General features: G+C 72.2%; 47 protein-coding genes and 30 pseudogenes. 24 read left to right on the forward strand and 53 right to left on the reverse strand.

The features are described 5' to 3' along the window. The 38 genes and pseudogenes from RBJ77_RS28715 to RBJ77_RS28900 all read right to left on the reverse strand — a co-directional run. Positions 1-764 (reverse strand): acyl carrier protein (locus tag RBJ77_RS28715; RefSeq protein ID WP_372347686.1); only part of this gene is annotated, 764 nt, incomplete at its 3' end. Positions 765-939: 175 nt separating this feature from the next. Further along, positions 940-1,005, reverse strand: a pseudogene (locus RBJ77_RS28720) (hypothetical protein); the annotation flags it as partial. A 61-nt stretch (positions 1,006-1,066) separates the two neighbouring features. Further along, positions 1,067-1,345, reverse strand: a pseudogene (locus RBJ77_RS28725) (KR domain-containing protein); the annotation flags it as partial. Positions 1,346-2,042: 697 nt separating this feature from the next. Further along, positions 2,043-2,366, reverse strand: a complete 324-nt coding sequence (locus RBJ77_RS28730; RefSeq protein WP_372347687.1) for a polyketide synthase dehydratase domain-containing protein — start codon at positions 2,364-2,366, stop codon at positions 2,043-2,045. Between the two features lie 127 nt (positions 2,367-2,493). Further along, positions 2,494-3,111 carry a hypothetical protein gene (locus RBJ77_RS28735; RefSeq protein ID WP_372347732.1) on the reverse strand — a complete coding sequence of 206 codons (618 nt, stop codon included), beginning with the start codon at positions 3,109-3,111 and terminating at the stop codon, positions 2,494-2,496. An 836-nt stretch (positions 3,112-3,947) separates the two neighbouring features. Further along, positions 3,948-4,043: pseudogene (locus RBJ77_RS28740) on the reverse strand (hypothetical protein); the annotation flags it as partial. 100 nt (positions 4,044-4,143) lie between these two features. Next, positions 4,144-4,410, reverse strand: a pseudogene (locus tag RBJ77_RS28745) (hypothetical protein); the annotation flags it as partial. Continuing rightward, positions 4,353-4,990, reverse strand: a pseudogene (locus tag RBJ77_RS28750) (beta-ketoacyl synthase N-terminal-like domain-containing protein). The pseudogenes RBJ77_RS28750 and RBJ77_RS28745, both read right to left, overlap by 58 nt. Next, positions 4,926-5,075, reverse strand: a pseudogene (locus tag RBJ77_RS28755) (beta-ketoacyl synthase N-terminal-like domain-containing protein); the annotation flags it as partial. The pseudogenes RBJ77_RS28755 and RBJ77_RS28750, both read right to left, overlap by 65 nt. Before the next feature lie 61 nt (positions 5,076-5,136). Beyond that, positions 5,137-5,334: pseudogene (locus RBJ77_RS28760) on the reverse strand (beta-ketoacyl synthase N-terminal-like domain-containing protein); the annotation flags it as partial. A 194-nt stretch (positions 5,335-5,528) separates the two neighbouring features. Further along, positions 5,529-5,924, reverse strand: a pseudogene (locus RBJ77_RS28765) (acyl carrier protein); the annotation flags it as partial. A gap of 254 nt (positions 5,925-6,178) precedes the next feature. Beyond that, positions 6,179-6,717, reverse strand: a pseudogene (locus RBJ77_RS28770) (KR domain-containing protein); the annotation flags it as partial. A 598-nt stretch (positions 6,718-7,315) separates the two neighbouring features. Beyond that, positions 7,316-7,360 (reverse strand): annotated as a pseudogene (locus RBJ77_RS28775) (hypothetical protein); the annotation flags it as partial. 1,290 nt (positions 7,361-8,650) lie between these two features. Then, positions 8,651-9,484: a hypothetical protein gene (locus tag RBJ77_RS28780; protein ID WP_372347733.1), complete on the reverse strand. Its 834-nt coding sequence runs from the start codon at positions 9,482-9,484 to the stop codon at positions 8,651-8,653. After that, positions 9,366-9,653, reverse strand: a complete 288-nt coding sequence (locus RBJ77_RS28785) for a hypothetical protein (RefSeq protein ID WP_372347734.1) — start codon at positions 9,651-9,653, stop codon at positions 9,366-9,368. Before RBJ77_RS28785 ends, RBJ77_RS28780 begins: the two co-directional genes overlap by 119 nt. A 75-nt stretch (positions 9,654-9,728) precedes the next feature. Then, a pseudogene (locus RBJ77_RS28790) lies at positions 9,729-9,936 on the reverse strand (beta-ketoacyl synthase N-terminal-like domain-containing protein). A gap of 144 nt (positions 9,937-10,080) precedes the next feature. Continuing rightward, positions 10,081-10,848: a beta-ketoacyl synthase N-terminal-like domain-containing protein gene (locus RBJ77_RS28795; RefSeq protein WP_372347688.1), complete on the reverse strand. Its 768-nt coding sequence runs from the start codon at positions 10,846-10,848 to the stop codon at positions 10,081-10,083. A 93-nt stretch (positions 10,849-10,941) separates the two neighbouring features. Beyond that, positions 10,942-11,211 (reverse strand): KR domain-containing protein, encoded by a 270-nt coding sequence (locus RBJ77_RS28800; protein ID WP_372347735.1) that lies wholly within the window; start codon positions 11,209-11,211, stop codon positions 10,942-10,944. Positions 11,212-11,270: 59 nt separating this feature from the next. After that, a pseudogene (locus tag RBJ77_RS28805) lies at positions 11,271-11,525 on the reverse strand (KR domain-containing protein); the annotation flags it as partial. 162 nt (positions 11,526-11,687) lie between these two features. After that, positions 11,688-11,927 (reverse strand): hypothetical protein, encoded by a 240-nt coding sequence (locus RBJ77_RS28810; protein ID WP_372347689.1) that lies wholly within the window; start codon positions 11,925-11,927, stop codon positions 11,688-11,690. A gap of 455 nt (positions 11,928-12,382) precedes the next feature. Next, positions 12,383-12,601 (reverse strand): annotated as a pseudogene (locus RBJ77_RS28815) (polyketide synthase dehydratase domain-containing protein); the annotation flags it as partial. A 24-nt stretch (positions 12,602-12,625) separates the two neighbouring features. After that, positions 12,626-12,943, reverse strand: a complete 318-nt coding sequence (locus tag RBJ77_RS28820) for a hypothetical protein (protein WP_372347690.1) — start codon at positions 12,941-12,943, stop codon at positions 12,626-12,628. 76 nt (positions 12,944-13,019) lie between these two features. Further along, complete coding sequence (locus tag RBJ77_RS28825; protein WP_372347691.1) at positions 13,020-13,463, reverse strand: hypothetical protein; 444 nt, start codon at positions 13,461-13,463, stop codon at positions 13,020-13,022. Between the two features lie 124 nt (positions 13,464-13,587). Further along, entirely contained in the window at positions 13,588-13,839 is a 252-nt protein-coding gene (locus RBJ77_RS28830; RefSeq protein WP_372347692.1) for an acyltransferase domain-containing protein, read from the reverse strand. Beyond that, positions 13,802-13,999, reverse strand: a complete 198-nt coding sequence (locus tag RBJ77_RS28835; RefSeq protein ID WP_372347693.1) for a hypothetical protein — start codon at positions 13,997-13,999, stop codon at positions 13,802-13,804. Before RBJ77_RS28835 ends, RBJ77_RS28830 begins: the two co-directional genes overlap by 38 nt. Before the next feature lie 360 nt (positions 14,000-14,359). Then, positions 14,360-15,921 (reverse strand): annotated as a pseudogene (locus RBJ77_RS28840) (type I polyketide synthase); the annotation flags it as partial. After that, positions 15,825-16,316 (reverse strand): annotated as a pseudogene (locus RBJ77_RS28845) (acyl carrier protein); the annotation flags it as partial. The pseudogenes RBJ77_RS28840 and RBJ77_RS28845, both read right to left, overlap by 97 nt. Then, positions 16,313-16,813, reverse strand: a pseudogene (locus RBJ77_RS28850) (acyltransferase domain-containing protein). The pseudogenes RBJ77_RS28850 and RBJ77_RS28845, both read right to left, overlap by 4 nt. Positions 16,814-17,515: 702 nt before the next feature. After that, on the reverse strand, positions 17,516-17,743 hold the full coding sequence (locus tag RBJ77_RS28855) for a hypothetical protein (protein WP_372347694.1): 228 nt from the start codon (positions 17,741-17,743) through the stop codon (positions 17,516-17,518). Next, positions 17,731-18,231 (reverse strand): polyketide synthase, encoded by a 501-nt coding sequence (locus tag RBJ77_RS28860; protein WP_372347736.1) that lies wholly within the window; start codon positions 18,229-18,231, stop codon positions 17,731-17,733. The genes RBJ77_RS28855 and RBJ77_RS28860 overlap by 13 nt, the downstream gene beginning before the upstream one ends. 110 nt (positions 18,232-18,341) lie before the next feature. Then, a pseudogene (locus tag RBJ77_RS28865) lies at positions 18,342-18,671 on the reverse strand (beta-ketoacyl synthase N-terminal-like domain-containing protein); the annotation flags it as partial. Between the two features lie 540 nt (positions 18,672-19,211). After that, positions 19,212-19,631 carry an AMP-binding protein gene (locus RBJ77_RS28870; protein WP_372347695.1) on the reverse strand — a complete coding sequence of 140 codons (420 nt, stop codon included), beginning with the start codon at positions 19,629-19,631 and terminating at the stop codon, positions 19,212-19,214. Positions 19,632-20,304: 673 nt separating this feature from the next. Then, positions 20,305-21,306 (reverse strand): aminotransferase class I/II-fold pyridoxal phosphate-dependent enzyme, encoded by a 1,002-nt coding sequence (locus RBJ77_RS28875; RefSeq protein ID WP_372347737.1) that lies wholly within the window; start codon positions 21,304-21,306, stop codon positions 20,305-20,307. Beyond that, positions 21,230-21,685, reverse strand: a pseudogene (locus RBJ77_RS28880) (aminotransferase class I/II-fold pyridoxal phosphate-dependent enzyme); the annotation flags it as partial. The pseudogene RBJ77_RS28880 and the gene RBJ77_RS28875, both read right to left, overlap by 77 nt. A gap of 106 nt (positions 21,686-21,791) precedes the next feature. Beyond that, positions 21,792-22,133 carry a hypothetical protein gene (locus RBJ77_RS28885; protein ID WP_372347696.1) on the reverse strand — a complete coding sequence of 114 codons (342 nt, stop codon included), beginning with the start codon at positions 22,131-22,133 and terminating at the stop codon, positions 21,792-21,794. Continuing rightward, on the reverse strand, positions 22,130-22,324 hold the full coding sequence (locus tag RBJ77_RS28890; RefSeq protein WP_372347738.1) for an AMP-binding protein: 195 nt from the start codon (positions 22,322-22,324) through the stop codon (positions 22,130-22,132). Before RBJ77_RS28890 ends, RBJ77_RS28885 begins: the two co-directional genes overlap by 4 nt. Further along, the gene (locus RBJ77_RS28895; RefSeq protein ID WP_372347746.1) at positions 22,321-22,545 is read right to left on the reverse strand and encodes a hypothetical protein; all 225 of its coding nucleotides are present in this window, start codon (positions 22,543-22,545) and stop codon (positions 22,321-22,323) included. Before RBJ77_RS28895 ends, RBJ77_RS28890 begins: the two co-directional genes overlap by 4 nt. Continuing rightward, a complete protein-coding gene (locus RBJ77_RS28900; protein ID WP_372347739.1) occupies positions 22,455-23,183 on the reverse strand; it encodes an AMP-binding protein in 729 nt (242 codons plus the stop codon). The genes RBJ77_RS28895 and RBJ77_RS28900 overlap by 91 nt, the downstream gene beginning before the upstream one ends. A 511-nt stretch (positions 23,184-23,694) precedes the next feature. On the opposite strand from RBJ77_RS28900, the pseudogene RBJ77_RS28905 reads away from it, so the two are divergent. From RBJ77_RS28905 to RBJ77_RS28925, 5 genes and pseudogenes are all read left to right on the forward strand, one after another. Continuing rightward, positions 23,695-24,254, forward strand: a pseudogene (locus RBJ77_RS28905) (DUF3291 domain-containing protein). A 300-nt stretch (positions 24,255-24,554) separates the two neighbouring features. Beyond that, positions 24,555-24,905: a hypothetical protein gene (locus RBJ77_RS28910; RefSeq protein ID WP_372347697.1), complete on the forward strand. Its 351-nt coding sequence runs from the start codon at positions 24,555-24,557 to the stop codon at positions 24,903-24,905. A gap of 2,803 nt (positions 24,906-27,708) precedes the next feature. Next, positions 27,709-27,957, forward strand: coding sequence for a hypothetical protein (locus RBJ77_RS28915; protein WP_372347740.1), 249 nt, complete (start codon positions 27,709-27,711; stop codon positions 27,955-27,957). 350 nt (positions 27,958-28,307) lie between these two features. Beyond that, a pseudogene (locus RBJ77_RS28920) lies at positions 28,308-28,701 on the forward strand (fic family toxin-antitoxin system, toxin component). A 1,190-nt stretch (positions 28,702-29,891) separates the two neighbouring features. Next, positions 29,892-30,300: pseudogene (locus RBJ77_RS28925) on the forward strand (RidA family protein). Between the two features lie 103 nt (positions 30,301-30,403). Here RBJ77_RS28925 and RBJ77_RS28930 read toward each other — a convergent pair. Then, positions 30,404-30,631 carry a hypothetical protein gene (locus tag RBJ77_RS28930; RefSeq protein ID WP_372347698.1) on the reverse strand — a complete coding sequence of 76 codons (228 nt, stop codon included), beginning with the start codon at positions 30,629-30,631 and terminating at the stop codon, positions 30,404-30,406. Between the two features lie 2,088 nt (positions 30,632-32,719). Between RBJ77_RS28930 and RBJ77_RS28935 the strand changes: the two are divergent. Then, positions 32,720-33,347: pseudogene (locus RBJ77_RS28935) on the forward strand (BTAD domain-containing putative transcriptional regulator). 404 nt (positions 33,348-33,751) lie between these two features. On the opposite strand, the gene RBJ77_RS28940 reads toward RBJ77_RS28935, so the two are convergent. The 4 genes and pseudogenes from RBJ77_RS28940 to RBJ77_RS28955 form a co-directional block, all read right to left on the reverse strand. Then, the gene (locus RBJ77_RS28940) at positions 33,752-34,564 is read right to left on the reverse strand and encodes a hypothetical protein (RefSeq protein WP_372347747.1); all 813 of its coding nucleotides are present in this window, start codon (positions 34,562-34,564) and stop codon (positions 33,752-33,754) included. Beyond that, positions 34,479-34,967 (reverse strand): Gfo/Idh/MocA family oxidoreductase, encoded by a 489-nt coding sequence (locus tag RBJ77_RS28945; RefSeq protein ID WP_372347699.1) that lies wholly within the window; start codon positions 34,965-34,967, stop codon positions 34,479-34,481. Before RBJ77_RS28945 ends, RBJ77_RS28940 begins: the two co-directional genes overlap by 86 nt. After that, positions 34,964-35,167, reverse strand: a complete 204-nt coding sequence (locus tag RBJ77_RS28950; RefSeq protein ID WP_372347700.1) for an NDP-hexose 2,3-dehydratase family protein — start codon at positions 35,165-35,167, stop codon at positions 34,964-34,966. The genes RBJ77_RS28945 and RBJ77_RS28950 overlap by 4 nt, the downstream gene beginning before the upstream one ends. A gap of 109 nt (positions 35,168-35,276) precedes the next feature. Beyond that, positions 35,277-35,546, reverse strand: a pseudogene (locus tag RBJ77_RS28955) (NDP-hexose 2,3-dehydratase family protein); the annotation flags it as partial. A 126-nt stretch (positions 35,547-35,672) separates the two neighbouring features. Between RBJ77_RS28955 and RBJ77_RS28960 the strand changes: the two are divergent. Further along, a complete protein-coding gene (locus RBJ77_RS28960) occupies positions 35,673-35,858 on the forward strand; it encodes a hypothetical protein (RefSeq protein ID WP_372347701.1) in 186 nt (61 codons plus the stop codon). Positions 35,859-35,928: 70 nt separating this feature from the next. Here the strand turns inward: RBJ77_RS28960 and RBJ77_RS28965 are convergent, their stop codons facing one another. The 10 genes and pseudogenes from RBJ77_RS28965 to RBJ77_RS29010 form a co-directional block, all read right to left on the reverse strand. Next, positions 35,929-36,261: an NDP-hexose 2,3-dehydratase family protein gene (locus tag RBJ77_RS28965; protein ID WP_372347748.1), complete on the reverse strand. Its 333-nt coding sequence runs from the start codon at positions 36,259-36,261 to the stop codon at positions 35,929-35,931. Between the two features lie 127 nt (positions 36,262-36,388). Next, positions 36,389-36,820, reverse strand: coding sequence for a DegT/DnrJ/EryC1/StrS family aminotransferase (locus tag RBJ77_RS28970; RefSeq protein ID WP_372347741.1), 432 nt, complete (start codon positions 36,818-36,820; stop codon positions 36,389-36,391). A 191-nt stretch (positions 36,821-37,011) separates the two neighbouring features. Then, a pseudogene (locus tag RBJ77_RS28975) lies at positions 37,012-37,206 on the reverse strand (DegT/DnrJ/EryC1/StrS family aminotransferase); the annotation flags it as partial. Continuing rightward, positions 37,154-37,333, reverse strand: coding sequence for a DegT/DnrJ/EryC1/StrS family aminotransferase (locus RBJ77_RS28980; protein ID WP_372347702.1), 180 nt, complete (start codon positions 37,331-37,333; stop codon positions 37,154-37,156). The gene RBJ77_RS28980 and the pseudogene RBJ77_RS28975, both read right to left, overlap by 53 nt. Positions 37,334-37,698: 365 nt before the next feature. Continuing rightward, positions 37,699-38,076, reverse strand: a complete 378-nt coding sequence (locus RBJ77_RS28985; RefSeq protein WP_372347703.1) for a hypothetical protein — start codon at positions 38,074-38,076, stop codon at positions 37,699-37,701. Further along, positions 38,076-38,691: pseudogene (locus RBJ77_RS28990) on the reverse strand (GDP-mannose 4,6-dehydratase); the annotation flags it as partial. The gene RBJ77_RS28985 and the pseudogene RBJ77_RS28990, both read right to left, overlap by 1 nt. Then, a pseudogene (locus tag RBJ77_RS28995) lies at positions 38,688-39,790 on the reverse strand (sugar phosphate nucleotidyltransferase). The pseudogenes RBJ77_RS28990 and RBJ77_RS28995, both read right to left, overlap by 4 nt. Further along, positions 39,787-40,743: a glycosyltransferase gene (locus tag RBJ77_RS29000; RefSeq protein WP_372347704.1), complete on the reverse strand. Its 957-nt coding sequence runs from the start codon at positions 40,741-40,743 to the stop codon at positions 39,787-39,789. Before RBJ77_RS29000 ends, RBJ77_RS28995 begins: the two are co-directional and overlap by 4 nt. A gap of 500 nt (positions 40,744-41,243) precedes the next feature. Then, on the reverse strand, positions 41,244-41,987 hold the full coding sequence (locus RBJ77_RS29005) for a DegT/DnrJ/EryC1/StrS family aminotransferase (RefSeq protein WP_372347742.1): 744 nt from the start codon (positions 41,985-41,987) through the stop codon (positions 41,244-41,246). Next, positions 41,879-42,424, reverse strand: a complete 546-nt coding sequence (locus RBJ77_RS29010; protein WP_372347705.1) for a DegT/DnrJ/EryC1/StrS family aminotransferase — start codon at positions 42,422-42,424, stop codon at positions 41,879-41,881. The genes RBJ77_RS29005 and RBJ77_RS29010 overlap by 109 nt, the downstream gene beginning before the upstream one ends. 454 nt (positions 42,425-42,878) lie before the next feature. Between RBJ77_RS29010 and RBJ77_RS29015 the strand changes: the two are divergent. The 17 genes and pseudogenes from RBJ77_RS29015 to RBJ77_RS29095 form a co-directional block, all read left to right on the forward strand. Next, positions 42,879-42,968: pseudogene (locus RBJ77_RS29015) on the forward strand (hypothetical protein); the annotation flags it as partial. 124 nt (positions 42,969-43,092) lie between these two features. Further along, positions 43,093-43,809, forward strand: a complete 717-nt coding sequence (locus tag RBJ77_RS29020) for a hypothetical protein (protein ID WP_372347743.1) — start codon at positions 43,093-43,095, stop codon at positions 43,807-43,809. A 1,422-nt stretch (positions 43,810-45,231) separates the two neighbouring features. After that, on the forward strand, positions 45,232-45,441 hold the full coding sequence (locus tag RBJ77_RS29025; RefSeq protein ID WP_372347706.1) for a hypothetical protein: 210 nt from the start codon (positions 45,232-45,234) through the stop codon (positions 45,439-45,441). Positions 45,442-45,494: 53 nt separating this feature from the next. Continuing rightward, complete coding sequence (locus RBJ77_RS29030; protein ID WP_372347707.1) at positions 45,495-45,839, forward strand: DUF2568 domain-containing protein; 345 nt, start codon at positions 45,495-45,497, stop codon at positions 45,837-45,839. A gap of 364 nt (positions 45,840-46,203) precedes the next feature. Then, the gene (locus RBJ77_RS29035; RefSeq protein ID WP_372347708.1) at positions 46,204-46,665 is read left to right on the forward strand and encodes a thioesterase II family protein; all 462 of its coding nucleotides are present in this window, start codon (positions 46,204-46,206) and stop codon (positions 46,663-46,665) included. A gap of 697 nt (positions 46,666-47,362) precedes the next feature. Beyond that, positions 47,363-47,626: a hypothetical protein gene (locus RBJ77_RS29040; protein WP_372347709.1), complete on the forward strand. Its 264-nt coding sequence runs from the start codon at positions 47,363-47,365 to the stop codon at positions 47,624-47,626. A 207-nt stretch (positions 47,627-47,833) separates the two neighbouring features. After that, positions 47,834-48,598 carry a hypothetical protein gene (locus RBJ77_RS29045; RefSeq protein WP_372347710.1) on the forward strand — a complete coding sequence of 255 codons (765 nt, stop codon included), beginning with the start codon at positions 47,834-47,836 and terminating at the stop codon, positions 48,596-48,598. A 5-nt stretch (positions 48,599-48,603) separates the two neighbouring features. Continuing rightward, positions 48,604-48,660 (forward strand): annotated as a pseudogene (locus RBJ77_RS29050) (hypothetical protein); the annotation flags it as partial. A 521-nt stretch (positions 48,661-49,181) separates the two neighbouring features. Then, positions 49,182-49,475 carry a hypothetical protein gene (locus tag RBJ77_RS29055; protein ID WP_372347749.1) on the forward strand — a complete coding sequence of 98 codons (294 nt, stop codon included), beginning with the start codon at positions 49,182-49,184 and terminating at the stop codon, positions 49,473-49,475. Continuing rightward, a complete protein-coding gene (locus RBJ77_RS29060) occupies positions 49,450-49,863 on the forward strand; it encodes a hypothetical protein (RefSeq protein ID WP_372347711.1) in 414 nt (137 codons plus the stop codon). The genes RBJ77_RS29055 and RBJ77_RS29060 overlap by 26 nt, the downstream gene beginning before the upstream one ends. Positions 49,864-49,903: 40 nt before the next feature. Next, positions 49,904-50,560 (forward strand): annotated as a pseudogene (locus RBJ77_RS29065) (class I SAM-dependent methyltransferase); the annotation flags it as partial. Positions 50,561-50,696: 136 nt separating this feature from the next. Next, positions 50,697-50,900 (forward strand): hypothetical protein, encoded by a 204-nt coding sequence (locus RBJ77_RS29070; RefSeq protein ID WP_372347750.1) that lies wholly within the window; start codon positions 50,697-50,699, stop codon positions 50,898-50,900. A gap of 1,207 nt (positions 50,901-52,107) precedes the next feature. Beyond that, positions 52,108-52,491 (forward strand): annotated as a pseudogene (locus tag RBJ77_RS29075) (3-oxoacyl-[acyl-carrier-protein] synthase III C-terminal domain-containing protein); the annotation flags it as partial. A gap of 173 nt (positions 52,492-52,664) precedes the next feature. Next, on the forward strand, positions 52,665-52,964 hold the full coding sequence (locus RBJ77_RS29080) for a cyclopropane-fatty-acyl-phospholipid synthase family protein (protein WP_372347712.1): 300 nt from the start codon (positions 52,665-52,667) through the stop codon (positions 52,962-52,964). A 358-nt stretch (positions 52,965-53,322) separates the two neighbouring features. Further along, positions 53,323-54,177 carry a hypothetical protein gene (locus RBJ77_RS29085; RefSeq protein WP_372347713.1) on the forward strand — a complete coding sequence of 285 codons (855 nt, stop codon included), beginning with the start codon at positions 53,323-53,325 and terminating at the stop codon, positions 54,175-54,177. A 541-nt stretch (positions 54,178-54,718) separates the two neighbouring features. After that, positions 54,719-55,267, forward strand: coding sequence for a hypothetical protein (locus tag RBJ77_RS29090; protein WP_372347714.1), 549 nt, complete (start codon positions 54,719-54,721; stop codon positions 55,265-55,267). 69 nt (positions 55,268-55,336) lie between these two features. Beyond that, the gene (locus RBJ77_RS29095) at positions 55,337-55,477 is read left to right on the forward strand and encodes a hypothetical protein (protein WP_372347715.1); all 141 of its coding nucleotides are present in this window, start codon (positions 55,337-55,339) and stop codon (positions 55,475-55,477) included. The last annotated feature ends 813 nt before the right edge of the window (positions 55,478-56,290 follow it).

A 56,290-nucleotide genomic window follows, 5' to 3' on the forward strand; every position in this document is an offset into this window, starting at 1 on the left:
CGCAGGTCGACCGTCGCCCGCTTGAGGGTAGTCGCGGGTTTCTGCTCGCTGCTCATGTCTACCTGCCGAGTTCGTTGTCGAGGCGGCGAAGAGGCCGTCGTCGGTCGCCAGGTCGAGGTCGGTGCCGCCGGGGGCGCCGTCCACCGTCCGGAGCAGGCCGCGCAGCCGCGCGGCGTACGTTCCTGACGGTCCGTCACCGTCCGAGCGGGCCGGCGGCCGTGAGCGCCGCCTCCAGTGCGTCGAGGGCGGCTTGGACCGGGTCCGGCGCCTCGCCGACCAGCTCGCTCCACAGGAATGCGGCGACGGCGGGTGGTCGGGTGGTCGAAGACGAGCGTGCTGGGCAGCCGCAGTGCGGTGGCGTTGTTCAGCCTGTTGCGCAGTTCGACGGCGGTGAGGAGCTCGAGGCCCAGGTCCATCAGTCCGCGCTGGACGTCGATCGTCCGCGGGGCCGTGTGGGCCAGGACGGTGCCGACCTGTTCCCTGAGCGAAGTCGAGCAGCAACTCCTGCTGCTCGTCCGCGTCCAGGCCCGTGAGCCGTTGCGCCAGCGGGACTTCCGCCGGGCGGTGGCGCTCCGGCCGGCTCGGCGCCCGGTGCGCACCAGGCCCCGGTACAGCTCGGGCAGTGCGTCGCCGAGGCCGCGCGAGTGCCGCGAGGTCGAGGCCACCGGCGCAGCACCGGGCGGGTCCCCGCCGCGCCGTCGGCCTCTCTGCGCCACGGCTCCGGTCAGGCCGAGTCGAGCCGCGAGCGCCCGGTCGGTCGGCATCGGCAGGATTCCGTTGCGGGCGAGTGCCTGGCCCGGTCGGCGTGGTCGAGGTCGTTCGCCATGCCGTCCCGCCACATGCCCCAGGCGAGGGACACGGCGGGCAGGTCCGCGCGCCGGTGTTCGGCGAGCGCGTCCAGGAAGGTGCGTTGCCCGCCGCGTAGTTGGCCTGTCCCGCGTTGCCGACCAGTCCGGCGACGGAGGAGAAGAGGACGAAGTCCGTCGGTCCGAGTCCGGCGGTCAGCGTCGCAGTTCCAGGCGGCCGCCACCTTCGGCCGCAGGACCCGGTCGAGGCTCCGGGCCCATGGCCTCCAGCGTGGCGTCCTCGACGACCTGGCCGCGTGCACGACCGCGGTGAGCGGGTGTTCGGCGGGGATCGAGCTGAGCAGTGCGGCCAGTGCGTCGCGGTCGGCCGCGTCGCAGGCCGCGACCCGTACGTCAGCGCCGAGCGCTGTCAGCTCGGCGACCAGGTCGTCCGCCCCGCCGCGCCGGCTGGTGAGCAGCAGGTGCCGGGCGCCGCGGGCGGTCACCAGGTGCCGGGCGACCTGGCGCCGAGTGCGCCCGTAGCCGCCGGTGATCAGCACCGTGTGCTCCGGGTCGAACGCGGCGTCGGCGTCCGGGGCCTGGGCCGGGTGCGGGACCTTGGCGAGTGCGGGTCACGCGGGCCCTGTCCGTCGTGGAGTTCGAGCTGCGGCCTGGGGTCGGCCAGGGCGGCGGCCAGCAGCGCCCGATCGGCCGGCAGGCCGTCCAGACGATGTGCTGGAAGCGTCCTGGGTGCTCCGACTCGGCGGTCCTGAGCAGCCCGGACAGCGCGCTGTGCGCCAGTCTCGGTGCTGACCACGGCGAGCCGTGCCCGTCCGGCAGGTCGGTGGCGAGCCACTGCCGCAGGACCGCCAGCACCTCCTGAGTGACCCGGCCGGTCTCCCGCACCGGGGCCGGGCGCACCGGCAGGACGACGACGTCGGGTGCGGTCGCGCCGTCCGCCGTCGCGGCGGCCAGGGCCGCGAGGTCGGCGTGCTGCTCGGCGGCGAGTCCGGTGTCGGTCCCGCCGAGACCACGACGTACGGGTCGCCGCCGTCGGCGAGTGCCACACCGGCCCGCTCCACCGCGTACAGGTGCGGGGCGGAGGGGCGTTGCAGCGCGCCGCCCGCCGGCAGTTCCCGCAGGGCGAGGGAGGCGACGTGGGCGACCGGCGCGCCCGTCTCGTCAGCGATGGTGACGGCGAGTCAGCGTCCGGGCGGGTCGACAGCCTGACCTGCAAGGCACCGGCCGGGGACCCGGTCAACTGGACGCCGCCGAAGGAGAAGGGCAGCCGCAGTCCGGCCGACTCTCCAGGAGCAGCTGCAGCGCGGCGTCGAACAGGGCCGGGTGCAGGGCGAATCCGCCGGATCCGGCGGGATCGTCGGCGGGCGGCCGCACCTCGGCGTAGAGGTCGTCGCCCGACCGCCAGGCCGCCGTCAGGCCCTGGAAGGCGGGGGCCGTAGCCGTAGCCCTGGTCGGCGAGGCGGTCGTACAGGTCGTCGACCGGCTGGGGTTCGGCGCCGGCCGGCGGCGGACGCGGAGGTCGGGGGACGGGGCCGGGGTCGGGGGACGGCGGCCGATCACGGTTTCGGTGGCGTGCCGGTTCCAGACGTCGCCCTCCTGGTCGCCGTGCGCGAGTGGACGGCGACGGGCCTGCGGCCGTCGTCGTCGGGGTCGCCGACGGTGATCTGGAGACTGGAGCGCGCCCTCGTCAGAGGACCAGGTGTCTGGAGGGCGAGTTCCTCAGCCGCTCGCAGCCGAGTGCGGTGCCCACGTGGAAGCGCGAGAGCTCGACCAGGGCCGTGCCCGGGACGAGGAGAGTCCCGGCGACGGCGTGGTCGGCGAACCAGGGTGGCTGCGGGCCGAGATCCGGCCGGTGAACAGGACGCCGTCGGAGTCGGCGAGCGGCACCCGCGGCCCTGAGCAGCGGGTGCCGCGCGGAGTCGAGTCCGGCCGAGGTGACGTCGCCGCCGCCGGGCCCGTCGGTGAGCCAGTGGCGCCTGCGTTGGAAGGGGTACGTCGGCAGGTCCGCGGCCGGTGCGGTGCCCCGCCGAACAGGGCGGGCCAGTCCACCGGTACGCCTCGTACGTGGGCGTGGGCCACGGCGGTGACGGCGGTGTGCGGTTCGGGCGCCCGCCGCGCACCATCGGGACCAGGAGCGACGTGGGGTCGAGGAAGTCCCGGTCCCAGCGCGCTGAGCACGCCGTCCGGGCCGAGTTCCAGGTAGGTCCGTACGCCTTCGGCCTCCAGGACGCGCGCCGCGTCGAGGAAGCGCACGGGCCGGCGGACTGCTCCACCCAGTACTGGCGTGGTCAGTCCTCCGCGCCAGCCCGCCGCCCGGTCAGGTGGAGACGACCGGGATGGTGGGCGCGGCGTACGTGAGGCCCTTCGCGACCGTCTGAACTCGTCCAGCATCGCGTCCATGCGTGCGGGGAGTGGAAGGCGTGGCTGACGCGCAGCCGCTTGGTCTTGCGGCCCAGCGCGGCGAGTTCGGCGCCGACCGCCTGACGGCTGCCGCGTCGCCCGACAGGACCACGGAGGCTGGGGCCGCTGACGGCGCGACGCCGAGCTGGTCCTCGCGTCCGGCGAGCAGCGGCAGCACCTCCCGCTCATCGGCCTGACGCGAGCATGGCGCCGCCTTCGGGCAGCGCTTGCATCAGCCGGCCGCGGGCCGCGACGAGCCGCGCCGCGTCCGGCAGCGAGAGGACGCCGGCGACGTGTGCGGCGGCCAGTTCGCTGATGGAGGGCCCGAGGGAAGTCCGGCCGTACGCCCCAGCTTTCGAGGGAGGCGGAAGAGCGCGACCTGGGTGGCGAACAGGGCGGCCTGCGTGCAGCCGGTCCGGTCCAGCGGCGCCGGTCCTCGCCGAACAGGACGCTCGAGCAGGCGGTGTCTCCAGCCAGAGGTCGAGCTCCGCGCACACGGCGTCCAGGGCCCGGGCGTAGACGGGGTAGGGCGGCGTACAGCTCGCGGGCCCATGCCGAGTCGCTGGCTGCCCTGCCCGGTGAAGAGGAAGGCGGTGCGGCCGTCCACGGGGGTGCCGCGTACGGCCGGTGCGGCGAGGGCGTCGACCGCTTCGGGGGCGGTGGCGGCGACCACCACGGCGCGCGGTGCGGCAGTGCGGCCCGTCCGACGGCCAGGGTCCGGCCCGTCGGCGCCAGGTCCTGCCGGTCGGTGCCGGTGAGGGCAGCGGCGACCTGGTCGGCCTGCGCCAGCAGGGCCGCTTCGTTGTGCGCGGACAGCAGCAGCGGCACGACCGGCATCGGCTCGGCCGGTTCGGCCTGCGCGTCCGGCGCATCGGCCGCGCGGCTGCTCCACGATGACGTGGGCGTTGGTGCCGCTGATGCCGAAGGAGGACACGCCCGCCCGGCGCGGCCGCTCGGACTCGGGCCACGGCACCGCGTCGGTGAGCAGTTCCACCTCGCCGGCGGACCAGTCGACGTGCGGGCTCGGCTCGTCGATGTGGAGGCTCTTGGGGAGCACGCCGTGCCGCATCGCCATGACCATCTTGATGACGCCGGCCACACCGGCCGCGGCCTGCGAGTGGCCGATGTTGGACTTCAGGGAGCCCATCAGGAGCGGCGAGGGCGGTCCTGCCCGTAGGTGGCAGAGGACGGCCCTGGCCTCGATCGGGTCGCCGAGCGTGGATGCCGGTGCCGTGCCTCCAGCGCGTCGACGTCGGCGGTGGCCAGCCCGCGTTGGTCAGGGCCTGGCGGATCACCCGTTCCTGGGCGGGGCCGTTGGGGGCGGTGAGGCCGCTGCTGGCGCCGTCCCTGGTTGACGGCAGTGCCGCGGATCACGCCGAGGATCCTGCGGCCGTTGCGCCGGGCGTCGGAGAGCCGCTCCAGCAGGAGGACGCCGGCGCCTTCGGCCCAGGCGGCCCCGTCCGCCCGCGCGGAGAAGGACTTGCAGCGGCCGTCGAGGCCAGGCCGCGCTGCCGGCTGAACTCGACGAACAGGGTCGGCGCGGCCAGTACGGTCGCACCGCCGGCCAGGGCGAGGCCGCACTCGCCGTTGCAGCGCCTGCGCGGCGAGGTGGATCGAGACGAGGAGGAGGAGCAGGCGGCGTCGACGGTGATCGCCGGCCCCCCGCGGGCCGAAGGTGTAGGCGACGCGGCCGGAGGCGACGGAGACCGTGCTGCCGACCGACAGATAGCGCCCTCCATCCCTTCGAGGGACGTCCTCGGGCGTGCCGCGTAGTCGTTGGCCATGACGCCGGCGAACGCCGGTCCGGCTGCCCTTGAGCGAGGTCGGGTCGATGCCGGCGCGCTCGAAGGCCTCCCAGCAGATCTCCAGCGAGGAGGCGCTGCTGCGGGTCGATGGCGGTGGCCTCCCGGGCGCTCACCCCGAAGAGTTCGGGGTCGAACTGCGGCGCCTCGTAGAGGAATCCGCCGTGCCGGGTGTACGAGGTGCCCGCGTGGTCGGGGTCCGTGTCGCGCAGGCCGTCCAGGTCCCAGCCGCGGTCGTCGGGGAACGGGCCGATGGCGTCCCGCTCGTCCGACAGCAGCGTCCACAGCTCCTCGGAGCTGACCTCGCCCGGGTAGCGGCAGGCCATGGCGACGATCGCGATCGGCTCGTCGGAGGCGTCGACGGCGGGTCCGGCGGCGACAGGTCCTGCGTCGGCCGTCGTCCCGTCGGTCGTCCCGTCGGCCGGGCCGAGCAGTTCTGGTGCGCAGGAAGGCGGCCAGCCTCGGCCGTGCTCGGGTGGTCGAAGAGCAGCGTCGCGGGCAGCTTCAGGCCCGCGGCCGCGTTCAGCCGGTTGCGCAGTTCCACCGCCTTGAGCGAGTCGAAGCCCAGCTCGTTGAAGGCCCGTTCGGGCGCGATCCCGTCGGCGTCGGCATGGCCCAGTACGGAGGCCACGGCGCCGCGGGACCAGTTCGAGGAGCGCGCGCCCTGGTCCTTGGGGGCAGGGGCGCCAGGCGTTCCCGAGCGAGTTCCCGCCCGTCCGCTCGTCGGCGCCGGAGGCGGCGGCGCGCCGCGCGGGGCGCACCCAGGCCGTGGAAGAGCGCGGGCAGCGTGCCGTCCGCGCCCGCGCCCGCAGCCCGGTGTGGTCGAGGAGCGCCGACGAGCACCGGCCCGCCGTTCGCGAGGGGCCGCGTCGAACAGGGCGAGGCCCTGCTCGCTGCCGATCGGGGGCGATGCCACCGCGGGACAGGCGGGCGAGGTCGGCGTCGGTCAGGTGACCGGTCATCCCGCTGCCCTCGGCCCACAGTCCCAGGCCAGCGACGTCCCGGGCAGGCCGAGGGTCCCTGCGGTGCTGCGCGAGGGCGTCCAAGCAGGTGTTGGCCGCCGCGTAGTTGGCCTGTCCCGCGGTGCCGACCGTGCCGGCGAGCGAGGAGAAACAGGACGAACGCGGCCAGGTCCAGGCCGGCCGTCAGCTCGTGCAGGTGCCGGGCGGCATCGACCTTGGGGCGCAGCACGGTGTCGAGCTGCTCGGCGGTGAGGCCGTGCAGCGTGCCGTCGTCGAGGACCCCCTGCGGTGCAGGACCGCGGTCAGCGGGTGCTCGGTGGGGATCGCGTCCAGCAGCGCGGCGACCGCGTCCGGTCGGCCGTGTCGCAGGCGACGACGGGACACGTCGGTTCCGTGGGCGGTGAGTTCGGCCTCCAGCTCCAGCATGCCCTGCGGCGTCCCGGCTACGCCGGCGCTCGCCAACAGCAGGTGCCGTACGCCGTGTTCGGCGACGAGGTGGCGGGCGAACAGCCGGCCGAGGGTGCCGGTGGCGCCCGTGACGAGCACGGTGCCGTCGGGGTTCAGGGCGGGCACGGTGGCGTCCGTCGCGGGCGGCGTGGCCGTGGCAAGCCGCGGTACGAGCAGGGTCCCGTCGCGCAGGATCGCCTGCCCGTCCGGTACGGCCGCCAGCGCACGGCCGAGTTCGCCCTCGGAGAGGTCCCAGTCCGTCAGGTCGAGCAGGCCGAACCGGCCGGGGTTCTCGGCCATCGCGGTGCGCACGAGACCCTGTGACGGGGGCCGCGCCGAGTCCGGCCTCCGTGCGCGCGGTGGTCGCGTCGCGGGTCACGAAGACCAGGCGCCGGCGAACTGCCCGTCGGCGAGCCACTCCCTGGGCAGGCGCAGGCGCGGTGCGCCACGGCGCGGGGCCGTCGTCGCCGGGGAAGGGGGCCACGACGGCGCGGACGTCGGCCGGGCCGGTAGGGTCGAAGCCGCCCAGCGGGCGGCAGAACCGTGTCCCGCGTCGTCGAGGACGCACGCGGTGGCCGGTTCGGCCTCGGCGGTCGTCCACTCCACCTGGAGCAGCGGCTGACGGAGCACCGCACCGGCCAGCCGCGCAGTCCACGGGCCGAGACCGAGCGTCCCACCGACGCGATGGGGCACCGCTCGTCGCTGAGCGGCGGACAGGGGCGGCGCCCGAGCCGCGCGGGCGATCTGACGCGCAGCACGTCGGTGCCGTCGCGCAGCCGTACGCCGGTCCAGGCGAACGGTGCCACCAGGCGGCCGTCGGCCGCGAGGGCGAGGCGCAGGCGGCGTCGAGGAGAGCCGGGTGATGCCGAAGTCGCCCGCGGGGACGTCCGCCGGCAGCGACCTCGGCGTACGTCTCCCGCCCCGCACGCCACAGCGCCCGCAGGCCCCGGAAGGCGGGCCCGTACTGGAAACCCCGCCTCGGCGAGCGTGTCGTACGCCGCCGTCAGGTCGACTGGTTTGGCGCCGGCCGCGCGGCCAGGCGGTGTCGAGGGCGGGTCAGCGGAGTCCGTCCGCGTGGGCCCAGGACGCCGGTGGCGCAGGGTCCACGGTGGTCGTGGCGTCGTCGGACCCGGGCTCCGGGCGGGAGTGGACGGACAGGGCGCGCCGGCCCTCCTCGTCCGCGTCGACCACGACCTGGGAGCTGTACGGCGCCGTGGGGCGGCCAGCACCAGCGGTGCCTGGAGGGTCGTCTGTCGAGCTGGTCGAGGCCCGTAGATCACCCGCCCCGGTCGGCGAGGTCCGCACAGCGCGGTGCCGGGCAGCACGGTACCGCCACGGCGTGGTCCGCCAGCCAGGGCTGCGTCGAGGGCGATCCTGCTGCTCAGGACGAGCTTGTCGTCGTCGGCTGCGGGAGCGCGGCGCCGATGAGCGCGAAAGTCGCCGCGTGCCGTGCCGTAGTCCGCCCCGGGCGTCCCCGGCCGTGGCCGGGCCCTCCAGCCAAAGTGGGCGGCGGCGCCGGCAGGTGGGCCGGCAGGCTCGACGGCGTGCCGCCGCCGGCGGTCACGGCGCCCAGCGTCGAGCGCGCGCCACGTGGGCCTGCGCGGCGGAGGCCAGGAAGTCGCCGAGGCCGCCCCCGCCGCGGTGGAGCACGGTGACGCCGTCGTGCGCCGCCGCCCGATCTGCCTTCTGAGGGCGATGGTCATCGGGCACCGGTGTCAGCCCGATGAAGACGCGGTGGCCCCGGTCGAGCAGGGTCCGGGTGGCCTCCTCCAGCTGGGACGGTGCTGCGCAGGTTGCGGAAACCAGCGCGGCGCCGTTGAGCCCGTGCCGTCCAGCGCTGCCCGCGATGGTGGAGGAAGTGGCACTCGACGGGGCGCGCGGGCGAGCGAGGACAGGCGTCGAGGAGTTCGTTCGCGCGGTCTCGACGTGCGCGGAGTGGGAGGCGTAGTCGACCGGCGCGCGGCGCTTTGTCGGTCGGTGGTTGAATGAGTTGTCCAGTGGTCACCTTCTCCATGATCATCACCACGACCAGGACCGTTGTGGGCGATGTCGATGGCGCTGCCCCAGCGGGTGCGACGAGTGCAGGCGACCCTACGGCCGGTCACCGAGCATCCATCCCGCCCGTACCCGCCAACCGTACGATCGCCTACGCAGCGCCACATCTTCGCCGCGTCGTCCAGGGACAGCGCCCGACACGACGGCCGCCGCGATCTCGCCCTGCGAGTGGCCGTGATCACCGCGTCGGGCCCGATGCCCACCGAACGCCACAGCGCGCGGCTAGGGACACCATCACCGTTCGACAGCGCCGCTGCACCACGTCCACCCGGTCGAGGGCCGGGCGCGCGTCCGCACCGGCGCAGGACGTCCAGCAGCGACCAGTCGGTGAACGTGGTGCCAGCCTGCTCGCGACGCGGCCAGCCGGGCGGCGAACACCGGGAGTGAGCCGACGAGCCCCAGGGCCAGTGCCCCGCCACTCGCGAGCCCTGCCCGAAACACGAACACCGTCCTGCGCCCGGTGACCGCGCCCTGCACGAGGTTCGCCCAGCGACCTCCTGCCGCCGAGGCGAGGGCGGCCGGGTGGTTCCGGCCAGCAGTCCGTCCCGGTCGGTGCCCGAAAGACGGCCGCCCGGAAGAGGTGCGCCCGGTCGCGAGCGCGGCGGCGACCCGGCGCGGGGTTTCGGTGGTGTCCGCGCCAGCAGCCTCCCGCATCCTGGCCGGCCCGCGCCGCGAGGCGCCCGCCGCTTCTTCGCCGACAGCACGAGCGGCAGCCCCGGCAGCGCGCGCAGCCGGCCCGTCGCCACTGCGTGGGCTCCGGGCCCCGCTTCCAGGACCACGTGGGCGCCTGCGCCGCTGATGCCGAACGAGTGGCACGGCCGCGCGCCGCGGACGCGTCACCTCCGGCCACGCCCGGTGCTCGGCGACCAGCTCCACCGCGCCCGCCGATCCGGTCACGACGTGCGGCGTCGGCCTCGTCCACGCAGCGCGTCGCCGGAAGCTCTCCGCCGCGCATCGCCGCGAGCATCTTGATGATGCCCGCGACGCCCGCGGCGGCCTGTGTGTGACCGATGTCTCGACTTGATCGATCCGGAGGCGCAGCGGTTCGTCGCGGTCCTGGCCGCAGGTGGCCAGCAGCGCGTTGGCCTCGATGGGTCGCCGAGGCGGGTGCCGGTGCCGTGCGCCTCGACCGCGTCGACCCGTGCGGGGGCGAGGCGGGCGCTGGCGAGGGCCTGGCGGATGACGCGTTCCTGGGAGGGCCCGTTGGCGGTGAGGGCCGTTGCTCGCGCCGTCCTGGCTGACCGCGGAGCCGCGGATCACGCCGAGGAGCGTGGTGCCCGGAGCCGCCGGGCGTCCGAGAGCCGCTCCAGACCAGCATGCCGGGCGCCCTCGCCCCAGCCGGTGCCGTCCGCCGACGCGGCGAACGACTTTGCAGGTCCCGTCCGGCGACAGGCCGCGCTGCCGCGAGAACTCGACGAAGGTCGTCGGCGTGGACATCACCGTGACTCCGCCGGCCAGCGCCATCGAGCATCGCCCTGGCGCAGCGCGCTGCGCGGCCAGGTGACCGCCACCAGCGACGAGGGAGCAGCGCGGTGTCCAGCGTCACGGCGTCCTTCGAGACCGAACGTGAGGCCACCCGGCCCGACAGGACGCTGGAGATGGTGCCTGTCAGCAGATGTCCCTCGAAAGCCCTCCGGCGCACCTCCGCGCGACCCGTAGTCGCTGTAGTATGACGCCCGCGTAGACGCCGGTCGGAGCCGCGCAGCGGCGGGGGTCGATCCCCGCCCGCTCCAGCGCTTCCCACGCGACCTTCCAGGCACCCCGCTGCTGCGGGTCGGTGGCGATCGCCTCTGCGCGGGCTGGCCCGAAGAACTCGGCGTCGAACTCGGCCGCCTCGTGGAGGAATCCGCCCTGCGCGTACAAATGAGGTGCCGGTCTTGTCGGCCGCTCGTAGAGGGTTTCCGACGTCCCAGCCGCGGTCGGACGGGAACGTGTCGATGGCGTCGCGGCCCTCCGCGACGAGCCGCCACAGGTCCTCGGGCGAGGAGACTCCGCCCGGGTAGCGGCAGCCCATGCCGACCACGGCGATCGGTTCGTCGAGTCCTGCGGAGTGGGCGGTCGTTGCCGGGACGGCAGCCGTGCCGCGGCGTCGAGCCGCTCCAGCAGGAAGTCCGCCACGGCCTGCGGCGACGGGTGGTCGAAGACGAGGGTGGTGGGCAGGCGCAGTCCGGTCACCGCGTTGAGGCGGTTGCGCAGTTCGACGCTGGTGAGGAGTCGAAGCCGGTGTCCTTGAACGCCCTGGCCGGGTCGATGTCGGCGTCGGCGCCGTGGCCGAGGACCAGTCCGACGGTCTCGCGCACGGTCCTGAGCACGGCCTGGGCCCGCTCCTCCGCGGTGAGCGCGATCACTGCTCGGCCCACGACGAGTCGGCGCCACGGGCGGTGCCGGCCGCCCGCCTGCGGCGGACGCGGACCAGGCCGGTGAACAGTTCGGGGAGCGCGTTCTCCGTGGCGCGGGCGCGCAGGGCGGTCAGGTCGAGTTCGGCGGGGGACCAGCAGCGGTTCGGCCGAGGCGAGTGCCGCGTCGAACAGGTCGAGACCCAGGTCCGCGAGCGGCACGATGCCGCCCGCTTCCACCGGGCGACGTCGGCGTCGGCGAGGGTTCCGGCCATGCCGTCGGCGCTGTCCCACAGGCTCCAGGCGAGGAGGTGGCGGGCAGGTGCCGGGCGCGGCGGTGCTGGGCGAGGGCGTCGAGGAAGGTGTTCGCGGCGGCGTAGTTGGCCTGGCCCGCGCTGCCCATGCGAGACCGGCGATGGACGAGAACAGGACGAACGAGGCGAGGTCGAGGGACTCGGTGAGGCGGTGCAGGTTCCAGGTCGCGTCGGCCTTCGGCCGCAGCACCCGCTCCAGACGGTCGGCCGACAGCGAGGCGACCGTCACGTCGTCGAGGACGCCCGCCGTGTGCACCACGGCGGTCAGCGGACGCTCGGCCGCGACCTCGTCCAGCAGCCCTGCCAGCGCGTCGGAGTCCGCGACGTCGCACGCCGCCACCTGAGCCCGTACGCCCAACTCGGCGAGTTCGGCGACGAATTCGGCGGCCCCCCGGAGTGTCACTCCCCACGCCGCGACACCAGCAGCAGGTGCCGTGCACCGTGCCGGGTCACCAGCCTGCGTGCCACCAGCCAGTCCCAGGGTGCCCAGGGCGCGCGGTCACCAGGACCGTGCCCTCCGGGTCCAGAGCGGCCACGGTGCCCTCGACGGCGCCCGGGGCACGCGTCAGACGGGGCACGAGCAACGCGCCGTCCCGTACCGCCACTTCGGGCTCGCCGGAGGCCAGCACGGCGGGCAGCAGCTGGCACCGCTCTCGTCCACGTGGACGAGGACGAGCCGGCCGGGCTGCTCGGTCTGCGCGGTGCGGACGAGGCCGACGAGCGGGGCCGTGTGCAGCGCGCCGTCCGGTACGACGAGGACGAGACGGCTCTCCGCGAACTGCGGGGCGGCCAGCCAGGCGCGCACCGCGTCGAGGCCGCGCGCCGCCGTGGCGTGGGTCCGGTCCAGTACGTCGTCGGTGCGCCGGCGGCGAGCTGCCGCTCGCCGAGTACCACGAACCCGGTACGGCGGTTCCGCCGTCGACGGCGGCGCCGAGCGCGGCGAGGTCGGCGTAGGGGGCCTCGCCGATCCTGACCCAGCGCTGGTCGGCGACCGGCTCGACCGCGGGGACGGCCTCCCAGGCCACCCCGTACAGGGACTCGATCGGCCGGTCCGGCGACGGCGAGCCGGTCGCGGGCGATGGGCCGCAGGGCGACCGATCTCGATCGCCGCCACCGGGGCGCCGGTGCCGTCGGCGAGCGCGAGACGGGCGGTGTCCTGGCCGGTACGTGGGTCCAGCGGACGCGCAGCACCGTGGCGCCGACCGCGTGCAGCGCGAAGCCCGAGAACGAGAACGGCAGCCGGATCGTGCCGTCGTCCGACGCAGAGTCCGCCGCCTCCGGGACGAGGGGGTGCAGCACGGCGTCGAGGAGGGTGGGGTGCACCCGCAGCGCGCCGCCTCGGTGTGCAGCCGGTCGGAGCAGGGCGACCTCGGCGAACAGGTCGTCACCCGCGCGCCAGGCCGCCGTCAGGCCCTGGAAGGCGGGCCCGTAGCCGTAGCCCAGGTCGTCGAGGCGGTCGTAGACGCCGTCCAGCGGGATCGGGGTGGCGTCGGCCGGGGGCCACTAGTCGAGGGCGACGCCGGGTGCGGGGACGGCGGAGGTGAGCAGGCCGGCCGCGTGGGCGGTCCACTGTTCGCCGGTGCGGGCGTACACGGTGAACCGGCGGTCGCCGCGCGCGTCGGCCCGGTCGACGGTCAGCCGCAGTTGGGCGGCCGTCTGCCGCGGGAGGACCAGGGGTGCCTGGAGGTGAGTTCCTCCACGGTGGCGTGCCCCAGCCGCTCGGCCGCGGTGCCCGCGAGTTCCAGGAACAGGGTGCCCGGGACCAGGGACCGTCCCGCCGATCGCGTGGTCGGCCAGCCACGGGTGCGAGGACAGCGACACGGGAGGCCGAGAATCGCACGGCGTCACCGTCGGGGCTCCGTGATCACGGCGGCCAGCAGCGGATGGTCCACGGCCGTCAGGCCAGGCCGGCCGCGTCGCCGGAACGCGGTGCGTCCAGCCAGAAGCGCTCGCGCTGGAACGCGTACGTGGGCAGCTCCACCACGCCGGAACCCGGCAGGAAGCCCGCCCAGTCCACCTCTCCACGCCGTGGGTGTGCACGGCGCCGAGGGCGGCGAGCAGGGGCGCCGCTCCGGACGCCCCTTGCGCAGGGCCGACACCACGACGACGCCTTCGGTGTCGGCCAGGCACTCCCCGCCAGACCGGCCAGTGTCGCGTCGGGGCCCAGCTCGACGAACGCCGTCACGCCCCGTCCGGCCAGGGTGGCGACCCCGTCGGCGAACCGGACGGCCGAGCGGGCCTGGACGGCCCAGTACTCCGGCGCGAACTCCTCGATCACCTCACCGGTGACGTTCGAGACGACCGGGATACGGGGCACCGCGTGCGTCAACTCCCGCGCCACCGCAGTCAGTCTCGTCCAGCATGCCGTCCAGATGTGCGGAGTGGAAAGCGTGACTCACCTTCAGCCGCGTCGCCTTCACGCCCTCCGCGCGCCAGCTCCACGACATCGAGCACGGCCGCCTCTGTCACCCGAAACGACCGTGCCAGTCGGGCTGTTGAGACCGGCGACCTCCACACCGGTACGGCCGTCGAGCCATCCGGCGACGCGCTCCTCGCCCGCGTTCAGAGCAGCCATCGCCCCTGCCCGCGGCGACACCGTCCATCAGCCGGGCCCGCGCACACACCAGACGCGCCGCATCCGGAAGCGACAGCACACCCGCCACATGAGCCGCCGCCACCTCACCCACCGAATGACCCACCAGAAAGTCCGGGGTCACCCCGTAGTGGGACAACAGACGAAAGCGCCACCTCGATCGCGAACAGCGCAGGCTGCGTGAACGCCGTCCGCTCCAGCAGCTCCGGCTCACCCACGATCACGCCAGCGAGCGAGCGGTCCAGATGGACGTCCAGCGCCGCGACAACCTCGTCGAACGCCACGGCGAACACCGGCTCGCCTCACGTACAACTCACGCCCCATGCCCAGGCGTTGACTGCCCTGGCCGGAGAACAGGAACGCCAGTGAGCCCGTCGTGGCAGCCTCGCCGCGGTCAGCGCGCGCAGTGCGTCCAGGAGTTCCTCGCGGGTCTCGCCCACGACCACCGCACGGTGGTCGAAGCGGGACCCCGCGACACCGCGAGAGAGCGGCCCACGGCCGCGACGTCCAGCTCCGGCCGCTCCTCCAGGAACGACACCAGCCGCCCCGCCTGCTCCGACAGGGCGGCTCCCCGACTTCGCGGACACCACCCACGGCACCGGGCCCGGCGCCGACGGCTCCTGAGCGGCAGCCACGGTCGGCGTGGCCTGCTCGACGATGAGGTGGGCGTTGGTGCCCGCTGATGCCGAAGGACGAGACGCCCGCCCGGCGCGGACGGTCGAGCTCGGGCCACTGCTCGGCCCGCGTCAGCAGTTCCACCGCGCCGGCCGACCAGTCGACGTGCGCGGTCGGCTCGGCCACGTGCAGCGTCGCGGGCAGGACGCCGTTGCGCATCGCCATGACCATCTTGATCACGCCCGCGACGCCCGCGGCGGCCTGCGTGTGACCGATGTTCGACTTCAACGAGCCGAGCCGCAGCGGTTGTGGGGTCGCGGTTCCCTGGCCGTAGGTGGCCAGCAGTGCGTTGGCCTCGATCGGGTCGCCGAGCCGGGTACCGGTGCCGTGCGCCTCCACCGCGTCCACGTCGGACGCGGACAGGCGCGGCGTCGGCCAGCGCGGCGCGGATGACCCGCGCTCCTGGGAGGGGCCCGTTCGGCGCGGTCAGGCCGTTGCTGGCGCCGTCCTGGTTCACGGCGCAGCCACGGATCACCGCGAGCACCTGGTGTCCCGTTGCGCTCGGCGTCCGACAGCCGCTCCAGGACGAGCAGGCCCACGCCCTCGGCCCAGCCCGTGCCGTCCGCCGTCGAGGAGAACGCCTTGCAGCGGCCGTCCGGGGCGAGAGGCCGCGCTGCCGGGAGAACTCCACGAACATGCCGAGGGGTGGCCATGACGGACACGCCGCCGGCGAGGGCCATCGGAGGACTCGCCCTGGCGCAGTGACTGCGCGGCCAGGTGCAGTGCGACGAGCGAGGACGAGCAGGCGGTGTCGACGGTGACCGCCGGGCCTTCGAGTCCGAAGGTGTAGGCGAGGCGGCCCGGAGGCGACGCTGGCGGTGTTGCCGGTCAGCAGGTAGCCGTCGTGGCCGCCGGGACGGCGTCGTGCAGCCGCGGCCCCGTACTCCTGTGCCGTGGCGCCCACGTACACGCCGGTGCGGGTGCCGCGCAGCGCGGTCGGGTCGATGCCCGCGCTGCTCGAAGGCCTCCCAGGCGGTCTCCAGGAGCAGCCGCTGCTGGGGCTCCATCGCGGCCGCCTCGCGGGGGCTGATGCCGAAGAACTCTGCGTCGAACCGGTCCGCGCGTCGTGCGGGAAGCCGCCCTCGGGCGGCGTAGGTCGTGCCGGGGCCGTCCGCGTCGGGGTCGAGAGCGCGTCGAGGTCCCAGCCCCGGTTGGTGGGGAATCCGTCGACCGCGTCGACCTCGTCCCCGACCAGCCGCCACAGGTCCTCGGGCGAGGTGACCCCGCCCGGCAGCCGGCACGCCATGCCGACGATCGCGATCGGCTCGTCGGGGCCCACGGTCCGTACGCGTCGTCGCCCTGGGATCCAAGTACTGGTCCTGGTCGTCGCCTTCGCCGTCCTGGTCCGTGCCGAGGAGCTGGTCAGCGAGGTGTTCGCGCGAGTCTGGCCGGGGTCGGGTGGTCGTAGAGGAGGCCGGCGGGCAGCGCGAGTCCGGTGGCCGTGTTCAGCGCGTTCCGCAGTTCGACGGCCGAGAGGGAGTCGAAGCCGAGTTCCTTGAAGGTCGTGTCGACGGGTACGTCGCGCGCCGATCCGTGGCCGAGCACCGCCGCCACGTGCGCGCGCGCACCAGTGCTAGCTCGTCGCCGCGCGGCTCGGGGCCGCTTCGGCCAGCTCCGCCTCGCCCCGGCAGGGCGGGTCTCGACGGGCCGGGCCTCGGTGGGCGCGTCCGCCGGACCGTCAGCCAGAAGGGCCAGCGCTGGAAGGCGTACGTGGGCAGGTCCACCAGGCCCGAACCCGGCAGGAGCCGCTCCCACTCCCGCGCCGACGCCGTGCACGTGCGCTGCGGCAGCGCCGTCAGCGGGAGCGCCGCTCCGGACGCCCCTTGCGCAGGACCGACACCACCACGGCGTCCTCGGCTCCCGCCAGGCACTCCCCGCCAGACCGGCCAGTGTCGCGTCGGGGCCCAGCTCGACGAACGCCGTCACGCCCCGTCCGGCCAGGGTGGCGACCCGTCGGCGAACCGGACGGCCGAGCGGGCCTGAACGGCCCAGTACTCCGGCGCGAACTCCTCGATCACCTCACCGGTGACGTTCGAGACGACCGGGATACGGGGCACCGCGTGCGTCAACTCCCGCGCCACCGCAGTCAGTTCGTCCAGCATGCCGTCCAGGTGCGCGGAGTGGAAAGCGTGACTCACCTTCAGCCGCGTCGCCTTCACGCCCTCCGCGCGTGCCAGCTCCAGGACGTCGAGTACGGCCGCCTCGTCACGAACGACCGTGCCGGCCGGGCTGTTGAGTCCCGCCACCTCCACACCGGACCGACCGTCAGGCCATCCCGGCGACGCGCCCCTCGCCCGCGTTCAGAGCAGCCATCGCCCCGCCCGCGGCGACATGCCGTCCATCAGCCGGGCCGCGCACACCAGACGCGCCGCATCCGGAAGCGACAACACACCCGCCACATGAGCCGCCGCCACCTCACCCACCGAGTGACCCGCAAATAGTCGGGGTCACCCCGTAGTGGGACGGCAGACGGAACAGGGCCACCTCGATCGCGAACAGCGCAGGCTGCGTGAACGCCGTCCGCTCAGCAGCTCCGGCTCACCCACGATCACGCCGGCGAGCGAGGCGGTCAGATGCGCGTCCAGCGCCGCGACAGCCTCGTCGAACGCCGCCGCGAACACCGGCTCCGCCACGTACAACTCACGCCCCATGCCCAGGCGCTGGCTGCCTGACCGGAGAACAGGAACGCACCGCGCCGTCCGGCCTGCACGGCCCGACGCCACACCGGCCGCGGGCGTACCGGCGGCAACGCCCCTACTGCTGCCAGGAGTTCGTCACGGGTCTCGCCCACGACCACCGCACGGTGGTCGAAGCGAGCCCGCGACACCGCGAGAGAGCGACCCACCGCCGCGACGTCCCAGCTCCGGCCGCTCCTCCAGGAACGACACCAGCCGCCCCCGCCTGACCGGCCACGGCTGCGGCCGACTTGCCGGACACGACCCACGGCACCGCGCAGATGCGGGCTGCTCGGCGCCGGGCAGTTCCTGGGGCGCCGCCACCTCGGCGGGCCTTGGTCCGACAGCACGACGTGGCAGTTCGTGCCGCCCATGCCGAAGGGCTGACGCCCCGCGTAGAGCGGCTCGTCCGGCCGCGGCCACGCTCGCGGCTCTGCTGGACGGCGAGCTTCAGCGCGTCGAACTCGATGTCAGGGTTGGGGGTTTCGAAGTTCCAGAGCTCGGCACGAGTTCGCGGTGGCGGATGCAGAGCGCCGCCTTCAGCAGGCCGACGATACCAGCAGCCCCTTCGAAGTGTCCGACGTTGGTCTTCACCGATCCGACCCCGCAGCTCGGCCCCGTCCGCGCGGCCGTCACCGAGACCGCGCCCAGGGCCGACGCCTCGATCAGGTCGCCCACCTTCTCGTTCCTGTGCCGTGGAGTTCGAGGTACTGGACCTGCTCGGCAGGCACCTGTGCGCGTTCGTACGCCTGCCGCAGGACGTCCTGCTGACCGGCCGGGCTCGGCACGGTGAGGCCCTCGGTCGTCCCGTCGTTGTTCATGGCGCTGCCGTGCAGCACGCAGTAGACCAGGTCGCCGTCCGCCAGGGCGGCGTGCAGCGGCTTGAGCACCACGAACGCGCCGCCCTCGCCTCGGACGTAGCCGTTCGCGCGGGCGTCGAAGGTGTAGCTGAGGCCGTCGGGGGGACAGGGCGCCGAACCGTTCCGCGCCAGGGTGCTGTCCGGCACCAGGTTGAGGTTGACTCCGCCGGCGACGGCCGTGGCGGACTCGCCGCGGCGCAGGCTCTCGACCGCAGGTGCACGGCGACCAGAGGAGGAGGACTGGCCGGTGTCCACGGCCGCGCTCGGTCCGTGCAGGCCGAGGGTGTGGGGAATCCGGTTGGCGATGACGCCGCGGTTGAGGCCCGGTCAGCGTGTGGTGGGTGATGCCGTCGGCCCCGCGCCGGTGCGTGAGGGCGGCGTAGTCGTCGGCGATGACGCCGACAGGAGACACCGGTCCGGGTGTCAGCGAGGCCGGACGGGAGGATCCTGGCGTCCTCCAGTGCCTCCCAGGCGAGTTCAAGCATGAGCCGCTGCTGCGGGTCCATCGCCGACGCCTCGCGCGGGCTGACGCCGAAGAAGGCGGCGTCGAAGCCGCTGACGTCCTCCAGGTAGCCGCCCGGCCGCGCGGGCAGTTCGGGGCACCCGCCCGTGCGCCGATCGCACTGCGGCCGTCGCAGCAGCTGCCACAGCTGTGCGGGGTTCTCCGCGTGCGGCAGCCGGCAGGACATACCGACAATGGCGATCGCCTCGGTCGAAGTCGACGTGTCCGCTTGGAATTCAGCCATGGTCGAGCCGTCCTGCCTATTGTCACGTACGAAGCCTGAGCGGAGGCGTAGCACCCGCAGCCGTGCGGGTGCTACGTCAAGTGGTGCTGTGGCGGCCGGTCCAGCCGGCTCGTTTCGTTCTGCTGCTACGACAACTGCTACGGCAGCGGTCGGCTCGTACGTCGCGACGAGCTCCCAGCGAGGACCTTCCCGCTGGACCCCACGGGAGTGCGTCGGTGAACTCCACGCGGCGGGGGGTACTTGTACGCGGCCAGACGCTGTCTGGCCCACTCGACGATCTCCTCGTCCGCTCCGGCGGCAAGGTCCTGCGGCCGGGCGGGCACGACGATCGCCCACACCTCCTCGCCGAGCACGGGTGCGGCACGCCGATGACCGCCACCTGTGCCACGGCCGGATGTCCGACGAGGAGTTCCTCCCACCTCGCGCGGATAGACGTTGTAGCCGCCGCGCAGGATGAGGTCCCCTGCTGCGGCCGACGACCCAGAGGTAGCCGTCGTCGTCCAGGCGGCCGGAGGTCGCCGGTGCGGAACCAGCCGTCGGTCAGCACCTCGGCGGTGAGAGTCCGGGCGGCCGAGGTGTCCGCGCCATGACGCTCGGGCCGCGCACCACGATCGCCCACCTCACCGACGGGCAGCAGCTCGATGCCGTCGGCGTTCGGCCCGCCAGGCCTGTGCCGCGACCGTGACGCCGGTGATCGGCACCCGACCGTTCCGGGCGGAACGTCAGGCGGGGTAGTGGTAGGCCCACGCTGCACGACGTCTCGGTCATCCCGTAGCCCTCGTAGACCGGGCATCCGAACGTGTCGCTGACGTCGTCGAGGGTCTTGACCGGAAGCGCCGAACCCCTGCTGAACACGCGGTCGGACCGGGTAGGACCGGCCCGCCGTCGGCCACCGCGTCGAGCAGCGAAGTACATGGTCGGCACGCCGCCCATGAACACCGTGCAGCCGTGCTCCGTCATCAGATCGAGGGGCTACGGCGGAGAACCTCGGCATCATGACGATGGAGATGCCGGCGCGGAAGCCCGTCAGCATGCGCAGATCTGACCGAACCCGTGCGACAGCGGCAGACAGCCGAGCGGGACGTCGTCGCGCCGGAACGCTACGGCGTGGTGACCATCCGCTCGACGTTGTCACAGGATGTTCCGGTGGGTGAGCATCACGCTCTGGGCTGCCCCGTCGTCCCCCGACGTGTAGAACACGACCGCGACGTCGTCGGGTTCCACGCGCTCGCGGACTCGTCGACCGGCGGCTGCATGGCTGGAGCCGCGCTCTCCACGTCGGCAGTGTCCGCAGGCGCGGGCCGACGGTGAGCGCACCGTTGCCCAGCGGCCCGGCCGCCTCGCGCCCGGGTGAACAACGAGGCGTCGCACACCAGGAACTGGGCCTCGGCGTCGGCCAGGACGTGCTCGATCTCCAGGACGGTCGCCATCACGTTCAGCGGGATGACGACGGCGCCGGCGCCAGGACGCCGAAGCGTGCACGGCGAGGAACTGCGGGGTGTCGGCCAGGAGCATGGCGACGCGGTCCCCCGGCCGTACCCGTTGGCCCGCAGCACGGAGGCGTAGCGCTGTGCCCGTTCCCCACAGCCACCCGTAGGTGACGTGCCCGGACTCGTGGACGGGGGCGGTGTCGTCAGGGTACTGCGCCGCCGTGTCCGGACAGCACGGCGGCAACGGACCTGGTCATCGGGTCAGCAGTCCGTCTTTCGCGGTGGGTGCCGGCCCATCCGCCGCCGGGTGGGGAGGTGGACCAGTCGCGCGGGCGCTCGCGGTCGGGATGTCGGAGTTCCTTCCAGATGCCGTGCAGGGCGTGGGCGAAGTTCTCGACCTCGCTCTGGTCGTGCACGGCGGACGGCGCGATCCGCAGGATCTCCTCGCCCGCAGGCACGCTGGGGGCGTTGATGGACTGGACGTAGATCGTGCTGCTCGAAGCAGCAGCTGCGACGCCGCTTGCACAGACGGTCGTCGCCGACGAACGCCGAACGATGTGGGGTCCGTCGAGATGAACGGGATGTCGGCCTCGATCAAGCAGGCTGTGCAGGAGCCGGGCGTTCTCCGACAGGGGACTTGCGCTCCACGTCGGAGGAGCGCAGGTACTGGACCGACGCCAGCGCACCGGCCGCGACCGCCGGCGGCGGCGAGGTGGTGAACGAACGAGCGCGAGTAGGTCCGTACGCGCGTCCACGAGGGCGGCCGGTCCGGCGATGTAGCCGCCGATCGTGCCGAAGCCCTTGGCCAGGGTGCCCATCACGACCGTGAAGCGGTCGGCGATGCCTTCCTGCGCGGCGATGCCGGCGCCCTGCGGGCCGTACATGCCGACCGCGTGGACCTCGTCGATGAAGGTCGTGGCGCCGTACTTGTCCGCGACGTCGGCGATCTCGGCGAGGCGGCGCGACGTTGCCCAGCATGGAGTGAGACGGTCTCCGCGACGACGAGCTTCCGGGGCGTCGGCGGGAGCGGCAGCGAGCAGCTCTTCGAGGTGGGCGACGTCGTTGTGGCGGAAAGATGTGCTTCTTCGCGCCGCTGTGCCGCAGGCCGTCGATGATCGAGGCGTGGTTCTTCGCGTCGGAGAACACGATGGTGATCCGCCGGCATCCCCGCCGGGATGGAGAGCGAGCCTTCGTTGGCCGTGTATCCGAGGTGAACAGGAGCGCGGCTTCCTTGCCGTGCAGGTCCGCCAGTTCGTTCTCGAGACGGACGTGGAAGTGGTTGGTCCCACCGATGTTCCGGGAGCCTCCGGAGCCCACGCCGTGGTGTCGATCGCCTCCTGCACGGCCGCGATGACCTGGCGGTTCCTGACCCATGCCCAGGTAGTCGTTGCTGCACCAGACGCTTACTTCCGAATCCACCCCGTCGCGTCGCGCGGTGGCCAGCGAAACGCTGCCGGAACGACGTCCGATCTCCAGGAATTCACGCTTGCTCTCGGCGAGATCGTCAGCGGTTATCCCATTCAAATATGATGCCAGATGCGCGTTCATTCGTTCGCCTTCTCGATGGAGCGGTTGGATTGACATGCGGCCAAAAAGGCCTGCGAGGTCCGCGGTTCTGCGATTTCTGCGAGTGCTTGCGTCAGACGCTCTGCGCGCGCAGGAGCGCTTTGTCGGGCTTTCCCGTTGCTGTTCATCGGCAGCGCGTCGAGAAGACGGCTATCTTTTCCGGCACGTGAATCGGGGACAGCGCCTCGGTGATGCGCGTGCGAATGTCCGCCACGTCGACGTTCTCGGCCGGATCGCATTCGATCGCGGCGTGGATGTGGTCGCTGCCGTCCTCGTCGCGCACACCGTAGACGGCGGCGTGCCGGACGCCCGGTGGGAGAAAGATTTCCGCTTCGAGGGACGATGGGATGGACCTTGACGCCACCGACCTGTGATGACGTGGGCCACCCGGCCCCAGGAGGGTCAGATAACCGCGCTCGTCGACGAAGCCGATGTCGCCGGTGAAGTACCAGCCGTCCCTGATCACACTGTGCGGTCAGTTCCGGCAGGGCCGTTGTAGGCGTCCATCATCTGGGGCGAGCGGACGCGGACCTCACCGATCTCCCCCGCCGGCAGTTGCTCGCCCGACTCCGAGTTGCAGACGACGACCTCCACCTCGGGGAAGGGCCGCCCGACGGTGCCCGCGAGCTCCGGGTCGCCGTGCTCCGGAGGCGTCAGGGGCTCGTGATGCGGCCGGCCTCGCTCGCGGCGTGCCCTGCCACAGGACGGGACCGAAGAGCCGGAACGCCTGGGCGATCCGGGCGGGGGCCGCTGGGGCTGCCGCCGCAGACGATCCGCTTCAGCGAGGTCATGCCGGCCGCCGCCACGTGCCCGTCGCTCTCGGGGACCCCCTGCTCCAGCAGGTGGTCGAGGAGCTGGAAGACGTGGTTCGTCGCCATGAACGTCCACGAGATGTCCTTCTCCGCGGCGACTGGCCTGCGCGAACTTCTCGGCGTCGAACGTCTCGTGGAGGTAGAGCGCCCCGCCCAGGGCGAGGCACCCGTCGACCATCGGGGCGACGCGCGTGGCTCAGCGGGGTCGACACCAGGATCGAGGCGCAGTCGGCTTGCCGGCCCAGCCCCATCCACGCCTGCAGAGTGGCTTCCCACGCGCGGCCCGAGGCTTGGATGCCCTTGGGGCGGCCCGTGCTGCCGCTCGTGTGGCCGATGAAGGCGAGCGCGTCCGGCTCCCACGCCTCGACCTGCGGGACGTCGGGGGCGTCGGCGCCATCGGGCCGGTCTACGTCCCGCACCCGCGTCACCGGGATCCCGCTGGCGTCGGCGAGCTCCGCCGCGCGCTCCGCGCCCTCGGCGTCGGCGAAGACGGTCACGGTTCCGGTCTCGCGCAGGATCTGGATCTGGTGGTCCAGCGGAAGGACCGTCGCCCGGGTACCGGGATTCGTGGTCCGCAGATAGCAGACGGCGCGCGCCGAGGAGATGCGTCGCGTACCGCGCGGTGAGCATTTCTGGGGCTGTTCGGCGCGGCCAGCACGGCCACCACGTCCCCCTGCACCTCCGCGATCGCGCAGCTGCGGAATGCTTCGGTCACGGACCGGATCAGGTCACCACCGGAGAAGGCTTTATCACGCCAATGGGCGACCGCCCTCGTTCCGGCGCGGCTGCGAGCAGGTGAGTATCTCGAGACGTAACTCCGATGCGTACTCCACCATTGCTCCGGGCAGGCTCATGGGACCTTCCTTTTATTCTCCAACTAACGGCGCTATTCGATTGGGCGGTTCCAACTTTCGCCGCGCAATTCGAGTCGGTCAAGCCTGTTCCACCGGCACTCAAGCGATCGTTTTGCGCTTCTTGAGTAATTCCTTCTTTCCTGGTCGCGCGTATACGTGCCCTTCGACAAAGAGACAGTGTGCTCTTCTTAAAGCCTTCTAAAACTCACCGTGTCCCGGCCGCGCAGAGGCGTCACATGAGCCCGCGCAGGGGCCACTTCGGGGACGAAAAAGCAACTTCGACATGGATCACGGGGGCGGCTACGTTCACCTGGCCTTCGGAGTTCGCGAACGGCCAGGCCCCCCAACCTGGGAGAGACGCATGCCCCAACTCGCTCTGTACACATTCGGCGTCCTGAAGTCGCCCCTCGCCGATCCCGGACCGCTCACCCGCGAGTTCCACGACAGCAGCGAAGCCGTCTACCGCGGCGATCAGCCGGCACCCCGGATGCCTCGCCCGCGCCGAAGCGGCGGACGGCAGCCGGGGCACGCTCTTCGACCTGGACTGGGGCGACTGGGGCGAGTTCGCCGCACCGGCCTGGTACGACAAGGGCCGCACCGCGCAGACCGCCGCCCTGGCCGCGACCCTCTCCCTCTGGACCGGCCTGCGCCCCGCCTTCGACGCCATCTACACCGGCCTGCACCGCCAGGCGCTGAACCGGCGCACGACTGGTTCGAGGCGGACCGGCCACCCGGCCACGTGTTCTGGTGGGTCTCCGAGGGCGTGAAACCCACCTGGCAGGACGGGGTTTCCGGCTGGAGCACCTCGCACGACCACGGCTCCGCACGCACGCCTTCACCTTCCGGCACGCGTTCGACCCGGAGGGAACTCCGGCCAGGGTCAAGGGCGTTGGGCGGCAGGCGGCCACGGCTCCCGGGTGAGGACCGACCGCCCCCGGTTGAACATCGACACCCGCCTCGACGACGTCACATACTGTGGCTCGTTCCCCTGGGGCAACGGAACCGTCGAGGAGACGAGAGTCGTCTGAGGCAACAGGTCGTCTGAGGCAGCGAGGTCGTCTGAGGCAACAGGATCGCCGGTCTCCGGGGCGCGGCCGGTCGTCAGCAACGGGGAGCCACCGTGAACGCACCTGCGTCGTCCGCCGTCTGGTCGGCCGGTGACACCGTCGACGGCCGCTACCGAGTGATCGGTGAGCTGGGCCGGGGGGCGGGATGGGCGTCGTGCACCGTGTGCGGCACCTGGGCTGGGGCATCGACATGGCGGTGAAGAGTCCGCGCCCCGAACTCTTCGACGGCCCCGGCGACCAGGCGCTGTTCGTCAGGGAGGCCGAGGCGTGGGTCTCCCTCGGACTGCATCCGCACGTCTGCGCCTGCCACTACGTACGGGTGGTGGGCGGCGTCCCCACGTGTTCGCCGAGTACGTCGAGGGCGGCAGCCTCGCGGAGTGGATCGGCGACGGGCGGCTCTACGCCGGGGGCGCCCGGCAGGCCGTCGCCCGCGTCCGGGACACGGCCGTCCATTGGCGCGGGCCTGGAGCACGCCCATCGCAGGGCCTCGTGCACCAGGACGTGAAACCGGCCCATCGTCTGCTCGACGGCGCGGGCACCTGCGAAGATCACCGACTTCCGGCCTCAGCGGTCGAAGGCCGCCGTGATGGTCCCCGCCGGGCGCCACATCGGGGCCGGAAGGCGCCGCATCGGGCCCCGGGCGTCGGCGTGCCGGTGCCGGAGCTCAGCGATGCTGGTGCCGCGCGCGGCATGACGGTCGTCTACGCCTCGCCGGAACAGCTCACGGGCGGCGACAGCGTCGGACGGCGCAGCGACGTCTCTACAGCTTCTGCGGTCGCGGTGCTGGGAGATGATCACCGGCCGCGCGTGGTGGTCGGCGGGCCCGGTGGCCGGTCTGGCCCTGGAGGAGTACCTCAGCGCGACGCCGCGAATCAGTCGCGGCGCCCGGCGCTGAAACTCGCCAGCCTGCTGCGACGCTGCCTGCGCCAGTCGCGGCCCGGCCGCCCTCGATGGCGGACATCGCGGACGATAGCTCGCGGAAGATCCACGAGCAGCCAGACGATCGACCGCCACGTATTCCGCAGCCCGCACCGCGGGCGGCCGACCTGCGCGCCGGCGAAGCTCAGCAACCGGGGCCTCTCGCTCCTCGGCCTGGACCGGACCGCCGACGCGCGAACGCGCGCCTTCGCCGAAAGGCCCTCTCGGGTCGATCCGCGTCATCACGTCGGGGCCGATGGCCCACAGCGGGCCTGCTAGCAGGCTGGCGGACGGGGCGATCACCGATGCGGAACTCGTCCAGCCGCAGCATGGGCGCTCCCGCAGGTCACCGAGGCCGAAGCCGACGCCCACACCCACGCCGCCACGGGTGTACAGGCCCCGACGCGTCATGGCGGACGCGCCTGCACCTCGCCCGCGTCCGCCTGCGAACGCGGTGACCTCGGCGCGCCCGCGCACTCCTCGGCGTGCCTCGCGCGAGAACGGCCCGACGGCACCGACGCCCGCGCACGGCGGCAGAGGCTGCACGACCGACGAGGCGTGGCCGACGCCCACCGCATCGAGACCCGCGCGCTGGGCGGCCACGCCACAACTCACGCCACCCACTTAAGGCTCCTGGCCCGGCACTGCAGGTCTCGGGAGTGCTGCCGATCCGCTTCTCCCCCGACGGACGGCTCGCGCTGAGCGGCCGCTGGGACGGCGGGCTTAGCCGCCTGTGGGACACCACGCCACCGGCGCGACACGGCCGGCGCTCATGGGCGGCGGCGAGGGTGCTGCTGCGGCGTCGACCTCTCACCCCCGACGGCTCGTACGCCCTGTCCCACCGACCGCGGCGGCACCGTGCGGTTCTGGGACGGCTGGCCCGCCCGCGACTGCGTACGCGTCATCGGCAACCGCCGCCCCGCGAGGATGCCCAGTGCGGCTGAGCGCCACGGCGGCGCATCGGCGTGTGGATCGGCCCAGACGGACACGTCAGAGCCTGGGGAACCCCGCACCGGGACCGCCTGCGCCCAGTCGCTGGGGCCCGCCAGTCGACGGTGCGCGCTGGACAGCGGCTCGCGAGGCCTCGGTGAGGCCGACGGGCGTCACGTGCTCACCGCCGAGGAGGATGGGGGCGCGGCTGTGGTACGGCCGACGGCAGGTACCGCGCGCCTGACCACGGGCTCACGAGCCCCTCCTGTGTTTCGCCCCGGACTGGCCGCCTCGCCGTGGTCGCCTGCGAGGACGCCACGATCCGGATCTGGGACGCCGTCGCGACCAACTGATCACGCACCCGACCGAGCTTTGCTGCGGCCGGTCACACAGCGCAGGTCAGCGACGGCGGACGGCGACCAGGGGAGCACACCGTCCAGGTCTGGGGACACCGGCCGCTGTCTGCGGACCCCTTCTCCCCACAGGCCGCCACGGCATACCACGATCGGTTCTGGCGCCGGCGACGACCGGTTCGGCTGCTCCGTCGGCGGCCGCAACTCCCACAGCGAACCGCTGGCGTACCCCGACACCACCTACGCGGCAGAGCCCCACGTGATCAAGCCGCGCGAGTACGCCGAGTCCAGCCGCCTCGGCAGCGTGGCCTGGCGGAAGGACTCACTACTGGGCCCGCCAGACTGCTGGCGAACGGCCGGCACCGCCCCGCCCTCGACCTGCTGACCACACTCCAGAAGGCTCCCGGTTATGAACGCGCGCCCCCAGGTCCTGGCCGTCTGGCACGAACTGGCCAGTCGGCCCGCCACGTGTCGCTGCGCGCGGCCTGGTCACGACCGCTGGACGCCGGGCACCTCGCGTACGGCGCCATGCCGGATCAGCTACAGCCACTTACTGGAACTTTAACTCTGCAAGTCGGCCGAGGCGACGGGGACGATCGCGTGCGGACCCTGAGGCGACGGGGTGGCTGGGTCAACCTCAACAAATACCGGGCGACTGACGGGGTGGCTGCATAACAACAACCTTACCATCATACTAACTTCAATACTGGGCGATCGCCGCTGTTTGCGATATGTAAGCCTCTTAACCACAGGACCGACGGACATTTTTGGTTGTTACTGACATGATACGGGCGGCTTGCCCTGTTCAGGGTGGTGGCAGCAGATTGACAGATGACATCGTTGCGATAGATCAATGTCTACGTCGCCGGCAGTGGCGCCGCGGCGATCGACATTGCAGATCGCTCTTTTCTGCGGGACCCTCAACGTTCGTTACTACTTTGGCGAAGGACAGAGGACAGTTATCTCAGTACTGGCGAAGAATTTTCCTCGTACTATCGCAATTTGATGATATAGATTCGGCGCGAAGGACGAGCCGATCCGGCTGGGAGGCCGAAGGGCAAACGGTGCGTGCGCACGTTCACGGGCCACGAGGCTGGAGTCTCCGCCGTGCGGTTCACTCCCGACGCCCGGTTCGCGTTCTCGGCGGGCCACGACGGCGCCGTACGGATGTGGGACGTGGCGACGGACGCTGTCTGCACGTCCTCGAAGGACACCAGGAACGCATCCGGCACCTCAGGCTCACCGCGGACCTACGGAACTTGCTGTCCGCGGGCGACGACGGACTACGGCTCTGGCACCTCGACTGTGGCTGGCGGCCGACGGACGGTGACGCGGGCGCGCAGCGCTGGCCGATAGGGCCAGCGAGCCATCGGTACCATGGCGAACAGTCCCAAGGCCCTGAACCTGCGGTTCCAGGCCAACCCAGCAGGCGGCGATCGAAGCCGCGGCCGGCAGGAGAGCCTGCAGGGTACATCCTCTCCGCCACCGCGATCGACAAAGGCGACCGCGGTCGAGCGCAAAGTTCCTCCAGGCGTTCGAGGAGTCGAAGGCCCGCAGCGGAGAGGCGTTCCGCGCCGCGTCCGAGCAGCCTCCGGCACCCCGGAACAGCGGACCGCGGGCGGCGCGCCCGCCGCGACCTGGAGGAACAAAGGGCACGGGAACAAAGGTCGAAGCCGAAGCAGGGGCAGGGGCAGGGGCACGCCCGCGTGGGCCAGCCCGTCCCCGAGCATCCGCTCGACGATGACCTTCCTCCTCACGCCGCCAGACTCCTCGACGATGATCCCCAGGTCGGCGACTACACGGCCCCCTGTGCGCGGCCCGTCGCCCGGGTCAACGCGCGGGCGCTGGAACTGACATCTACGGCAGCCTGAACCTCAAGGCGGGCGCCCTGCTCCAGACCCCTGGCCCGGCTCCCGTGCCTGGAACACTCGAACGCCCGGCGTTCGCGTGGCGCGCCACGGAGGCGTACCTGGCCCTGAACGGCCGACGCCCCTCGACTACCCCCTCAAGGCAGCGGTCGAACTGGTCCACGACGCCGCCGCGGGCAAGGAGGGCGTGGCGGGCATCGCGCGGCGGCTGCGGGACTGGACGGTCGGCTGAGCGTCCGCGAGAAAGCGCACCTCACAACTCCCCGGAGACCGGCCCCACTTCACCCTCAGGCGGGCCTCGAGCCCGACTCCCGCGTACCGGTAGGCAGAGCGCGGCCGCACGACTGCGACGCCAACGAAGCACGAGTGAGACCGGGCCTCGCCTTCATCGAGGCCCAGTTGCCACACAGGGCCCACTCGGCGGCGTGGCGGAGGTGTCCTGGAAGGTCGCTTCGAACCGGAGCCAGCCGTCGGTGGCGGTGTCGGGTTTCGGCGCGGGACGGCCAGGGCGGTGTCCAGAGTCTTCTCCCGGCGGGACGGGGCGAGTCGCAGCAGGACGGTGAGGTGGTCGCTGCCCCGCGAAGAACTGGGGCCGAGCGTTCCCGCCAGATCCGGTCCAGGTCCACCGAGCCGGGCGCGCCGGGCCGGTTCGGGAGGTCCTCGGCCGCCCGCCAATAGCGGAACGCGGCGGTAGGTGCGGTCCGCGCCCTCCCGGGTGTGCGGCGGCCCTTCTCGCGCACGGTGACCAGGCCGATCGGGTCGACTCGTGCGCCACTGGGGTGCCCGCCCGTGGCCTCCGTCAGTGGAACGCAGGCGGTGGCCGGTGAGGACCGCGCGCCTGGACCTTCGGTCATGGTGGTGCCGGGCAAGTGTCTCTCGGTGGTCCAGCCTGCGGGGACGGCAGAGTCGGTCTCCAGGTCGACGAGGAAGCGCCGGGCCGCGCATGCTCGCCGTGGGTCCCGTGGCCGGCGGGCAGCGCGTCGACCACCCTGCGCGGCCGAGGCGAGCGCCGGGGCCGAGTCCGAAGACCTGGTCGCGGCGTGCCCCGGTCCGGCGGCAGCGGCAGGGCGAGCGCCTCTCGTCGTGTAGTTGAGGCCGGTGGGTTCCGGTACGGAAGCCGGGCAGCAGCTCGAGCCGCCGTACCGGCCGCGTTCGGCGTAGACCGGCGCACGCCGGCCGATGGGATTGCCAGCTGCCTCGATGTCGGCGCAGCACCGTGCGCGGACACCTCCAGTTCGGCGGCGTGACGCGGTCATCCGGCGGCCCGCGCTGCCCTCCAGCAGGAGTGACCAGCGAGACCACCGGTCGGCGCGCATCCGCGAACCGTAGCGAACGAGCGCGGCAAGCTAGTTTGAGGAACGTCGTGGGTGTGCGCAGGCGCTCGTTCCACGACGGCTGCAGCCAGCGAAAACGAATGGGCTGATGCGACGATGCAGCGCAGCGGATCAGCTTCCGGTGCCATGGTCGGTGGAGTTGGAGGTTCGGCCAGGAGGTCGTCTCCGGGCAGACGCGCACCCTGTACGCCTCCGGACAGACCGCGACGAGCGACGACGGCAAGCCCTGCACGACGGTGACATGGCGGCGCAGTTGGCGCTGGAGCGTCGACAACCTGGAGGCGGTGCTCGCTGGGGCCGGCATGACGCCTCGCGAACCTGGTCCGGCTGAACGTCTACACGACCGACGTCGACCTCCTCTTCCCAGCACTACGGCGTACTGGCGGCGCGCCTGGGCGCAGCCCGGAGTGGCACCGGCCTCCCACGATGCTGGGCGTGACGCGACTGGCGCTGCCCACGGCCCGTTGGTCGAGTTGGAGGGGACCGCGGTCGCGTGAGGAGGTCAGGCCGCGGGTGAACCCGGTGACCGCGGCCGCCGCGAAGTTGAGTCCCGCCGGGACCAGGAAGTCGTGGTACTCAAGCGGACCCCGCCCTGCTGCGTCAGAACCGGAACTTCGGCGACGAGGGTGCGGGGGCGCAGCCCGTCGTGAGGGTGATCCGCGCGCTGACCCGGTCGCCCTCGGCGAGCAGCGACTCGTAGCGCGGCTGCGTGGTGGCCCGCGGCGGGGCAGGGCGGCGCGAGTCGCTGTTGCGCTCACCTGGAGGGCCTGGGCGGCGAGGCAGGCCGGGCAGTGTGGCGCTCGCGGCGTTGTGTGGTGTCGCGTCCATCCCTGGACCTCCTGTCGGAGCGGCGCGCGCGCCGCTGCCCCTCACGTGTCGTACGGGAGTCGCGAGGCCCGCCTCGAGCGGCGGTGGGGGCGCCCGTCGCGTCAGAAAGTGCCGGGTGAACGGCGTCGAGTCCACCGCGAACAGGCTGTTCATCCGGTGGATTGGCGATCATCGACCAGCGGAAGCGGTGTAGTCCCCACTGACGGGTCGTTCATCACGCTCTCGGGAACGGCGCCCTGTGTGGACCTGCCTACTTCGCGGCGCGCGAGGAAGGCCAGAAGTCGCTCGCGGAGTTCGGTGACGGCAAAGCGGCTCGGCGCAGGTGACATGCAAGATCGGCGCCCTGCGTGCAGAGCGCCGACCTTGTGCGGTGCACGCGGCAACGTGTACCCGCTGAGTTCCTGATCGCGTGGGTGGGCCCGTAACGCACAGGAGTGGCCTGCCGATTTCGACGCCAGGCCGATTCAACGCAGAGAAGCTTCCCTCAGGAGGAACAAACGATTACTGAACGTCCGGGGACCGTCAGCTCCACCCGAAACGGGAACGGCAGGTCCAGAGGCGTGATGGTCGCCCAGCAGGTTCCTGCGCCGACTCCCGGCTGCGACGCTCGTCCGCGCTGTGGGAGTGCCGGGCTCGTGAGGCGAGCGATGCCCGAGCCGTGCCCGCCGCGATACCGGGTGGCGCAGGCGGCAGTGGCAGCAGCGGGCCGGCTCCAGGGGGCAAAGCGGCCCGGTGCCGCCGGGGCCGGAGTGCGGCGGCGGCGGGTTCCGGCGGTACGAACGGGGTGCCACGCCGCGTGCGGGCGGTGCGGGCGGCCTGGGCGCGGTGGTTCCGGGGGCGCTTCGAGCCGCGGCGGCAGCCGCGGTGAGCGAAGTGATGCGGGCGGAGGCGTACGCGATCAGGCGGGGGTGGGGCGACGGAGCCGCCGCGGGTGTCGAGTGCGCAGGCGAGCCGCCGCCCTCGGCCCGGCTCCGGCTCGGATACGTGCCCAGGGCGCGTCGCGGTTCGGCGGTGCAGGTCGCTCGCCGTCTCCCGCGCAGGCCGGAGAGGACCGGGCTTCCGGCGGTGCAGGTGACTCGGGACCTTGCCGAGTACGGGATCGGTGACGCGGACATCGTGCTAGGCGGGGCCGGTTGCCGGTGTTGAAGTGACCGGTGCCAGCGGATCGCGGCGCCGCTCCGGCCCCGTCGCGCGGGCCGTCTCCGGAGGCGCGTGGCGGCCCCGACGCCCGCTGGTATCCGGAGGGCGGACGCTCTGGACGGTGGTGCGCAGGTACGGCTGGCGACCGGCCGCGTGCGCCTCGCCGATCCAGGTGCCCGCGCGTGCGGCGCCGGCGCCGGTGGCCCAGCACCGCACGGTGCGCAAGGGCCGGTGAGCAGCGGGACCCGGCCGCAGGCCGCCGGCGGCGGATCGCGCGCCGGGCATCGCCGAGTCCCGGGCGCGCAGGTCGTGGAGGTCGGCGCCGCCGTGGTTGACGAGGCGGTACGGAGGTAGACGACGGCGCCGGTGCGGATGCCGGGCCGCAGCGCTCCGGGTGTTGGGCAGGTGTTCACGCGACCTGGAGGCCGAGGCCGTGCGTCTCGGCGCCGTCGGCGGCGGTGGGTCCGGTCGCCGACCAGGAGCTCGCGCCCAGGAGGGACGCCGATCAGCAGCCACCTTGCGGTTACCGCCACCGTCGCACCTCTCCGTCTGATGACTCACATCGGCATGCTGGGGGTGCGGTCGGGCGGGGCCGCGCCCTGGCACGCCCCTGCCCCCCGCGATTCACCCGAGCGGCGGCGCCTCGCCCGCCCTCACTGACGAGACTGCATGCCGGCTTGCGCTCATGTCGCTTTGCCTCAAGTCGCTTGCCTCATGTCGCGTGCTGCGGCCCCGGGCCGGGCCACGTACCGCCTGACCGCAGAGAGGCGCAGGCCACCGCAGGCGCCACGCGTTCGGCGGGGCTGACGGGGTGGGCATGAAAATGTCATGCGGGTGGCCCCCGTGAACTCACGGCGGGTCCGTGCCCGTTCCCTGTCCGGCCCCTGGCGCGTGGCGCGACCGTCACTTTTCTCAGACGCCTGCGACTGGGGGAATGGAGCAGCAGCTATGGGAGGTCGACGTCCTCGGGCCGCTCGTGGTGCGGACGCATCGGTGTGTCGCTGGCGCCCAGTGCCGCCAAAGCCGCCAGGTGCTCGCGCTGCTGTCGGAACCAATCTCGGGCAGCACGTGCTCGCTGGGCGCCATCGAGCGGGAGTTGTGGGACGACTCGCCGCCGGGTGGGCCCGCGGGGGTGGTGCAGACGTACGTGAAGCAGTTGCGGCGTGCGTTGGTCCGCCGCGCTGGCGCCGTACGGCGGGCCCGACGCGAAGACGCGGTGCTGCGCCGCGCCGCACACGGGTTACCTGTTCGAGCTGCCGTCGGGCCGATCTGGACAGTCAGGTCTTCGAGGCAGCTGAGCGCCGCGGGCAGCGGGCGCTGGCCCGGCGTGAGCCCGAGGAGGCTGCGGCGCTGCTGGACCGGGCGCTGGCGCTGTGGCGCGGGCCGGTGCTGGCCGACGTGCGGACGGGCTGTCCTGGAGTCCGAGGTGCGGCGCCTCGACGAGGTGCGGCGCGGTGCCCTGGAGCGGCGGACCAGCGCGTACCTGCTGCTGGGGCGGCACGCCGAACTGATCGGTGAGCTGAGCGTGCTGACCGCTCATCATCCGGCTGCAGCAGAACCTGCACGCCCCTGCTGATCCCCTGTCGCTGCACCGCGCGGCCAGTTCGGACAGGCGCTGGAGACGTTCCGACGGTTGCGTGCCTCGCTCACCAGCGAGTTGGGGATCGAAGGCCGTCGCAGCAGTTGCAGCAGTTGCGCAGGCCCGATCCTCAGCAGGGACCCAGCGCTGTCGTCCAGCGCATCCGATTTGGCTGTCTTCTAGCGGTCAACCGCATGCTCGTGGCGTGCCTGCCGGGGCCCGCTCCACCGTGCGTCGGCGGCGTCCGGCCGGTCGGGCGGTGGACCCGTCCGTGTCCGCACGCCGGGACCCGGACGTCCGCCGCCCCTCCAGGGTCCGACCGCCGTCGTCACGCCCGGTGCCGCGGCCCCGGCGAGTCTGCGGATGCCGGGCCCGCAGCACGCCGGTGCCGGGGCGGGTGTTCACGGTGATCCGAGGCCGAGGCCGTGCGTCTCACGGCGCCGTCGGCGGCGGTGGGGCCGGCGGCCGACCAGGAACTCGCGCCCGGGATGGCCGATCAGCGCCGCCGGCCGGTCGGCGTGCAGGAGCAGCCGGCCGCATCCGAAGGCAGTGACCCTTCTGCTGCTGGACCAGGCGCTGGTGACGCGGGCGGTGGATTCAGGCTGAGATCTTGAGGTCCTGAGCAGTCCCAAGCCCGTGTGTTCGCTGCGTGCGGCGGTCCGGACCATCCTGCTGAGGGAGTTCCGACTGCCGCAGAGTGTCGCTGGTGTCCGGTGGGGTGCCGGCACGCGCCGCGGCGGCGAAGGCGGCCACGGTGGCCGCCACCTGGTCGATCGCGGCTCCAGGCGGATCTCCTCGGCCTTCGCGCCACGGTGGAGACCGATCACGGGGACGTCCTCGGCGGGCGGGGTGAACGCCCGGTCGACGGTCAGGCTGCCCTCGCTGCCCCGCAGTTCGTAGGCCGAGCGGTAGGTGTGCTCCATGCCGAAGGCGATCTGGGGCCGTGACGCCGCCGGGCGTGCGCAGCAGTGCGGCGCCGGAGGTGTCGACCTGCCGGCCCGTCCCCGGGTCAGGCAGGCGCCGATGATGTCGAGCCTCGGGGCCCAGGAGGTGCAGTGCGCGGCCCGCAGGGGTAGATCCCGACGTCCATCAGGGCCCCACCCGCCGAGCTCCGGCCGGTACCTGATGTCACTGTCCGCGAGCGGCGGGATGGTGAACGCCGCGTGGAACGAGCGCAGTTCGCCCAGTGCCCCGTCGGCGAGCAGGTGCCGCACGGCTTCGTGCCGAGCGGTGATGGACGAACATGACGTTCTCCATGACACCCAGGCCACGAGAGGCGGCGAGCTCGAACAGGTCTCTGGTGCAGGCGTATTCGGTGGAGACGGGCTTCTCGGCGAGGACGTGTTTGTTCGTGCGCAGTGCCGCCTCGACCCATCGGGGGTCGCACGGCTGCGGGCAACGGCACGTAGACGGCATGGATGTCGTCCCGTGCCAGGAGCTCCGCGTGCCCGTGGACGCGCACGGCAGTCGAAGGTGTCCGCGACCCGCCGTGCCTTGTCCCGGTCGCGGCTGGGCGACCGCCACGACCTCGATGTCGGGACTGGCGGCGAAGGCGGGAGCATCCGGCGTACCGCGATGCTCGCGCATCCGATGACCCCGACGGAGTGGGGCGATCATCGGGTTACGGTCTTCGTCGCGTTGAGGCAGGCGAGCATGGTGCGGGCCTGGACGTTGAGGTAGTGGCTGTGCTGGACCAGGGAGGTGAGTTGCGCGGTGACCCAGGCGTAGCCGGGCGGAGGATCCAGCAGGGCGTCCGCCTCGACGACGAGGCAGCGGTTCTCGGCGTTGAGAATCGGCCCTCCCTCCTCGGCGTGCACGACGTCGTAGCGGATCCGGTCGCCGGCGGCGTGGGCACCGATTCCGCGAACGGGGGCGCTCCTGCTCCGGCAGGTGGGCGTAGTTGTGCGGGGTGTACTGCACGGTCGGTGCCAGCTCGACGGTGTCGACGAGGCCGGGTTCGACCCGGGCCTGCACCAGGACGTGCGGGGTGCCTTCGATCTCGCGGGTGAGGAAGGCGAGGACGCCTTGGTCGGCCGGCTCGAACAGGGGCTGGGTCCAGCCGGTCACCTCGCGGTTCCCGGCCTGGACGGACACGGCCACGACGTCGAAGTAGCGGCCCGTCTCGTGTTCGATGACGCTGTCTCGGCGCTTCCAGCCGGGGAGCTGGTCCAGGGGGCTGGTGCGGTGCGCACGCAGTGCCGGGTGCGCTCACCGGTGATCCACGAGCAGTTCGGTGTCGGTGAGCAGGGCGTCGCCCGATGTGTCGTCGGTGGGCAGGCACGACGGCACCGTGCGTGAGTCCATGTTGATGACGTTGTCCCGGTGCAGCAGCTCGTTGATCTGGCCGAGGTCAGCCAGCAGAAGTCGTCCAGCAGCGGCACGTCGCCCACCGCCTCCACGACCATGTTGCGGTTGGACTTCCGCGAGAACCACGAGCCGTGCTCGGACTGGCGCACGTCCACGATGACGCGGCCGCGGTCGGACCGACGAAGTGCTCGATGTACTTGACGTCTCCGCCTTGGTGGGCCTTGGTGTAGTTGCTGCGGGTCGCCTGGACCGTGGGCGAGCTGGAGCAGGTTCAGGTTGCCGGTTCCATCTTCGCCTGCATCAGGAAGTGCAGCACCCCCGTCGAACTCCTTGACGAGGATGCCGAGGACACCCACCTCGATGCTGCCGCATGATGGGGCTGGTACCAGTCGCTGTGCGGGCCATCGCCATGCGGCGGGCCGTCTTCCGTGAAGTGCAGTCCTTCGACGGTGAAGAAGCGGCCGCTTCGGTGCACCAGGTTCCCGGTGTGCTCCTGGAAGGACCAGCCCTCCATTTCCGCGAAGGGTATGCGGTCCACGCGGAAGGTGTTGGCACTGCGTCGTTCGGCCAGCCAGCCGTCGAAGTGCTCGGTGGGCAGCTGCACTCCTTGGTTGGTCGCGGCCGATGCGGCGATACGTGCCGGCAGACTCTGGACCGCACGCCTCTGGAGGACATGGGACGGCATCGACGTAACTCCCCTGGCTCTCTGGTGATGTGGGTGGGGCAGGTGCTCAGCCGCGCTCGGCCACGAACTCCTTGATGGTGGCGACCACGTAGTCCAGCATTTCGTCCGTGAGTCCTGGGTAGACGCCGATCCAGAAGGTGTGCTCGGTGATGATGTCGCTGTTGGTGAGGTCGCCGACGATGCGGTGGGGGCGGCCGATGTAGGCCGGCTGCCGGGTGAGGTTGCCGGAGAAGAGCCGCCGGGTTCCGATCTTCCGTTCTTCCAGGTGTGCGACCAGTTCGGCGCGCGTGTAGCAGGGCCTCCGGGTCGACGGTGATGACGAAGCCGAACCAGCTCGGTCGGGACCGTGGGGTCGGCTCGAGGGCAGCAGGCCCGGAAGGCCGTCCAGGCCTTCGCGCAGGCGGCGCCAGTTGCGGCGTCGTGCCTCGACGAAGCCGTCGAGCTTGGCGAGCTGGGTCGGGCCCAGCGCCGCCTGGATGTCGGTGCCCCTTCAGGGTTGTAACCGACGTGGGAGAAGATGTACTTGTGGTCGTACCCTGCGGGCAGGTTGCCCATCTGGTATTCGAACCGTTTGAAGCAGGTGTTGTTCTTGCCCGGTTCGCACCAGCAGTCCCGTCCCCAGTCGCGCAGTGACTCCACCACGCAGGCCAGGCGGAGGTTGTCGGTGAGGACGCAGCCGCCCTCGCCCATGGTGAGGTGGTGCGCGGGGTAGAAGCTGACGGTGCTCAGGTCTCCGAAGGTGCCGGTGATCCGGCCGTCGTAGAGGGTGCCGACCGCGTCGCAGTTGTCCTCGACGAAGAAGAGGTCGTGGTCACTTGGCGAGTTGGGCCACCTCGGCCACCTCGAAGGGGTTGCCGAGCGCATGGGCGATGATGATCGCCCGGGTCTTGGGACCGATCGCCTGTGCCACCCGGTCGGCCGTCGTGTTGTACGTCGTGAGGTCCACGTCCACGAAGACAGGGATGAGCCCGTTCTGCAGGATCGGGTTCACGGTGGTGGGGGAATCCCGCCGCGACCGTGATCACCTCGTCCCCGGTTGCAGGCGTCTGTCACCGAGCGTCTCCGAGGTGAGGGCGGAGAGCGCGAGGAGGTTCGCCGACGAACCCGAGTTCGTGAGATGGGCCTTGCGCCGCTTGAGAGCTTGGCGAAGTCGGTTTCGAACTTCTTGGAGCTGGGTCCGGCCGCGATGCGCATGGTGAGTGCGGCGCTCGACGATGGCGACCCGGTCCTCTTCGTCCAGGACCGCGCCGGACGGCTCAGATCTCCGTCACTCGGGCTTGAACTCTGTGTCCGACGCGGTCGCCCGGTGGTAGTCGCGGACCGCGTCCAGCACGATGTCCTTGTTGTCAGTCATCGTCATTCCTTTCCGTTGGCCGGCACTCCGCGGTCCTCAGCCCGCCGCACCTTCGGTTCGGTACTTGGCGGACTTCCACCAGCCCGGGTTGTCGCGGTACCACTGCGCTGTGGCGGCCAGTCCCTCGTCGAAGCCGGTGAGCGGCGCATGGCCAGTTCCTCGCGGATCTTGGAGTCGTCGATGGCGTACCGCAGGTCGTGGGCCTCGCGGTCGGCGACGTGGCGGATCATCTCCGGCCCCAGGCCCGTCAGATCCAGCAGGCGTTCGGTGATGGCGCGGTTGGTCCGGTCGTTGCCGCCGCCGATGTTGTAGATCTCGCCGGGCCGGCCGTTGTCAGTACGAGCTGGATGCCGCGGCAGTGGTCGTCCACGTGCAGCCATTCGCGGACGTTGCGTCCGTCGCCGCGCAGCGGCACCTGCTTCCCCTCGAGCAGGTTGGTGACGAACAGCGGGATGAGCTTCTCGGGGGTGCTGGTACGGGCCGTAGTTGTTGGAGCAGCGGGTGACGGAGAGGTTCACCCGGTGTGTGGTCCAGTACGTGCGGGCCACCAGGTCGGAGCAGGCTTTGGAGGCTGCGTAGGGGCTGTTGGGCAGCAGCGGGCAGTCCTCGGTCGAGAGCCCCTCCTCCACCGAGCCGTACACCTCGTCGGTGGGAGACGTGCACGACCCGCTGGACACCGCTGTCCAGCACGGCGTGGAGCAGTGTCTGGGTGCCGAGGGACATTGGTGCGGTGGGAGACGCTCCCGCGTCGGCCAGTGAGCGGTCACGTGGGATTCCGCGGCGAAGTGCACCACGGCGTCGTGTCCGGGCAGCAGTTCGCGCAGCGGTTCCGCGTCGCAGATGTCGCCCTGGATGAACTCCAGGCGCGGGTGCGAGGCAGGAGGAGGTTGCTGCGGTTGCCCGCGTAGGTCAGCTTGTCCAGGACGGTGACCCGTGCGTTCTCCCAGCCCGGGTAATGGTTCTCGAGGAGGTTGCGGACGTAGTGGGGAGCCTATGAAGCCGCTCCGCCGGTGACGAGGATCTTCATGCGGCGACTTCCGCTCAGGGTGTGGTCTCCGACGACCAGGCGGTAGCCGTCCGTGCTCTGCGTGGTGATGCCGACGGTGGCGGAGCGGCCGACGAGGGAACTGTGCAGGCCCTGCACGCCGGTGACCGATGCCCCCGTCCAGGACGATGGAGTGCGCAGGCGGCTGTTGACAACCGCGCAGCCGCGTCCCACGGACGTGTGCGGGCTGATGTGGCTGTCCTCCACCACGGTGCCCGCGCCGATGATCGCCGGCCCCTCGATGCGGGAGCGGACGATGCGTGCCCCTTCCTCCACGACGACCGGCCCCACCAGCACGCTGGTGTCGTCGGCGGTGCCGTCCACGGCGGGCCGGAGGCCGTCCAGGACGCGGGCGTTGCACTCAGGACGTCCGCGACCTTCCCGGGTGTCCTTCCAGTAGCCCTCGTACTCGCTGGCCCGTACGTCCGCGCCCTGTGTCACCAGCCACTGGATCGCGTCGGTGATCTCCAGCTCGCCGCGGGCGTGGGCGTGATGGACGCGATCGCCTCGTGGATCGCGGCGGTGAAGAAGTACACCCCCGATCAGGGCCAGGTCGCTGCGTGGCCGCTGCGGCTTCTCCACCAGGCGCAGTACCTCGCGGTCGGGTCCCAGCTCGGCCACGCCGAAGGCTCGCGGGTCCGCGACCTTGCGCACCACGACGTGGGCTGCGGGGGCGGCAGGCGGCGAAGTCGTCGGCGATGTCGGAGATTCCGTCGGGCAGCATGTTGTCGCCCAGGGTACATCACAGAAGTCGTCGTCGCCGAGGAAGTCCCGGGCGATGGCGACGGTGTGCGCGAGACCGAGGGGTCCTCCTGGCGGATGTAGGTCAGCCGGGCTCCGAACCGCGACCCGTCCCCGAGGACCTGCTGGATCTCGTTGTCGCGGCTGTTGACGATGATGCCGATCTCGTTCACGCCCAGGTCCAGGATGTTCCGCACGACGTATTCCAGGACCGGCCTGTTCGCTATGGGGATGAGCTGCTTGGGCATCGAGTAGCTGAAGGGCCGTAGACGGGTGCCCGATCCGCCGGCCAACACCAGGGCTTTCATAGTGGTCCTCTCGCTTCGTGGGTGCGGACGTTCAGCCGCGATGCTCCGCAGTCAGCCTCTCCAGTACCGGAATCACGTCCTTCGGTGCCGGGGCGGCCAGCATGTCCTCGTACAGGTCGTGGGCCCCCGGCCTGGAACGACGGTTCCGTCAGCAGCCGGACGAGGTCCTTGCGCATGCTGTCGACGTCGATCGCCGCGGGGTCGACGACCAGTCCCGCGCCCCGGCGGCTGATGTACTGCGCGATGACCTTCTCGTCCCACAAGGGGATCGGCACGATCAGCTGCGGTACCTGGAACGCCACACAGGCCCCTGAGGTGCCTCCGCCGCCGTGGTGGATGACGGCCGAGCTCGTGGGCAGTATCTGATTGAGCGGTACGTAGCCGATGGCGCGGATGTTGTCCGGGAGCTCACCCACGGTGGCCAGCTGGTCGCTGTTCAGGGTCGCGACCATTTCCAGATCCAGGTCGGACACGGAGTCGAAGAACTCCCCGCAGGGGGAAACCACCCTGCGGACCGTCGATGAGCCGGCGGGTCTGGCCGAGTGTGAACACCACCCGGGGCCGCTCGGGCCGGGTGTGCAGCCACTGCGGAAACGCGCTGCCGCCGTTGTACGGGATCCAGCAGGACCGGTACGTACCTCAGATCCAGCGGGTACTGCATCCCGCGCCGCCGTCAGGTCGACGGTCCACTGGCCGAGCAGCGTCTCCTCGGTGAAGTCGAGACCGTACCGCTCCAGCACCGGCTCCAGCCACGGCAGCCACGGGTCCTCCGTCAGGCCGGAGGCCGGATCGGCCAGTTCCTGCAGCGTCTTGGACCGGACCAGACCGACGTTGTCCATGCCGAACAGGAGGCGGGCGTGGGCGGCACCGCAGGCACGTGCGGCCACCGCGCCGGTCGGAGCCAGTGGGTCCCACAGCACCAGGTCCGGGCGCCGGTCCCGGGCGAACTCCACCAGCGTGTCCAGGACCGGCCGGCGACCGCCGCCGACCGACTCCGGCGGATGAGTGCGCGTCGAGCAGGTCGGTCAGCATGCCCCGGCAGGTGCGCCAGGTGTTCTCGTCGTCCGGGTCGATCGACGCGGTACGTCGGTCGGGGGCGGTTCGCGGCAGCGAGCAGGGCGCCAGCGAGTCGGCGAGTTCCTCGCTTTCCGCCCAGTGACACTGAAGTGAGGCCGGCCGAGGCGATGTTCGTGAACAACTTCGGGTCGAGACCGGCCTCGGTGGTGGCCATCACGACTTCGTGACCGGCGCTCTGCAGTGCCCATGCCAGTGGGGCGATTGGATATACGTGCGACGATGCCGGAAAGACGTTGAAAAGAATGCGCATCGCTGACCTTCCTCGAGATTGTCGGTGCGACGCCGACAGCTGCCGTTCGCCAGCAGAGTGCAGGCCGGTTCTAAAGGTTCACTGCGCTGTGCGGCCACCCCGCAATTCCCTGCGGCCACTTCTCGCTTACCTGGCCACCCGTCGGAAAGTCCGCTTCATGAAAGCGTGCGGCGCCGGTTCTCGAGAGACTTGCGCACGGCTGCCGCGACCGTGCGCACGTCCTCGTCGCTCAGCCCGGGATGCAGGGGCGGGCACAGGGGTCCGTTCCGCGGCCCAGTCCGAGCGAGGCAGCTGAAGGCTCTGGGAGCCGAAGGCGGGGACCTTGTGCAGCGGTGCGTAGCGGAAGGTCGTGTAGATGCCGTCCTGGTAGAGGTCGCCGGCCAGCTGGTCCCGGATCTCGGGGTCGGTCTGCACCCAGTAGAAGTAGTGGGTGGACTCGTGGCCGTCCGGCAGGGCGGGGGGCAGCAGCACCCCGGGCACCTCGGCCAGTTCACGGTCGTAGAGCGCGCAGATCTCCTGCGACGGCGTACGAACTCGGGGGAGCCGGCGCAGCTGTACGGCGCCGATCGCGGCGGTGAGGTCGTTGCCGATGACACGGCGGCCGGGCTCGGGGATGTCCAGCTCCCACCAGCGGGAGGAGACTTTCGCGTGGCCGAAACCGCTGGGCTGGGCAAGCCCGTGGTAGGCCAGCCGCCTGGTCCTGACCGCTCGTTCCCGGTCCTCGACGTAGATCATTCCGCCGTCGCCGGTGACCAGGACCTTCATGGCGTCGAAGCTCCACATGGCGATGTCACCGAAGGAGCCCACGGCCCGGCCGTCCACCCGGGAGGCCACCGCGCAGGCGGCGTCCTCGACGAGTGTGACGCCCAGCTCCCGGCAACGGTCCGCGATGCGGACGATGTCACCGGGTGAGCCCCTCGTAGTGCAGGACGATCACTGCCCTGGTCCGGGGCGTGAGCGCCTGCTCGATGTCCCTCGACCGTGGGGTTGAGGGTCCGGGGGTCGACGTCGCAGAAGACCGGTCGGGCGCCACAGCTGAGTACGGCGTTCGCGGCGGCGACGAAGCTGAGGGACGGCAGCACCACCTCGTCGCCGTCCTTCAGGTCCAGCGACTCCAGGGCGAGGAAAAGCCCTGACGTGCCCGAGTTGATGAAGACGACGTGTTCGGCAGGCACATCGATGTGCTCCGCGAAAGCAGCCTCGAAGGCCTGGGTACGCGGGCCGTGTCCCAACCACTTGTCTTCGAAGGTCTCGGCAATCGCGGCGAGTTCCTCCGCTCCGACTTGGGGCTGAAAGAGATTGATCATGACTACCTTTCGCGTATCCGGCTGATAGCGACGTCAGAACGATTCGAGTGGTTTTCCCGAACGTGTTCGCTCCGTACGAACACACGGTGACGGGGCTCCATCGTGTGGGGCTGCGCTAAAAGTCCGGCAAAGCGCCGGTCCCGGCGCATCGCGGAATTCGGCTGTTCTTCAGCCGTGAGCATTCGGGAGTTCTGTTCGAGGTGGCGTGGGACAGGGTTCCACAACCGGGACTTCAGCGGCCGGGGCCACGCTCGTCGGGGCGCGCACCGGCGCCGGCCCCCGTGAGCCCGAGGAGAGGACCAGCGATGCGGTCGACGTACGACGAGGATGTCCACACGTCCGGGCTCGCGGGCCCACCGGACCCGCGCCGCTGGGCGGTGCTCGCGGTCCTCTCCTCGCCCTGTTCGTGATCATCCTCAACAACGGGCTGCTCAACGTCGCGCTGCCCAGCGCGATGCACGACCTGGACATCGGCATCGGCACCGCCCAGTGGATCGTCGACGGCTACTCGCTGGTCTTCGCGGCCTGCCTGCTCACTGCGGGCACCCTGTCCGACCGGTACGGCCGCAAGCGGGCCACCCTGCTCGGCGTCGTGCTGTTCGGCGTCGGCATCGCTCCTCGCCCTGGCCGCGGACGGAGCGGCCCAACTGGTCGTCGCGCGGGCGGTGATGGGCGTGGCCGCGTCCCTGGTCATGCCCGGCACCCTGTCCATCCTGGTGGACGTGTTCCCCGAGCACACGAGGCCGCGCGCCCTGGCCGTCTGGGGCAGCGCGTCCGCGCTGGGGTGGCCGTGGGGCCGGTGTTCGGCAGCGCCCTTGTGGAGCCACTTCTGGTGGGGCTCGGTCTTCCTGGTGAACCTGCTGCCGAGTCGCCGGTCGCCGTCACTGGCCGCAGGGTCTCCTGTTGCTGCCGGTCGGCGGCGCCCGTGCCCCGGCCGCTGGACTCCGGTGGGCGCGGTGCTCGGCTCCGCGGTCATGGTGGCCTGGTGTTCGGCGCCATCCACGCCTCGGGCGACGGGTGGACATCGGCCGCCGTCCTGGGTGCGTTCGGCGGCGCGCTGGTGTGCGCCACCTGCTTCGTGGCGTGGGAACGGCGGCACCCCAGCCCGATGGTCGACTTCGCGCTGCTGCGCCGTCCCGCCTTCCTCGGCGCGAGCGCCGGCATCATGCTGCTCTTCAGCGGGCTCGCCGGCACGCTGTTCACCCTCACCCAGTTCCTTCCAGTTCGGCCTGGCGTACGGCCCGTTGAAAGCCGGTCTCGCGCTCGCCCCCGATCGCGGTCGCGGTCGGCGCGGGCTCGTCCCTCGCCCCGTGGCTGGCCCGTCGCACCGGCCCGCGCGGCGCGCGTCGCCACCGGTCTGGCGGCCGCCGCGGCCGGCGCCCTGACACTCGCGGCGGCCGACGGCTACCCAGATGTCCTGCCCGGGCTCGCGCTGCTCGGCGTGGGCGTCGGCCTGGCTCTCGGTCCCGCGACGGACGCAGTTGTCCATGGTCGCACCCGAACGGTCGGGCAACGCGGCAGCCCTCAGCGACACCATGATGGAACTCGGCAACGCCGTCGGAGTCGCCGTCGTCGGCACCGTCCCTCGCGCATGGCACGGTCGGCGCCGCGGCGCCGGCACCGGCGTCGAGGCCGCCGCGACAGCGGGCTTCGTCACCGCGGGGTCATCGTCGCGGCGGGCGCGGTGCTCGCCGGACTGCTGCTGCCCGGTCCGGCCCGCCCGCGGCGGACGCAGAGACGGGAAAGCCGGTCGTGCGCACCCCGCGCACGGGGAAAGAGGGCGCCGGTCCGGTCGGCCTGACCCCGGACAGGGGACACGACCGTGAAAATCTCATGTGCCGCACCCCACGGATTCAGCATCTGTCACGTGCTCCCTTTTCCCTGTCGGTGGTGGCGCCCTCGTGCGACTGTCGCCGCGGAGGCCTGAAGAAGGCCTGCACAGTGCGGAGGAGAAGGGAGATGGAGATCGGTGTCCTCGGGCAGCTCGTGGTGACGGTGCACGGTCGGTCCCTCGTGCCCTAGCGGCCACGTCACGCGGAGGTGCTCGCCCTGCTCGCGGCCAACCTCGGCCGGCATGTGTCACTGGTGCTCCGAGGTCCTCGGCGGACTCAGCGCCATGACGGCCCCTGCTGCCTCCAGGGAGGGGTCTGCACGCCCCTCTGGATCGCGTGCCTGTACCGCTGCTGCCGCTCGGCGAGGGCCTGGACGCCTTTTGCCGACTGCGCGCGGCGATGGTGGACGAACTCGGCATCGAGCCCTCGCGCCGCCTGCAGCGACTGCACCATGCCGTCCTCCGCGACGACCGCGCTGGACTCGGGCTGCGATGGATTTGGCTGCCCTTTTGGCCGGAGGCCTCACGCTCCGGTCCACAGGGGCTGGGGAGTCGGAGGGCGAGGGAAGGATGCGGCGGGGATCTGGTTCTAGCGACCCGCCGGCCGACCGTTCCTGACCTACGACACCGTTCCACTCACGCACTCTGGGAGCCACCTCGCCAGTCGCCTCACGTTCTTTACTCGGCCGCGTCCTCTACCGCGGGCCCTCGCTGGACGAGCTCCCGGCGGCACTACGCCAAAGGCGGCCTCATCGACGACCGGGCGCCCGTGACCGCCGTCAGCCGGGTGCGGATCAGCTCCCCGGCCACCGTGTGGCGGCTGCTGCGACCTGCCGGGCTGGCCCTCCTGGGTGCCGGGGGTCACCTCCGTGCGGCAGGGACCGAAGGGCACCGTGCCGGACGAGCAGTTCCGCTGGAAGCTGGGCGGGATGCCCATCAGGTCGACGCTGGCCGTGGTCGAACCGCTGCAGGAGTTGTGCTGGACCGGCGTGCTCGCCGCACCCGGGCGGTGCACCGCTTCCGGCTCACCACCGTCGACGGCGGGCACGCCACCGACGTGCTGTCGGAGGAGTCCATCGGCGGCCCGCTCATCGCCCTGACTTTCCCAGTGCCAAAGCTGCGCACCGTCCTGCAAGACTGGCTGGAAGCCCTCAGGACCACTGCCGGGGACCGCCGAGACGGCTGAGACGGAGGTCCCCCGGTGAGTGCCACGACTCGGCGCTCGCCAACAACGACGTCGTGCTCGCCATCCGCTTCCTGCTCGAGATGACCTCGCTGGTCTGCTTCGGCATCTGGGCCTGGCGCACTGTTCCGTCGCCGTGGCGCTGGCTCGCAGTGGTCCCTCGTGCCGGTGGCCGTCGGCTGGATGGGGGGCACCGCCGACCGGACGACCCGTCGCTGCTCGGGCGAGAGCGACGTCCACGCCTGGCCCGCTGCGGCTGCTCCTCGAACTCGCGGTGTTCTTCGGCGCGGTGGCGGCTCTACTGCGCGGATCTGCGCCGGGCCGCCCGCTGGCTGCTGGCGATCGTGGTCATCTACCAGGTGCTCGCCCACGACCGCATCGGCTGGCTGCTCAGCCACTGAGCACCTGGCGGCGAGCCCGTTCGCGGCGGCAGGCGGGCCGTCGGCCTGCTCGGCGCAGGTCCGGCGCGGGCGGTGCGCGGCATCGCCGGAAGACGGGCGCCCGGCCGGAGGTGCCGTCACAGCGCGGCCGCCGGCGGTGAGATCGATTTGGCTGTCTTTAGCGGTCAATCACATGCCGTGGCGTGCCTGCCGGGACCCGCTCCACCGTGCGTCGGGATGTCCGGCCGGTCGGGCAGGTGCGCCGTGCGCGTCCGCACACCGGGACGGTCGTCCGCCGCCCTCGGTCCGTCCTTCCCGCCGGCCACGGTGCCGCGGTTCCCGGCGGGGCGTCCAGACGAACCGGACGAGCCCGAGGCGGAACGGAATGACACGCTACGCGTCCCACACCTCCCCGACGGACGGCGCCGAGACCGAGGTGCGGCTGCTGCTTTCCCGTACGCGGGCGGCGGGGGCGTCGGCCTACCGGCGCTGGCAGCACGACCTCGACGCGCACGGGGCGGGCGCGGTGCTGCCCGTCCAGCTGCCCGGCCGGGAAGGCCGGATGACCGAGACCACTGCCACCGACCTGCACGCGCTCGTCGCCGAACTCGACGAGCAACTGGACGCGGAGCTGGAGCACCCGCACGTGTTCTACGGGCACAGCATGGGCGCCCTCGTGGCGTACGCGCTGACCGCCGGCGGCAGCTCCGTGATGCACCGCTGCCCATGGCGCTGGCCTGAGTTCGTACCGGGCGCCGCACCTTCCGGCGCCGAAGATCGCCGACCCGGGGGCGAGCGACGAGGGCTATCGTGGCGTCTCGCCGCGTTGGGCGGCATCCCCGGGTGATCCTGGGGCACCCCGAGTTCCTGGCGGCGCTGCTGCCCGTCGCCCGCGACGACCTCCAGCTGTGCACGACGTCCTTCGCACCGGACGCGGAGGCCGTGCGGGTGCCGCTGCACCTGTTCATCGGGGCCAAGGGACCGGCTCGTGTCGGTGCCCGAGGTGGTGGCTCGGCGACGCCACGCGGGACGCGGCCGCAGGTGCGGTGGTGCCGGGCGGGCACTTCTTCATCCGCGCCCACCAGGACGCCTTCCTGCGGGAGCTCGCGTCCGTGATCCGTCGGTACGACGGGGCTCCGGTGCTGGCCGGCGCCCTGTCCGCCTGACCGGCGGAGGTGGCGACGCCTCAGGACACGCGTACACGGGACGGGTGCTGGACCGCACGTGCGAACGAGGGTCCCGGCCTCCGCGTTCGTCCGTGACCTGGAGGTCAGAGCCGGGGCATCGTCGCCCGCCTCCTGGAACGTCGAGCGGCCTCGCCCGGATCGCGGGCGGGGGCCGGGCCGTCGGCCGGGGCCCGCGGGCAGCCCCGCCGGAGGAAGGGCGGGCCGCACAGCCGCCGCTACAGCCGACGCCACCACCATGGCCGAAAGGCACCCCAGCCGACGCACCACCAGCTTCTCCCGCGGTTTCGACCCACTTTTCTCCCCCAGATATCCAGGAGCGGATGTGCAGGACGACCGGGCGCAAGCCTTCATGACGACTTGACGCAACAACTCGCCGCCGTGCGCCCCGAGACAGCCCAGCGGCGCATCACGGAGCGGAGCCGGCTCACCGGCGACCTCGGTCTGGACTCGGTGGAGCTGGCCGAGCTCTTCGAGCGCATCCGGGGAGACGTACGCGGGAGTGGAGATCTCGGACTGGCTGGCGATGGCGACCGGGCGGAGGGCGACACCGTCGGCAGCCTGGTGCGCTATCTGGCGCTGGCCGTGCCCGAGGCGGCCGCTGGTGGCCGGGGCGCCCGATGACCATCACCCAGGACGCGCCCGCGCGCACCGACTTCGTCGCGCTGGCCGAGAGCTGGCGGAGCGGTTCGGCAGCCGGGCAGCGGAGGCACGACGCGGCGGGCAGCTTCCGCACGAGAGAACGTCGCCGAGCTGGTCTCCCTCCGGCTTTACACCGCGATGACGGTGCCGCGTGAACACGGCGGCGGGGGCGCGGAGTTGTGAGGAGCTGTGCCAGGGGCGCAGGAGACGCTCGCGACGGGCTGTGCGAGCACCGCGTTCGCGGTGAACATGCACGTCCACGGCATCGCGATGATCGCGGGCATCGGTGGTCCCGCCGCCGAGCGGGCCTACCGGGCGATCGTCGACGACGGCGCGGTGATCGCGGGCGGGTTCAGCGAGCCCGGGGTCGGCGGCAACTGGTGGCATCCCACCACGAAGGCCAGAACCGGTCGAGGGCGGTTACCTGCTCAACGGGCGCAGGGCTTCTTCACCGGTTTCCCGGCGGCCGACCTGCTGTTCCTGTCGGCGGCCAGGACCGATGACCGGGGGCCTGCCGGAGCCGGTCGGCTTCCTGGTGCCCAAGCCGGAGCGCGGCGTGAGCGTCACGGCCGGAGTGGGACGCGGCGGGCATGCGGGCGACGGGCAGCCATTCGCTGCTCCTGGACGACCTCTTCGTCGCGGACGCCCACATGGTGGGGGCAGCCCGGCGCGCTGCCGCTGATGTTCATGCAGGGCGTGCACTGGGCGTGGTGCAGCTTCGCGTCCGTGTTCCTCGGGATCGCGCGCGGCGCGCTGGAGACCGTGGTGCGCGAGCAGCGCGGCCGCACCCTGCACGTGCTGGACCGGACGGTCGCCCATCTGCCGGGCGTGCAGTTCCGGGTGGCGGAGATGCGTACCCGGCTCGCGGCCGCGGAGGCGCACCTGCACCAGTCGGTGCGCGCCGATCACGACAGGCGATCGCGGAGGATCCGCTGGGTCACTACATCGAGATGAGCGTGATGAAGAACAGCGTGTGCCGTCTCGCCCACGAGGTGGTGTCGCTGGCGATGCAGGTCCAGGGCGGTTCCGCGCTGATGTCCACTGCGCATCCGCTGCAGCGGGCCTACCGGGACGTGGTCGGCCCGGGCTGCTCGTCCGCCGAACTCCGACGTGACCGCCGAGTGGGCGGGCAAGCACGCGCTCGGAGTGCCGGTCTTCGCCGAACCCCGCTGGGAGGGCTGATCGCCATGACCACCGCCACCGGTGCGGGGCACCGAACGGGCCGTGCGCTGGGCCGAGTTGCAGGACGCGCCCGGACCCTGGCCCGGCGTTTCGAGGAGCGCTCGCGAGTACGTACAGGGCCGGCAGTTCGTCGGCGAGAACATCCGGGACCTGGTGGACGCCCGGGCCACCGCGATCAGCGTGCCCGCGGACCTGGGGGGTTTCGAGGCGACGCTGGAGAGAGCACGCGGCTGCTGCGGATCATCGCCGGGGGCTGCGGGTCGACGGCGTTCGCGCTGGCCATCCACGCGGTCCTGACCGAGGTCGATGCGCAGCGATCTGAGCGTGGCCGTGCGCGAGCGGATGTTCGGCGCGATTGCGCGACGGGGCGTTCGTGGTGGGGCCGTTCACCGACGAGGGGTCGGAGCGGCAGCCAGGTGCGGAAGCCGTCACGACTGCCCGGCAGGTGCCGGACGGTTTCGTCCTGGACGGGCTGAAGCACTTCGCCACGGGGTTCGACGCGGCCCACGCACCTGGAGTGGCGACCGCGGGGCTCGACGACGCGCACCTGCGCCGCCGTTCCAACCTGGCGGCGTTCTTCGTGGAAGAGAAGCCCGCCGAGGGCATCGAGGTGGTCGCTTCCGATGGAGCGGCTTCGCGCTGCCGATGACGGGGTCGCACTCGCGCTGAAGCGCTGGACGGCCTGCGGGTCGACGCCGACGATTCCGGTGTTCCCCGACGGGCTGACCGCTATTGTTCGTGATGGCGCGTCGGCAGTGGGGCACTACTGCTTCGCGGCGGTGTTCCTGGGGCTGGCCGAGGCGGGCCTACAGCGAGCTGGCCGCGCGGAGCGGACTCAGGGCGCCGCCACGACGGCGGTGTCCGATCTGGCCCGGCTGCCCGGCATCCAGTTCGCGGTGGCCCGGATGCGCGGTCGTCGATCGCGACGATGGACGCCCTGCTCGCAGTACGCGACCCGGCACGTGGACCCGGGCGAGGACCTGCCGGCGTTCGTGGCCGAGCACCTGCATCGAAGTACCACATCACCAGCACTGTAGGCGGGCCGAGGCCGAGCACGTCGTGGCGACCGCGTTCGAGGTGATCGGCGGTTCCAGGGATCCCGGACGGCTCACGGATCGGACCAGATCTGGCGGGACGTCAAGGCGGGCCCGCTGCTGCCGTTCAGCAACGACATGTCCCGAGCGAGTTCCATCGGCAAGGCGACCCTCGGCATCAGCCCGGTCGAGGACCCCAGGTGGGTGTGGTTTACGACGTCCATACCGTCCAGCCGTCCGCGTCGGCGACCCGCGCCGGTGGTGCCCTCGACCCCGACCTGGTGCCGATCGACAACGCGTACTACGAAGGGTCGGCGACGACTGGTGGAACACCGAGGGTCCGCTGCGCGCGCTGCGAGATGAATCGGCGCGCACCGGGTATCGACCGCGTCCTCAGGGAGCGTCACCCGGGCCGGGCCGCCGACACCATCGGGTGGTCGACCTGGGCTGCGGCGGCGGGCTCGTCGCGGAGGAGCTCGCCTCGCGCGGTTACCGGGTCACCGGCATCGACCTGTCGCCCGGCACCGTGAGGGAGCCGCCCGCAGGCACGCGGCGGCGTCCGGCGTCGGAGGTGACGTACCAGGTCGGCTCGGCGTACGGGACCGGAGCTGCCGGCGGAGCTGCGCCCGACGCGGTCGTCGCCTCCGACGTCCTGGAGCACTTCCACGACCTGCCGGCAGCGGCGCTCGCCGAGATCGACCGGCTGCTGAGATTGCCCCGGCGGCGTGCTGCTGTTCGACACGGTGAGACCGGACGGTGCGCAGCTATCTGCTGCTCATCCTCGTCGCCGAAGCTCCTCCCGGGATCATCAAGCCCACGGCACGCACAACTGGAAGATGCTCATCCGGCCCACCGAGCTGCGCGTGCTGCTCGCCTCGGTCGGACTGCGGCTCGCCGACACCCGCGGGCTCGGCCCCCGCCCGGTCATGCCGCTGCTGCTGCCCGGCCTGCTGCGCCACCGCCGCCTGGGCGCGTTCACCCTACCGGTGACGTCTCGGCCACCTTCGCATCGGCACGCCGTCAAACGAAGCACCACGTGAAGGACAGGACAACCATGGTCTCCATACGCTCCGCCAGCGTCGCCGGCACCGAGGTGAAGGCCGAACCGGACGCCGTACGCGCGCTCCTGCTCGACGTCGTGGGCTGCGGCCTGCTGATGCCGGGCGTGGAAAGCCTCACGGCCGAGGACGGCGGCGTCTACCACTACGTGCTGACCACCATCTCCAACGGTGCGTCAGCCGCACTCCCGACCACCGCACCCGCTTCGACACCGCCGACGCGGCCCGGATCAGCTGGGAGCCGGTCGGCGCGCACGGCTTCCGTTCCTGGGGCGAGTTCCGCACCGGTCCCGGCACCGAGCCCGGCACCACCTTCCTGGAGATCGACACGCGGTCCGAGGCCGACGTCGACATCGCCGCCGTGGTGCTGCCGCTGGTCGAGCCGTTCGCGCGGCAGCAGACGACCAGGTCACCGAGGGCTTCCTCACCGCCATCAGGAACGGGTCGAGTCAGGCGCCGGGGCTGCGTCATGACGACGGTGTCCGAGGCCCCGGCGGCCGCCCGCACCCGGACCCGCGGGGTGGCGAAGCTGCTCTCGCTGCGCACCGCGGCGCCCGAGACCGTCGTCCCGCAGCAGGGACGCGTTCGAGACGTACTACCGGGACAGGTACCGGGACGTGGCGAAGGCCGAGGAGATCTTCCGCGGCTCCGGGGTGCCACCCGGCACATGGCCTGGGACCCGCGCACCGCATACGCGGACGGCTATCCGCCGATCAAAGCCGCGGATGGCCGCCTGGGAGGGAGAACGTCCTGGCGATGAGCCGCAGCACGGTGGGCGGCGTCCTGGGCGCGGCGGGCGACGCGGACCCGGCTCACCGACCGGATCGGCTCGTTCGTGATGGCCAGTTGCACCGGGTACGCGGGGCCGACCCCCGACATCCTGCTCGCCAAGGAGTTCGGGCTCGCAACGACCTGCGGCGCACCTTCATCGGGCACATGGGCTGCAACGCCGCGTTCAACGTCCTCAAGACGGCGTTCGACGCGCTGGCGGCCCGCCCCGACGAGCTGGTGCTGGCCGGCAGCGCCGAGGTCTGCTCGGTGCACCACCGCCCGGAGTTCACCGCCGAACAGGCCGTCGTGAACGCCCTGTTCGGCGACGCGGGCGCGATGACGCTGCTGGCGGCGGACGACGGCGCCACGCCGGGGCCGGTGTTCTCGGGACGCACACCGAGACCCACCCGAGACCACGCACGCGATGAGCTGGCACATCGAGGGACCAGGCGTTCGGATGACGCTCTCCCCGTGCGTGCCGTTCTACATCGGCGAGAGCATCGCCCGTTCGCTCGAGCGGCTGATCGCCCCGCACGGCCTGGGCGTCGGCGACGTACGGCACTGGGGCGTCCACACGGCGGCGAAGATCGATCGACTCGTGGGCGAGAAGCTGGACCTGACGCCCACTCAGCCGCCCCTGTCCCGGGCGGTCCTCGCCGAGCACGGCAACTGCTCCTCCGCCACGATCCTGCTGATCCTGGACCGGATCCTGCGCAGGAGCGGCCCGCCCCCGGCGAGTACGGCGTGCTCATGGCCTTCTGGCCCCGGACTGACCATGGAATCGGCGCTCGTCCGCTTCTGACCCCGCCCCGACCCGACACACTCGAACCGAGGGACTTCCCGCCATGACGATCACGACGACGAGCGCGCTCGATCCCCGCTGGACCACCCCCGACCTCCATGCCGCCATCAAGGACCACTACGACGGGCTGATCGAGCTGTACGAGGGACCTGTGGGGCGAGCACATCCACCACGTGGGCCTGGCCCGACGGCGAGCTCCGACCGCGGGCGGCACGCCGCCCAGGTGCGCGGTCGAGCTCATCGCCTTCGGCCCGGTGCCGCCGATGGCCCAGGTCCTCGACGCCGGCTGCGGCATCGGCGCCTCCGCGGTGCACCTCGCGAGCCGGCTCGGCTGCACCGTCGACGGCATCACCATCAGCGCCGAGCAGATCGGCCGCGCCGAGGCGAAGGCGCGCCGAGGAGCCAGCGTCGCGACCAGACCACGTTCCGGCTGCTCGACGCGATGCACACCGACCACGACGACACCTTCCTGACGTCGTGCGGGCGCTGGAGAGCTGCGAGCTGATGCCGGACAGAAGGCGTTCCTCGCCGAGTGCACCCGGGTCTCTCGCCGGGCGGCACGCTCCTGGTCGCCGCCACCCTGGTGCGCCCGCGACGAGAGCCTGGACGCCGACGAGACCGGCTGTTGCACCGCATCTACCGCGACTTCGTGGTCTCCCCACGTCCTGCCGCTGGAGCGCTACGCGGAGCTCGCGGGCGAGCTGGGCCCGGCCGACGTCCGCACGGCCGACTGGTCGGAGCAGGTGTGGGACACCTGGAAGCTGTCCACGGACATCGTCAAACCGGTGTCCGCGGCACCTCGGTGGTCTAAGCTGGTCCGCGCCAGCGGGCATGGACATCTTCCGGTTCCTCAACTCGGTGCCGCTGATGAAGCAGGCGAGCGCGCGGTCATGCACTACGGCGTACTGCGCGCACCAAGCCGGCCGGGAGCTGACCGACATGACGACCCTCCGCCCCGCCGCGACGACCGTCGAGTCGCTCGTCGCCGACCTGCTGACCCAGCCGTGGCTGATCGACCTGTTCGGCGAACTCACCGAACGCCAGAAGGCGTCGACCGCGGCGACCGAGCAGCCGCGCGCCAGGACGCCGCCGCCACGCGTCTTCTGGCCCTTCCACTCGCCCCAGTTCCCGCTGATGGTGACCGAGGCGCACGGCAGCGCATCTCGACGCCGACGGCGAACACCCACCGACCGTCACCTTCGGCTTCGGCGCGCAGGCGCTGCGCACGGGCACAGTTCGCAGCCGGTGGTGGACTTCGTCCGCGACCACTCACGACCACCACCGGCGACGGCTACTGCACCCCGGTCGAGGCCCAACTCGTCGACCTGCTGGGTGAGTTCGTGCCGCACTGCGAGAAGTTCGCGTTCCTCAACTCGGGCACCGACGCGACCGCGGCCGCCATCCGAGCTGGCCCGGGCGCACACCGGCCGCCGGATGGTGGCCAAGTTCGAGGGCGCGCTGCACGGCGTGCACGACCTCGGCATGCACACCACGGCCTTCTGGTACCACGGCCACCCGACCCAGCTCCTTCCCCGGCAACGCGCGGACGGCGGCATCGAGCGGCAGTCCGCCCTCACCAGGGTGCCGGCCTGCCGAGCCGCGCGACCTGCTGGTGCTGCCCAACGACCCGGGGTGCGGGCCGTGGAGCTGATCGAGCGGCACAAGACGAGCTGGCCTGCGTGCTGACCGAGGCGGCGTCCTCGTCGTTCTCGTTCGTCGAGCACACGGTCCCGCTCCTGAAGACGGTGTCCGAACGCTGCCGGACGCTGCGCGTGCCGTTCGTCCTCGACGAGGTGCTCACCGGATTCCGCTACGGGCCCGGCGGCGCCGCCGCGTACTTCGGCATCGAGGCCGACCTGTGCACTGCTACGGCAAGGTCCTCAGCGGACTCGGCATCCTGCGTGTCCGCGGTCGGCGGCCGGGCCGCGCTCTCGACCACGCCAGACGTCCCGGCTGCCGCTGACATCGGGCCGCAAGACCTGCGTGCAGACCACCCACGCCGGCAACCACCTGGCGCTGTGCGCCTGTACGCGAGCCTGCGGCGTGCTGCACGAGCAGCGCGACACGTACTACCGAGACGACGAAGGTCGCCCGCGGTAGGAGCGGCTCGCCGCGTTCCGCGCCGAGACGGACATTCCACTGCGGCTCGTCGGGTTCGGCGACTTCATCGGTTCGTTCGGCTCTGGAGCACGACTCGTACGACGACTACCGGGCGTTCGCCGGGTCGGTGAACCCCATCGCGTTCTTCCTGCTGACCCTGATGCTGCGCAAGCGCGGCTTCTACACGCTCAGCCTGCCGATGCTGTTCACCGGCGGCGCGCACAGCACGGAGGGACCTGGACGCGCTGGTGTCGGCGGTCACCGACTCGCGCGCGAACTCGACCGGCACGGCTTCCCGTTCATCCTGCCCGGGACCGGTCAGCGCGCGGAGCGCCGTCGACGAGCGGGTCGACGCCGTCGTCGTCGGGGCAGGCCCGACCGGCCTGGTGGCGGCCGTGCGGCTGGCCTCGCCGCCGGCGGACGCCGGGTACTCCTCCTCGAAGGCGGCGGCGAGCCGGGCGGGCGAGCTCGCACCACCGAGCACCAGGGCTTCCACCCGCTCGGCCCGCGCGCTCCCTGTACCGCACCGCGACCGGCTGCGGGCGCTGGGCCGTGCTGCGCGTCCCGGGCCGGGCGCCCGCACTCCGCGGGCGCTGGCCCTGCGGGACGGGGCGCTGCACCCCGGGGTACGCGGCGGCCGGGGCCCGCCTGCGCGCACCGGCTCTCCGCTCCGTGAACGGATCGCGGTGGCCCGGGCTGCTGCCTGGCCCGCGGCCGCACCGACCTGGCCGGCACCGACGCACGAGTGGCTGGGCGACCGCTGCCCACCGAGCGGGCCCGGCAGAAGGCCGCCTTCGCGGTGCTGCGCATGAGCAGTTACGGGCGCCCCGACATGATCGGCGGACGCATGTCGCGCACTTCGCCGAGGTGCGGCGGTGTGGAGTGACCACGTCGACGGCGGCTGGCGCACCTGACCGACGCGCGCTCGCGCGGGCCGAGGAGCTGGGTGTCGAGCTGCAGCACCGGGTCCCGGTGCGCGGTCGTGTGGGCGCGCGCCCACGGTGGTGACCGCCGAAGGGCATCCGTGCGCGCCCGGTCGGTGGTGCTCGCTTCGGTCCGTCTGTGCGCGCGGCGGGGCCGGCTCCTCGGTCTGGCCGACCGGGCACGAGGTGCTCCTGGTCGCCTGGCGCGCCCCTGCACACCGCCTGCTCTGGACGTGGCGCTGAGCCCGGCTGCCCGACCCGCGCCGCACGCCTCGTCTTCGGCGTCGACGAGCCGCTGTACCTGTATCGGTCTTCCCGCACGGCGGCTGGCCTTTGAGGGGGCGCCGTGCTGCACCTGGCGCATACGACGACGGCGCCGGACTCGGCGCGACCGAGGTCCTGGCTTGGCTGTACAGGCTCGACCAGTGCCAGCCCGGCTGGCAGGACGCCCTGGTGCACGAGCGCGCCCTGCCGCGCATCACGCGATGGCGAGAAGCCCCTGCTCGAGGCGCACCGGCGGCCTGACGGGCCGTCCCGACGTGCGGGTCCCCGGCCATCAGGGGTCTTCGTGGCGGGTGACTGGGTCGGGCCCTCCGGTCTGCTCGCGGACGCCCGCGTACTCCAGCGGGACCCGGGCGGCCGAGGCCGCGGCCGCCCGTCTGTGACGCCCTCAGACGTCAGAAGCTCAAGTCACCTCAGACCCAACGGAGTTGCCATGTCCGATCCGTATCGCCGCGCTCGGGGGCTCGTTGCGCTCGGGCTCGGTCTCCCGCGGC

This window comes from Streptomyces sp. KL116D (genome assembly GCF_030766975.1).
Taxonomy (GTDB): domain Bacteria; phylum Actinomycetota; class Actinomycetes; order Streptomycetales; family Streptomycetaceae; genus Streptomyces; species Streptomyces longispororuber_A.

What these genes read in the sequence shown, in the direction of transcription:
- RBJ77_RS29070 (WP_372347750.1), top strand. Translation starts at nt 50,697, where the DNA reads ATGCTCATCCGGCCCACCGAGCTGCGCGTGCTGCTCGCCTCGGTCGGA.
- RBJ77_RS29020 (WP_372347743.1), top strand. Translation starts at nt 43,093, where the DNA reads ATGGGCGTGGCCGCGTCCCTGGTCATGCCCGGCACCCTGTCCATCCTG.
- RBJ77_RS28800 (WP_372347735.1), bottom strand. Translation starts at nt 11,211, where the DNA reads ATGGGCAGCGCGGGCCAGGCCAACTACGCCGCCGCGAACACCTTCCTC.
- RBJ77_RS29085 (WP_372347713.1), top strand. Translation starts at nt 53,323, where the DNA reads ATGGACATCTTCCGGTTCCTCAACTCGGTGCCGCTGATGAAGCAGGCG.
- RBJ77_RS28870 (WP_372347695.1), bottom strand. Translation starts at nt 19,631, where the DNA reads ATGACGGAGCACGGCTGCACGGTGTTCATGGGCGGCGTGCCGACCATG.
- RBJ77_RS28985 (WP_372347703.1), bottom strand. Translation starts at nt 38,076, where the DNA reads ATGGCTGCACGTGGACGACCACTGCCGCGGCATCCAGCTCGTACTGAC.
- RBJ77_RS28930 (WP_372347698.1), bottom strand. Translation starts at nt 30,631, where the DNA reads ATGGACGCGACACCACACAACGCCGCGAGCGCCACACTGCCCGGCCTG.
- RBJ77_RS29035 (WP_372347708.1), top strand. Translation starts at nt 46,204, where the DNA reads ATGACACGCTACGCGTCCCACACCTCCCCGACGGACGGCGCCGAGACC.
- RBJ77_RS28945 (WP_372347699.1), bottom strand. Translation starts at nt 34,967, where the DNA reads ATGATCGCCCCACTCCGTCGGGGTCATCGGATGCGCGAGCATCGCGGT.
- RBJ77_RS29060 (WP_372347711.1), top strand. Translation starts at nt 49,450, where the DNA reads ATGGAGCGGCTTCGCGCTGCCGATGACGGGGTCGCACTCGCGCTGAAG.
- RBJ77_RS29010 (WP_372347705.1), bottom strand. Translation starts at nt 42,424, where the DNA reads ATGATCAATCTCTTTCAGCCCCAAGTCGGAGCGGAGGAACTCGCCGCG.
- RBJ77_RS28895 (WP_372347746.1), bottom strand. Translation starts at nt 22,545, where the DNA reads ATGGCGACGAACCACGTCTTCCAGCTCCTCGACCACCTGCTGGAGCAG.